The organism is Pseudomonas sp. PDM22, from assembly GCF_014851965.1.
Classification (GTDB): domain Bacteria; phylum Pseudomonadota; class Gammaproteobacteria; order Pseudomonadales; family Pseudomonadaceae; genus Pseudomonas.
This window is the reverse complement of sequence record NZ_JACVAR010000007.1, coordinates 169,213-223,385: the sequence shown is the minus strand read 5'-3', so window position 1 is coordinate 223,385 and position 54,173 is coordinate 169,213. Positions and strand designations below refer to the sequence as shown.

The following is a 54,173-nucleotide window of genomic DNA, read 5'->3' as shown; positions in this document are numbered from 1 at the left end:
CCAGCGCTTCGCCGACCGTGGCCGCGCCAGCGGCGCCAGCGACATCACCCTGGCCGCCATCGACCAGCAGATGACCCGCCTGTCGTACGTGCTGGGTGGCTGCGAGCGCATCCGCAACACGCCGATCCCCTACCCGTACATCCTGATGCTGCACCGCATCGTGCACGTCTATTGCTTCCTGCTCCCGTTCTGCCTGGTGGACAGCATCGGCTGGTTCACCCCGCTGGCGGTGTGCGTGCTGGCCTACACCTTCTTCGGGCTGGATGCACTGGGCGACCAGATCGCCGACCCTTTCGATACCCAACCCAACGACCTGCCGCTGGACGCCATGAGCCGCAACATGGAAATCGCCGTGCTGGAAATCCTCGGCGAGACCGACCTGCCCGAACCGCTGAAGCCGGTGGACGGCCTGCTGCTCTGATCCGGACTTGAGGACCCCTGAATGAACCACCTGAAAGACGTGCCGCTGAACAAGGCCTACCTGCTGCTCAACCACGGCCCGAGCACCATAGTCACCAGCGAGCACGAGGGTGTCGCCAACGTCATGGCCGCCGCCTGGGTCATGCCGCTGGACTTCGATCCGCCCAAGTTGATGCTGGTGCTCGACCGCAACACCTGGTCGCGCCATCTGGTGGAAGGCTCGGCCGTCTTCGTCATCCAGCTGCCGACGCGCCAGCAGGCTGAGCTGACCCTGGCGGTTGGCTCGAGCAACGGTGGCGAAGGCAACAAGTTCGAGCAGCTGGACATTCGCACTTCCCGTGCGAAGCAGGTCGAGGCGCCGATCGTCGATGGCTGCGTCGCCTACCTGGAGTGCAAGGTGATCAGCGAGCCACACAACCAGGAGAAGTACGACCTGTTCATCGCCGAAGTAGTCGCCGCCTATGCGGATGAGCGCGCCTTCTCCAATGGCCGCTGGCACTTCCCCAGCGACGAGCTGCGCACCATTCATTACCAGGCCGGCGGCGCCTTCTTCGCCACCGGCGAGGCGTTCCAGGTCAGTCGGGGCTGACCGGCTGCCAGGTTGCCGGCGCCGAGCCCAGCTCGGAGGCCGGCAGCTCCCAGTAGAGCGGCGAGCCCGCGACCTGCAGCGGCGGACGCAAGCGCCGCGCGTGCCCCCAGGGCGTTGTCTCGATGCCCGGTGCCAGATCGGCGGTTGTCTCCGCCGCCAGCTCCAGCGAACCCACCGACGAAACTCCCGCCTCCAGCAGGCATTGCGCCGTGCGCGCCAGGGACAGGCGCCAACGACTCCCGCGGCCGCTACGCCGGCGCTCGGCCAATCCACGCAAGGCCGCCGCAGCGATCAGGTAGCCGGTGGCATGATCGAGCGCCTGCACCGGCAAGGGGACGGGTTTGTCTTCGCCCCGCCAGACGCGCCCGGCCTCGGCGATGCCGCTGCTCATCTGCACCAGGCTGTCGAAACCGCGCCTGTCGCTCCAGGGGCCCGACCAGCCGTAGGCATTCAGGCTGACATCCACCAATCCCGGCGCAATGGTCCGCCGTACATCGGCGCCGAACCCCAGGCGGTCCAGGGCATCGGCCCTATAGCCGTGCACCAGCACATCGGCGCTGGCGAGCAGCGCCTGGAAGCGCTCGCGGCCCGCAGGCTGGCGCAGGTCCAGACGCGCGCAGTGCTTGCCCAGGGTGACTTCCGGCACCACGCCAGGCTCATCCCAATCCGGCGGATCGATGCGCAGGACCTCGGCGCCAAAGCCGGCAAGAAAGCGTGTGGCAATCGGCCCGGCCAGCACGCGCGTCAGGTCCAGCACGCGCAATCCGGCCAAGGGGCGCTCGCGGTCGATCTCGATATCCAGAGAAGGCGCGGACACCAGCTGGAGATCGCGCAATACCAGCGGCTCGCGGGCAACGGCGAGGCCTTGCGGGTGCTGTTTCCAGGCGTCCCAGGAGCGCATCTCGGCCGCACAGCCGCCTTCCTCCACGATCGCCAGTTCCAGTTCGCCCGCATCCCAATTCGCCACGGCGTCTGCGACCCGATCACGATCATTCTCGGTACCGAGCACCCGAAGGGCAGCGGCGCGGTGATGCGGGGCATTGGTGTGCAGGCGAACCCAACCGTCGCGGGTGCGGTAGTTGCCGGCGATGGCGTCCCACAGGTCGGGAGGCGTCCAACCCTGGGCGCGCAAGGAAGTGGAGAACCAGAAGGAAGCCAGCCGGCGGTCCACGACCAGGGACGTGGCGGCACCGGAGTCCGGCTCCAGCCACTCGCCCAGCGCGAGCCCCGCGCTGGCGATGCTGGCGGCGGCCAGTTCGGTGACGAAGAAAGCCGAAGGCAGGGAGCCTTCGCTGCGAAAGGCCAGGTGACTCAGGCGTTCGGCCTGGCCGCCCAGGGCAATCCAAAGTCGCTCCGCAAGAACACGCTGCATCTCTATCTCCGCCTTTTCCTTGGAATTTCACCTTAGCCGCGCAGCGTCAGACGGGCGAGCCGACCTTGGTCGACAGGCAATAAAAAGCCCGCAATCAAGCGGGCTTTTCGATGGGGAGCTAGTCCTTTAGCTGGTTTTCATCCTCTGCCCCCGAGTGTGAAAAAAACGTGAAGCGAGGGGCAGCCGAAACATTTTGTTGGAGATCCACTCTCTGGAGGCTAGCGCTCAGCTCGAATAGTCCAGCGCGGTCCAGACGCGGCTGAGCCCATCGCTGATCTGGCAGCTCGACAGGTCATCCGCTGCACCCCGCGAGGACAGACGCACGGTGGAGTCGCCCTCGCCTTCAGTCAGCCACTGCAGGCGGCCACAGTTGGGCGTGTCGATCACATAGCTGGCGGCGATGGCCGAGCGCTCCTTCGGCAGGCGGATGGCGTCGCGTACCGTGCCGCGCTCCTCGATGCGCTTGCCGTCGGCCACCAGCACGGCCCAGGCCTCCTTGCCCTCGATGATGAGGTAGGCGCCATTGGCGCGCGGGACGTCCGCCTGGGGCTGGGCACAACCCGCCAGCATCGCCACACCTGCGCAAAGCATCAGTTTCTGCAACATCGCCATCGCTCCTGTTCTTCGAAGAGTGCCCGCCAGGCCAGTGGCGACGGGCACTTCAGGGTTTCTGTCAGACCGCGAGAGGGATACTAGGAGAAAATACTGTTCATGCATACAGTATTTTGCGAAAATTTTTTAAACCTCGACGAAAGGCCACAGTCCATTGGCTACGTCGATCACCTCGGATCACAGGGCATGGGCCAGAATCCCATTGAGGAGCAAGCGATGGTGAGCATCCATCAGCTGAAATACACCGTGAACCACATGGCCATCGATGAAGTCAGCGAAGCCGTATCGGAACTGCTGCTGGAGGGATTGGTCACAGAGGGCAAGACGCCCTTCAGCCGCACCCACTTCAACGTCTGCTTCGCGGAAATCGAGGCCCTGATGCAGCGCGCCGGCTATCACCGGCCGCTGGATGTGGTGGGCTACCAGGGCCAGGCCTATGCCATGTTCGATCCCAGTCGCTGGGATGCCGTGGAAGTCCTGCGCTGGCTGAAGGAGTACGTCGAGGAATCGAAGGCGGTCAGCACCGCCTGAGCGCGCGGGCTTTTTCGCAGGTCGCGGTTGCGGGAGCAGCGACTTGCGAAGGCCCACCCGGCGCACTAATGTCCCATGCACTTTTCCCCGCTTGCCGAATCAAGGACGATTCCATGAGCGACCCTTCCTCCGACGACAGCTGGCTCTGGGCCTACCGCAAACTCCGTAGCTGGGATGTGGGCCGGGTCAGCTCCGCGTTCCTCGCCACACTCTTCCACTGGCGCGGCGATACCGGGCTGTTCTACAGCCACGGCGGCCTGCGCAAATCCCGCCTGACCCGCGACGACCTGATCGACTGATCCGACCTACTGCTGCTGGTAATAGCCATTACCGCGCGGATAGACCGCGCCGTTGGGGTATTCGATGCTCTGCCGGATGCCACCGCTGCCCTGGTCGATGATCACTGTGCCCGAGCGCGTCTCGCCGTAGCTGCGCGGCACCTGCACACCGCCATAACCGTCATTGCGCTGCCAACTGGAGGAACTCTCCACGCTGCCGCTCGCACCCGGGCTGATGTAGATGCGCTGGATCACTGGCGGCGACTGCTGCCAGTGCGGCTGGCCCTGATAGTTCTGCTGGGACTGTCTTTCCTGCGTGGAAAACTGCTGCGCGTAGACGGGTAGCGCCAGGGCACAACAGGCGATTGCCCCAAGGATCCTGAGACCGATCATGGCGAGCTCCCGACTGGTGGAAAGGCTCCAGCTTACCAAGCCTCGCCGCTCAGTACAGAGCAGTGCGAAAATTCAATATAAATACTTATATATCAGCATGTTACAATACAAACATCATGTCAACTATAGGAAAAAGTCTCCTCAGGGTACTGCTTGTCGCCATAGCCCCGTACGACTCCCTCATCCCTCGTTTAAACAACCGGATAGCGTCGATTCTTAAAGCTTTTTATATAATATTTTTCCCTTTAAAAACAATCAGATAAATAGATTTTCTAAACCTTTACAAGAGACATCAGGGGTCTGCTGCGAAGCGTTCCCAGCGGGCGCATACCGCGGCGGCCCAGCCCTCGCCTCCAGCCGGGAAATCCAGCCCTTGCCATTCCATTGCCACGATTGGCATTTCTTTCTCAATCAGTAAGATGCAGCGACTTTCGTAAGGAACGCCTCATGTTCGGACGCTGCCTGACCCTGCTGCTGATCCTCGCCATCCCCACCGTCGCCTCCGCCGCCGCCCCGCGCACTTTCGAGGAAGCCAAGAAGGTCGGGCGCAAGCTGTATGCCCGCCAGTCGGTGGAGTTCTATTGCGGCTGCCGCTACAACGGCACCAAGGTCGACCTGAAGAGCTGCGGCTATACCCCGCGCAAGAATGCCAACCGGGCTTCGCGCATCGAGTGGGAGCACATTGTCCCCGCGTGGGTGATCGGCCATCAGCGTCAGTGCTGGCAGAGCGGCGGGCGCAAGAACTGCTCGCGCAATGACCGGGTGTACCAGAAGGCCGAGGCCGACCTGCACAACCTCGTGCCGAGCATCGGCGAGGTGAACGGTGACCGTGCCAACTACAGCTTCGGCTGGCTGCAGCAGAAGCCCTCGCAGTACGGCGCCTGCCCGATGGTGGTGGACTTCAAGGCGCGCAAGGCCATGCCCCGCGCGCAGATTCGCGGCATGATCGCCCGCACCTACTTCTACATGAGCGACCGCTACGGCCTGAAGCTGTCCAACCAGGACCGCCAGCTGTTCACCGCCTGGAGCAAGCAGTACCCGGTGGAAGCCTGGGAGCGGCAGCGAAACCAGATGGTTGGCTGCGTGATGGGCTGGGGCAACCCTTATGTCGGCCCGATCGAAACCGACCGCTGCCCGACGCCGAAAGTGGCCAGGCGCTGAAGCCTGGCGACAGCCGCAGGCGCCAGCAGTAGACTCCGACAGCCGTCCCGCGTGACGAGCCCCACCTTTATCTGTCTGGAGTACGCAGCATGTCCCTCTCGATCTACCAGGCTTCCGTTCCCGTCTTCATCCGCATGCTCGGCAACCTCTCGGTGATCCTCACCAAGGCTGCCGAGCACGCCCAGGCCAAGTCCATCGACCCTTCCGTCCTGATCAACGCCCGCCTCGCCCCGGACATGTTCGCCCTGGCTCGCCAGGTGCAGATCGCCTCCGACTCCGCCAAGGGCGCCGGCGCGCGTCTGGCCGGCGTAGATGTGCCGAGCTACGCCGATGACGAAACCACCTTCGACCAACTGCAGACGCGCATCGCCAAGACCATCGAGTTCCTCAAGACCCTCAAGCCCGAGCAATTCGAAGGCGCCGAAGACCGCACCATCGAACTGAAGCTGCGCACCCGCGAAGTCAGCTTCAAGGGCTCGGACTTCCTGCTGGGCTTCGTCAACCCGAACTTCTATTTCCACATCACCACGGCCTACGACATCCTTCGCCACAACGGCGTGGAAGTCGGCAAGATGGATTACCTGGGCGGCGTCTGACCGCCCCGGGCGCTGGCCTCCCCGGCGCCCTTCAGCCGCGCGGCAGCGGCAACGTGGTGGTGGACTTGATCTCCGAGAGCGCCACGATGGAGTTGATCTCCTGGACCCCCGGCACCTGGGACAGCCGTTCGAAGAAGAAGCGCTCATACGCCTCCACATCTTCCGTGACGATGCGCAGCATGAAGTCCACGGCGCCCATCAGGACATGGCACTCCAGTACCTCGGGAAACGCTTCCATGGCCTGTGCGAAATCCGTCAGGTGATTGCGCCCGTGGGCGTTGAGCTTCACCTGGGCGAATATCTGGGTATTCAGGCCGATCTTCTTGCGATCCAGTAGGGTCACCTGCTTGCGGATCACCCCTTCCTCCTTCAACCGCTGAATCCGCCGCCAGCACGGTGACTGGGACAGGCCGATACGTTCGGCGATCTCCGCCGTGGAAAGAGTGGCCTCGTCCTGCAGCAAGGCGAGGATCTTGCGGTCATGGGCATCCAGCGAAACAGGCATAGATGATTCGTCCTTAGTAAATTCAGAGAATCATTAATGCACAAATTACCGCCACATGGCCAAAAACAGGCAAATAAATCCTCGGCACGGGCCGCAGAATATTCCTCACTCCCCCTGCATCGGCCAGCCGTCATGACACTCCCTGCTCTCCATCTCGTCGAGTTCCCCCTGGATCAACAGGACCGCCCGGCTCCCACCGAAGCGGCCGCCGACGCGCGCTACCTGATTCGCGCCGAGATCGACGCCGACATTCTCTGCCGCCTGTTGAACCAGTTCGCGCTTCAGGGCCACGTCCCGGCCGAAGTCGAGTCCTCGCGCCGGGAGGATTGGATGGACATTGCCCTGCGGGTGAACACCCTGCCGCGCTACCGTGCCGAGGTCATCGCACAGCGCATGCGCGGCATGGTCAGCGTGTGCTCCGTCGATCTGCACGTACAAGGTACGGAAACTGTCCTTTCAGCGACATAAGCTGGCTTTCTGGCGTTAGTCGGCACATCCTCCCGGGCTTAGAGTGCGAACCTGACCCTAGCGGTCTTTCACACACAACAACGATGAGAGATGTGCCCATGGCTCGCCCACGCCTGCTCCCCGACAACTTCACCCTGGCGCTGATCGCCACCGTGACCGTTGCCAGCCTGCTGCCCTGCGAAGGCACCGCCGCCGTGATCTTCGGCTGGATCACCAACCTGGGCATCGCGCTGCTGTTCTTCCTCCACGGTGCGAAGCTGTCGCGCCAGGCGATCATCGCCGGCGCCACCCACTGGCGCCTGCACCTGCTGGTGTTCGCCTGCACCTTCATTCTCTTCCCGATCCTCGGCATGGCGCTCAAGCCGGCGCTATCGCCGCTGGTAACCCCGGACCTGTACCTGGGCATGCTCTACCTCTGCGCCCTGCCGGCTACCGTGCAGTCGTCCATCGCCTTCACCTCGCTGGCGCGCGGCAACGTGCCTGCCGCGATCTGCAGCGCCTCGGCCTCCAGCCTGATGGGCGTGTTCCTCACCCCGCTGCTGGTGCAACTGCTGATCGGCGCCCACGGCGACACCGGCATATCGACCCTCGACGCCATTGGCAAGATCACCCTGCAACTGCTGGTGCCCTTCGTGGCAGGCCAACTGCTGCGCACCTGGATCGGCGCCTGGGTCGAGCGCAACAAGCCGGTGCTGAAGTACGTCGACCAGGGCTCGATCCTGCTGGTGGTCTACACCGCCTTCAGTGCCGCCGTGATCCAGGGCCTCTGGCACCAGATCCCGCTGCCCGCCCTGGCCGGCCTGGTCGTTGCCTGCTGCGTACTGCTGGCCCTGGCGCTGATCGCCACCAACCTGCTCGGCCGTTACCTGGGCTTTTCCCTGGAAGACCGCATCACCATCGTCTTCTGCGGTTCGAAGAAGAGCCTGGCCACCGGCGTGCCCATGGCCTCGGTGCTGTTCGCCAGCAGTACGGTCGGTGTGATCCTGCTGCCGCTGATGCTGTTCCACCAGATCCAGCTGATGGTCTGTGCCGTGCTCGCCCAGCGCTACGCGCAGCGCCAGGAAGACAGCCACGCCTCGCTGGAACGCAGTAACTGACGACGACCTGACGCCCACAAAAAAGCCGGTGCATCTGCACCGGCTTTTTTATTGCTGCCTCGCTGTCAGGCGCCGACTGGCGTGCGCATGGTGACGAATTCCTCGGCAGCCGTCGGGTGGATGCCGATGGTTTCATCGAACACCCGCTTGGTCGCCCCGGCCTTCAGCGCAATGGCGATACCCTGGAGCATCTCCCCGGCATCCGGGCCCACCATATGGCAGCCCAGCACCTTGTCGCTGTCGGCATCGACGATCAACTTCATCAGAGTCCGCTCCTGGCTTTCAGTGAGCGTCAGCTTCATCGGCCGGAAGCGGCTCTCGAAGACTTTCACCTTGTGCCCGTTGCTGCGCGCCTCGTCCTCGGTGAGGCCAACGGTGCCAATGTTCGGCAGGCTGAATACCGCGGTGGGGATCAGCTTGTAGTCGACCGGGCGGTACTCGTCCGGGCGGAACAGCTTGCGCGCCAGCGCCATGCCTTCAGCCAACGCCACGGGGGTCAGCTGCACGCGACCGATGACATCGCCGATGGCGTGGATCGACGGCTCGCTCGTGCCATAAGCCTCATCCACTTTCACGTAGCCGCGGTCGTCCAGCTCCACGGAGACGCTCTCCAGGCCCAGGTTGTCCAGCTGCGGCCGGCGGCCAGTGGCGTAGAACACGCAATCCGCCTCCAGCACGCGACCATCCTTGAGGGTGGCGGCCAGGGTGCCATCGGCCTGCTTGTCGATGCGCGCGATGTCGCTGTTGAATTGCAGGTCCAGCCCCTTCCTGGCCAACTCGTCACGCAGGTGCTCACGCACGCTGCGATCGAAACCACGCAGGAACAGATCCTTGCGGTACAGCAGCGAAGTCTGCGCACCCAGGCCATGGAAGATGCCAGCGAACTCGACCGCAATGTAACCACCGCCGACTACCAGCACCCGACGCGGCAGCGACTCGAGGAAGAAGGCTTCGTTGGAGGTGATCGCGTGTTCCTTGCCGGGAATGTCCGGCACCTGCGGCCAGCCACCGGTAGCGATGAGGATGTGCTTGGCGCTGAAGCGCTGCCCGTCGACTTCCACGGTGTGCGCATCCCGCAGCGTTGCATGGCCTTCCAGCAGGGAAACGCCGCTGTTCACCAGCAGGTTGCGGTAGATGCCATTGAGCCGGTGGATTTCGCGATTCTTGTTGGCGATCAGGGTCTTCCAGTCGAAGTTCGCTTCGCCCAGGGTCCAGCCAAATCCGGCGGCCTGCTCGAAGTCTTCATGGAAGTGCGCCCCGTACACCAGCAGCTTCTTCGGCACGCAACCGACATTGACGCAGGTACCGCCCAGGTAGCGGCTTTCCGCCACGGCCACCTTGGCGCCAAAGCCTGCGGCGAAGCGCGCGGCGCGCACACCACCGGAACCCGCACCGATGACGAACAGGTCAAAATCGAAAGACATCATGGTTCTCCGTTTGGATATGTCGGGCAGCATACCTCATGGCGCCTGACCTATCCTGCCAACTGCCGGCCCCGAAGGAGGTATTGCCATGCACCCGACCCTGACCCACCTGGCCCTGCACGTGCCCGACCTGGAAGCCTGCGTGGCGTTCTACGAGCAATTCTGCGGCATGCGTGTGATCCACGAGCGCGAAGGCAAGGGCTCGCGCATCGTCTGGATGGCGGAGCCGGGCAAGGAGCATCGCTTCATTTTCGTCATCATGCCCGGCGGCGAGGAACGCCACCTGGCAAGCGATGACTACAGTCACTTCGGCTTCGCCGTGGACACCCGCGCTGAGGTCGATCGCGTCGCCAGGGATGCCGAGGCTGCCGGCTGCCTGATCTGGGCGCCACGCGAAGAACCCTACCCCGTTGGTTATTACTGCGGCCTGCGCGACCCGGCCGGCAACTACGTCGAGTTCAGCTACGGCCAGCCGCTCGGGCCGGGCTCGGAGGCGATGCCGATTCCACGCTCGATGTAGGCCGGAAAAACGAAAAAGCCACCCGAAGGTGGCTTTCCCGAAGAGTGGAAAGGTCCGGACTTACCAGGCCTTGCCAGTCTTGTAGAGGTGTTCGTAGCAGAAGTTGGTCGCCTCGATATAACCCTCGGCGCTACCACAGTCGAAACGCTTGCCCTTGAACTTGTAGGCCAGCACGCAGCCGTCCTGGGCCTGCTTCATCAGGGCGTCAGTGATCTGGATTTCTCCACCCTTGCCCGGCTCGGTCTGCTCGATCAGGTCGAAGATATCCGGAGTCAGGATGTAGCGACCGATGATCGCCAGGTTCGACGGGGCGTCTTCGGGCTTCGGCTTCTCGACCATGGTGTTCACGCGGTAGATGTCGTCGCGGATCATCTCGCCGGCGATCACGCCGTACTTGTTGGTCTCTTCCGGCGGCACTTCCTGGATCGCCACGATGGAGCAGCGGAACTGGTTGTAAAGCTTGACCATCTGCTTGAGGACGCTGTCGCCTTCGAGGTTCAGGCACAGGTCGTCCGCCAGCACAACGGCGAAGGGTTCGTCACCGATCAGCGGGCGGCCGGTCAGGATAGCGTGACCCAGGCCTTTCATCTCGACCTGACGGGTGTAGGAGAAGGTGCATTCGTCGATCAGGCGACGAATACCGACCAGGTACTTTTCCTTGTCGGTATTGCGAATCTGGTGCTCCAGCTCGTAGCTGATGTCGAAGTGGTCTTCGAGAGAGCGCTTGCCGCGGCCAGTGACGATACCGATTTCACCGAGACCGGCTTCCAGTGCCTCTTCAACGGCGTACTGGATCAGCGGCTTGTTCACCACCGGCAGCATTTCCTTGGGCATGGCCTTGGTGGCCGGGAGGAAGCGGGTACCGTAGCCGGCGGCCGGGAACAGACATTTCTTGATCATGGGAGTCCTTCGAGAGGGACAGGGGTGCGAGTTGCGCGCAGTCTAATCAGGCTGCGCCCGCCTTACAATGCCCCGGATTGCAAGCTGCACGACTCTTGTGAGGACTTGCGAAACCGGTGGCACGCGCATCTGACCACCAAGGCCCCGATTTAGTTCTCGAAGTTGCTGGCAAATGGTCAGCATCCCGCTCCAACACGCCACAACGCTACGCCCCGGGGCCCTGCGCAACGTCGCTTCCGGAAAGCCGCTGACGCACCACTCCCCATATTGAGAGCTCATCGCCCTCCTCGACTTTCAGCGTCGGATATTCATCGCTCGCCGCCTGCAGCGCGAAGGAACCGTCGACAATGGCGAGGCGACGGATCAGTGCCTCGCCGTTGAGCGCCGCCACCACAATCTCACCAGGGGCCGCCAGCTCGGAGCGGTCGACCAGCAGCAGGTCGCAGTCGTGAATGCCCGCTTGCGTCATACCTTCGCCACATGCACGGACTATGTACGTATGAAAAGCCGCAACACCGGCCATTGCACCAGTCTGCACAACATCTCGGACTTCCAGAATGGTTTGCTGCATGACCTTTCTCCAGATACTGTATATACATACAGATAGCAGATACCTGTCAGCCCGACAAGCTATTGAATGGAACCTCCAGGAAGAAATGCCGCTCAACCGAAAGGACAGCGCACCGATGACGGTGGACTACCCTTAGGGAGGGGTGAGGATATCGATATGAATCCAGGCACGTTCGTCACGCTCATGATTTTCGGCTGGGTCCTGCTGGCAGTAGTTACGCTGTGGGCGATCCTTCGCGTACCGATGCGCCGGGCCCGCCTGCAGAGGCCCAGGCACAAAGCGAAAGCCGACTCCTCGCGACACCAGCCTATCCCTCACTGAAATCTCCAGTCGTGCAAAATGCCATGGCATTTTCGCCTTGCCATGCAGGGTGCATGACAAGCGAGGCGGACAGACATTGCAACTATCTGATTTTTAAGGATTTTCTATTTACGCCAGATTGGTATGCACCCTGCAATGAAAAGGGAAGAAACCACCCATTCATTGCCGAGGACGACACCATGCCTATCGACCGCCTGCCTGCCGCCCAATACCTCTGCCAGGCCTTCTCCGATTTCGACGTGAGCTTCACGGCTCGACCGGACGGCAATCTGATCATGACGCTGAGCAAGGATGCGGGCGAACACATCGCCTGTCGCGTGGTGCGCCAGGAAGAGCAACGCAACGAAGAGCTGCTGACCAGCCTGGTTGGCCGCATTCGTCGCGATCTGGCGACCGAGTACGGCCCGCTTCAGGAGCGCGATGCCGACCACTTCAAGGCAGAGGTTCCTCTGCAGAACTTCTACGAGTCTGCGGAGCCGCTGCGCCAGCGCCGCATCGTCAAGGCCGGCGCAAAGCTGCGCTCAATTGCCAATATCGGAGCCTGAATGGCGAGCATAAAAAACCCGGCCTTGGCCGGGTTTCTTTTTTGGAGCGCTCACCACGACTCGAACATGCAATCAGAAACGAATCGGGAAAGAGGAAGATGGTGCCCGGAGCCGGACTCGAACCGGCACGCCCAAAGGGCGAGAGATTTTAAGTCTCCTGCGTCTACCGATTTCGCCATCCGGGCGGCAGCGCATTGCAGTGTTTCCAGGTGCAAACCTGGAAAGGGCTGGACTATATACAGCCCCACTCCCGCTGCGCAAGTTGCTGAAACTCGCAATCCCTGCAGCGGGCCACTAAAGAAAAAGCCCTGTAAATCTTCGATTTACAGGGCTTTTCTATTGGAGGCTGAGGTCGGAATCGAACCGGCGTTCACGGATTTGCAATCCGGTGCATAACCACTCTGCTACTCAGCCATAACACGGATGACTCAAGGCGAATCATCAAAATCTGGAGCGGGAAACGAGACTCGAACTCGCGACCCCGACCTTGGCAAGGTCGTGCTCTACCAACTGAGCTATTCCCGCGTTGTCGTGTTGACGGGCGCCATTCTAACGATTTGGAAATGCCTGTCAACTCCTTGATTCAAAAATACTTATTTCTCTTTCGGGGTCGTGTTCAGGTGCGGCCAGGCCGCCACAAGATAGTGCAGCATCGACCACAGGGTGAGGATGGCCGCAACGATCAGCAGTGCATAGCCAACCAGAACCCAAAAGGTCATCAGCGGCGGATTGGCCAGGAGAATCACCAGCGCCAGCATCTGCGCCGCAGTCTTCCACTTGCCCAGACTGGAAACGGCGACATGCGCCCTCGCCCCTATCTCCGCCATCCATTCGCGCAGCGCCGAGACCACGATCTCGCGGCCGATGATGATTGCGGCCGGCAGCGTCAGCCACAGATTCGCGTGCTCCTCCACCAACAGCACCAGTGCAGTGGCAACCATCAGCTTGTCCGCTACCGGGTCAAGGAAGGCGCCAAAGGGAGTGCTCTGCCCCAGTCGACGCGCCAGGTAGCCATCCAGCCAGTCGGTGGCGGCGGCAAGTGCGAACACGGCGCTGGCAGCCAGGTGGCTGGCCGGGAACGGGAGATAGAACAGCAGGATGAAGATCGGAATGAGCAGAACGCGGAGCAATGTGAGCAGGTTCGGGATATTCATCGGGTCGGAAGGTCTGCGAGTTGAGCCGGCATTCTACTCGCTGTGCAGTGCAGCATAAATCTGCTCTGCCAGCTTTTTGCTGATACCGGGGGCTTTGGCAATTTCATCGATACTGGCTCTGCCCAGTTCCTGCAACCCGCCGAAATGCTTGAGCAGGTCGCGACGGCGCTTGGGCCCGACGCCAGCGACGTCTTCTAATGTCGAGGTGCGACGGGCCTTGCCGCGCCGAGCACGGTGGCCGGTGATGGCAAAGCGGTGTGCCTCATCGCGGATTTGCTGGATCAGGTGCAGCGCGGGCGAGTCGGCGGGCAAGGTGAATTCGTGTTCGGCGTCGTTGAGGTAAAGGGTTTCCAGACCAGGCTTGCGGGTGACGCCCTTGGCGACGCCAAGCAACGTCAAGCCTACCACCGCCAGCTCCTGGAGCACTTCCTGGGCCATTGCCAACTGCCCTTTGCCGCCATCCACCAGAAGAATGTCGGGCATCTTGCCCTCGCCTTCCTTCAAGCGGCTGAAGCGGCGGGTCAGCGCCTGGTGCATGGCGGCGTAATCGTCGCCGCCGGTAATGCCCTCGATATTGAACCGGCGATAATCCGACTTCAGCGCGCCTTCAGGCCCGAAGACCACGCAGGAAGCCACAGTCGCCTCACCGCTGGAGTGACTGATGTCGAAGCATTCGAGCCGCTGCGGCGGCTCGGGCAGATCCAGCGCCTCGCCAAGCGCATCGAAGCGCGCAGCCATGTGCTGGCGGTTCGCGAGGCGGGCGGCCAGCGCCTGTTCTGCGTTGGTCACGGCCAGCTGCTGCCAGCGCGCACGCGTGCCTCGAACTCGGGGCGAGATTTCCAGCAGGCGACCACGGGACTCTTCGATGGCCGAAGCGAGGATCGGGAAGTCCTCATGCACGGCGTTGACGATCAACTCGCTCGGCAGATCACGCTCGTGATGGCTGAGGTAGTACTGCCCGAGGAAGGCCAGCAGGACGTCACCCACCTCCTCCTCGATCGCCACCTGCGGGAAGAAGTTCTTGCTGCCCAGCACCCGCCCACCGCGCACGCTGATCAGGTGCACACAGGCTCCGCCCGGATTGACGATGGCCGCCACCACATCGACGTTGCCCGTACCGAACTCCATGCTCTGCTGGTCCTGCACGCGGCGCAGGATCTGCACCTGATCGCGCAATTCCGCCGCCTTCTCGAAATCCAACCGCATTGCCGCCTGCTCCATGCTGGTGGACAGCTCTTCGGCCAACACATTGCTGCGCCCGTCAAGGAACATGATCGAGTGGCGCACGTCTTCGGCGTACTCCTCCTCGCTCACCAGCCCGACACAGGGAGCCTTGCAGCGCTTGATCTGGTACTGCAGGCACGGACGCGTGCGGTTGCGGTAGTAGCTATCCTCGCACTGGCGCACGAAGAAAGCCTTCTGCAGCAGCGCGAGGCTTTCGCGAATGGCGCCAGCGCTCGGGTAAGGGCCGAAGTAGCGCCCTTTGGCCTTCTTCGCGCCACGATGGATGGTCAGGCGCGGGAACGCGTCCTCGCTCGACAGGAAGACGTAGGGATAGGACTTATCGTCGCGTAGCAGGATGTTATACGGCGGCCGCCATTCCTTGATCAGCGTCTGCTCGAGCAGCAGCGCCTCGGTCTCGTTGGCGGTGATGGTCGTCTCGACCTGAGCGATCTTCGCCACCAGGGCGGCCGTCTTCGGCGCCAGGCCGGACTTGCGGAAATAACTGGAGAGACGCTTCTTGAGGTCCTTCGCCTTGCCGACGTACAGCAGCTTGGCCTCGGCGTCGAACATGCGATAGACGCCCGGCCGCCCGCTGCAGGTGGCCAGGAAAGCCGCCGAATCGAACAGTTGCACCATGATCAGTTGCTGGCGTCGACCATGCCGTGCCGGACAGCCAGCAACGCCAACTCGACGTCACTGGTGATCGAGAGCTTCTCGAAAATGCGGTAGCGGTAGGTATTCACGGTCTTGGGCGAGAGGCACAGCTTGTCCGAGATGCTCTGTACCTTCTGGCAGTTGGCGATCATCAGTGCGATCTGGATCTCGCGCTCGGACAGGGTGTCGAACGGCGATGCATTTCTTTCCGGCTCAAAGGACTTCAGCGCCAGGTTCTGGGCGATCTGCGGGCTGATATAGCGCTGGCCGGCAAACACCTGGCGAATCGCCTGGACCATCTCATCCAGAGCCGCGCCCTTGGTAAGATAGCCAGCCGCGCCGGCTTGCATCAGGCGAGTCGGGAACGGGTCTTCCTCACACACTGTCACTACCACGACGCGCACGTCGGGCTGGCTACGCAGCAGTTTTCGGGTGGCTTCCAGGCCGCCGATGCCGGGCATCTTCACGTCCATCAGCACAACATCGGGCTTGAGCTCGCGAGCCAGTTGCAATCCACGCTCGCCGGAGTCGGCCTGCCCGACGACCTGCAGGCCGTCGATATCAGCCAGCATGCGGGTAATTCCGGTGCGCACCAGATCGTGATCATCGACCACCAGCACCTTAATCACGCAGCACCCCTTGCACAGAATGGAATGGTGAGCCCCGAAAAGGGACCTCGAACAATTGCCGAACCTTAACAGAAAGCGGCTCTACGACCTAGCTTGGAAGCGGTTCGCCAAAATGCAAGCGCCAGAGAAATGCAGCGCAGGCGGGATAAATGCTGACAGATGCCTGCCAGACCGTCTAGGACGGCCGTACCGGAAATTTCCCTGCCAGGAAGGATCGACTGCAATGCAGGTGGAACTCAGGCTTCGACGGCATCCAGCAGGGCCCACGGCTTGTAGCCTGCTGCGCGCGCTGCCTTTTCCGCTTCGAGGATCGCCTCGGTGCGACTCAGCGAGCGCGAACGATGCTCGAAGCGGAAGGCGGGCCCACTTTCTGCGCGCACGCTGAGAACAATCAGATAGCCCCGCATGGGGTTGCTGGCTTCGCGAGTGGTTTTCACTTTCTTCGGAGCAACGCCAAGCGCTTCGCGCATCTGCCGCTCGAGATCTTCGACTTGGTTCATTCAGGATTTTCCGGAAGGTGGTACTTGAAGTTTAACTGAGCGGATCAACGTCCTACAGAATCATCGATCGGGATGACTGCCTTTTCTGACGTTGTTCAACTTGTGCAATGCAATTGCCATGAGTACGACGTGAAATTGGAAGAAAATTCCACAAGCGGTGCTTGATCGCCAAAAACGCGAAAGCCCCGCATGGCGGGGCTTTCAACGTTGTAATAGTGGCGGAAGCGTAGAGATTCGAACTCTAGGACAGTTGCCCGTCGACGGTTTTCAAGACCGTTGCCTTAAACCACTCGGCCACGCTTCCACATGAGCGGGCGGCAATATTACCGGATCGCAACACACTGTCAAACTCTGATGATTCAGCGCGCTTTTCCCTCTGTTATGATGAGCACCACTACGGTCATGGATCCGTATCCCGCTTAACAGGAGTGTCTCGACATGCAAGAACGGCAATATCTCGACTCCACAGCCGTGGAGCAGAAAGAGGTCAGCGGCGTCCTGCGCAATACCTACGGCCTGCTGGCCCTGACTCTGGCCTTCAGCGGCCTGGTGGCCTTCGCCTCGCAGCAGATGCGTCTGCCCTACCCCAGCTTCTTCGTGGTGCTGCTGGGCTTCTATGGCCTGTTCTTCCTCACCGTGAAGCTGCGCAACAGCGCCTGGGGCCTGGTCAGCACCTTCGCGCTCACCGGCTTCATGGGCTACACCCTCGGCCCGATCCTGAACATGTACCTGGGCATGGCCAACGGCGCGAGTATCATCTCCTCGGCCTTCTTCATGACTGCCCTGGTGTTCTTCGGCCTTTCCGCCTACGTACTCACTACCCGCAAGGACATGAGCTTCCTGTCCGGCTTCATCACTGCGGGCTTCTTCGTGCTGCTGGGCGCCGTCCTGGTCTCGCTCTTCTTCCAGATCAGCGGCTTGCAACTGGCCATCAGCGCCGGCTTCGTGCTGTTCTCCTCGGCGATGATCCTGTTCCAGACCAGCGCGATCATCCACGGTGGCGAACGCAACTACATCATGGCCACCATCAGCCTGTACGTGTCGATCTACAACCTGTTCATCAGCCTGTTGCAGATCTTCGGCATCATGGGCAGCGACGACTGATCCTCGCGCCTCCCAGGAAAAAGCCCGTCTCGACGGGCTTTTTTCATTTTCGGCGCGGCAAACATCTGCATAGCGCCGTATCATCCAGCGAAAATTCGCCGATCAGGCCCGCTCCATGAAGTTCGTCATCGCCCTTTTCTCCCCGCCGCATTCGCCGGCAGCCCGCCGCGCCCTGCGCTTCGCCGAGGCTGCATTGGCCGGCGGCCATGAAATCACCCGGCTGTTCTTCTACCAGGACGGCGTGCACAGCGCCTCGGCAAACACCGTCACCAGCCAGGATGAACTGGACGTCGCCGCCGCCTGGTCGCGCTTCGTCGCCGATCACCAACTGGACGGAGTGGTCTGCATTGCCGCTGCGCTGCGTCGGGGCGTGCTCAATCCAGAGGAAGCCAACCGCTATTCCCGTCCCGCCGCGAACCTGCAGGCGCCCTGGGATCTTTCCGGCCTTGGCCAACTGCATGAGGCAGCGCAACTGGCGGACCGTCTGGTCTGCTTCGGAGGCAACTGATGGCCAAGTCCCTGCTGATCATCAGCCGTCAGGCGCCCTGGGCCGGCCCCGCCGCCCGCGAGGCGCTGGATATCGCCCTGGCTGGCGGCGCCTTCGATCTGCCGATCTCGATGCTCTTTCTCGATGACGGTGTGTTCCAGCTCGCTCCCGACCAGCGTCCCAGCACAGTTGAACAGAAGGACCTGCAGGCGAATCTGCAAGCCCTGCCGCTGTTCGGCGTGGAAGCGCTCTATACCAGCAGCCGCAGCCTTACCGAACGCGGATTGGACGGCGCGAGCCTGACCCTGCCCGTCCAGGCGCTGGACGATGCCGCCCTGCGCAGCCTGCTGCAAACCCATGACCAGGTGATCACGATCTGATGGCTACTCTCCACCTGCTCTCGCACTCTCCCTTCAATGACGGCCGGCTCGCCAGCTGCCTGCACCTGCTCGGCCCGGACGATGGCCTGCTGCTGACTGGCGAAGCCGTCTACTCCCTGCGCGAGGGCACCGCCCCTTGCCAGGCACTGGAGCTGATGCCCGCCGCCAATGTGCTCTTCGCCCTGCTGGAGGACCTGCAGGCCCGCGGCATGGATGATGTACCCGCCCGCGTCGTTGCCGTGGATTACCCCGGCTTCGTCGAGCTCTGCACCCGTTTCGACAAGGTGAACGCCTGGCTATGAGCACCCTACTGGTCAACGGCCACTCCCTGCCGCTGGACAAGGACGGCTACCTCGTCGACCTGAACGACTGGAGCGACGTCGCCGCCGAGGTCCTGGCACACAACGAGGGCATCCACCTGACTCCCGAGCACTGGGAAATCCTCCTGCTGCTGCGCGAGTTCTACGGCGAGTTCCAGCTCTCGCCGGCCAACCGTCCGCTGATCAAGTACGTCGCCCAGAAGCTGGGCGCGGAAAAGGGCAGCAGCCTGCACCTCAACCTCCTGTTCAAGGGCACACCGGCCAAGCTTGCCGCCAAGCTCGCCGGCCTGCCGAAGCCGACCAATTGCCTATGACCACCTCCCCGCTTGTCCTGCAGCCCCCCGCCGAACACCCCTTCGCCCAGTTCGTCCGCATCCTGGGCAAAGGCAAGCGCGGCGCGCGCGGCCTGACCCGCGAGGAAGCCCGCGAAGCCCTCGGCATGATCCTCGACGACAAGGTCGAGGAAGCGCAGCTGGGTGCCTTCCTGATGTTGCTGCGGCACAAGGAAGAAAGCGCCGAGGAACTCGCCGGCTTTACCGAGGCCGTACGCTCCCGCCTGCAGGCACCGAAGATCGCCGTGGACCTCGACTGGCCCAGCTACGCCGGCAAGAAGCGTCACCTGCCCTGGTACCTGCTGGCCGCCAAGTGCCTGGGTGGCAGCGGCACCCGTATCCTCTTGCATGGCGGCGGCGCGCATACGGCTGGCCGTGTCTACAGCGAACAGCTGCTCAAGCAGCTCGGTCTGCCACTGTGTCGCGACTGGAGCTCGGTCAGCCAGGCACTGGACGCCAAAGGTATCGCCTTCGCCCCGCTGGTCGATTGGATGCCGCGCCTGCAGCACATGATCGACCTGCGCAATACCCTGGGTCTGCGCTCCCCCATGCACTCGGCCGTGCGCCTGCTCAACCCGCTAAGCGCTACCTGCGTACTGCAGAGCATTTTCCACCCCGGCTACCAGGAGGTGCACCGCGAGGGCAGCCGCCTGCTCGGCGACTACGCCATCGTCATCAAAGGTGAAGGCGGCGAGATCGAGATGAACCCGGACGCCACCTCCCACCTCTATGGTTGCCGCGACGGCGAAGCCTGGGACGAAGAGTGGCCGGCGCTGTCGCCGCTGCGCCACGTCAAGCCAGAAACGCTGGACCCGGCACACCTGGCCGCCTTCTGGCGCGGCGAAGCCGAAGACGCCTACGGCGAACTGGCCGTCCGCGCGACCATGGCACTCGCCCTGCGCGCCATGGGAATGCAGCGCGACGAAGCCTTCGCGGAAGCTGGCAAGCGCTGGGCTGCGCGGGATAAATCGATTTAATCGATACTTGGAATCCTGTTTTTGCGCTAAACAATCGAGCCATAGCCGATAGACTGGTCCCATCTCCCCCGTGTTCTGGAGCAATGAGATGGGACAGTTGATTGATGGCCGCTGGCATGACCAGTGGTATGACACCAGCAAGGACGGCCGCTTCCAGCGCGAGAACGCGCAGCGCCGCAACTGGGTTACCGCCGACGGCCAACCCGGCCCCACCGGCGAAGGCGGCTTCCGCGCCGAAGCCGGCCGCTATCACCTCTATGTATCCCTGGCCTGCCCCTGGGCCCACCGCACGCTGATCTACCGCCAGCTCAAGGGCCTGGAATCGCTGATCGACGTCTCGGTGGTCAGCTGGCTGATGCTGGAAAACGGCTGGACCTTCGACAAAGCCCTCGGCTCCACGGGCGACAAGCTCGACGGCCTGACCTTCCTCCATCAGCGCTACACCAAGGACGACGCGAACTACACCGGCCGCGTGACCGTGCCGGTGCTGTGGGACAAACACGAGCAACGCATCGTCAGCAACGAATCGGCGGAGATCATCCGCATGTTCAACAGCGCCTTCGACGGCATCACCGGCAACCCGCTGGACCTCTACCCGGAGCCGCTGCGCGCGCAGATCGACGAACTGAATGAGCGCATCTACCCGGCAGTGAACAACGGCGTGTACCGCGCCGGTTTCGCGACGACGCAAGACGCCTACGAAGAGGCCTTCAAGACCCTGTTCAACGAACTGGATTGGCTGGAAGAGCGCCTGAGCAAGCAGCGCTACCTGGCCGGTGAATACCTGACCGAAGCCGACGTGCGGCTGTTCACCACACTGATCCGCTTCGACGCGGTCTACCACGGCCACTTCAAGTGCAACCTACGGCGCCTGGCGGACTACCCGAATCTGTCCGGCTGGCTGCGCGAGCTGTATCAACTGGAGGGCGTTGCCGGAACCGTGGATTTCCAGCACATCAAGAACCACTACTACGCCAGCCACCGCACCATCAACCCGACCGGCGTCGTGCCGCTCGGCCCCCTGCAGGACTTCACCGGACCGCACGGACGGGGCCACCTGCCGGGCAAAGGTATTGCGCACAAGGGCTGACGAGCAGCACTGCACCTGTAGGAGCGGGCCACACCGCGATTCACGGACAAGGTCCGCGCCTGCAGGAGTACCGAGTCAGATCGGTTTGTCGATACCGTCGTAGACCTTCTGCAGCGCGTCCAGGCGTTCCTGGTAGCGCTGCTTGAGGCAGGCCTTGTTGGCGCCGCAGGCGCGGCGCTGCTCCAGCCAGGCGAGCTGGGAGTCACCCAGGTTTCCGCGCATGCCCATGGCGAACAGGCCGCGCAGCAGGCGGTAGGTGGTCGCCACCTGCACATCCATCTCGGAAAGCTGGCGATCCGCGCAGATGGCCTTCTCGTCCGCCTGCTTGGCCTTCTTGCAGTCGAAGCTGGCCGCATGGGCTGGCAAGGCGATGCAACCCAGCGCACACGCAGCGCCCAGGATCGCAACGCGCGGGGATATCACTGCTGCCCCTCGAACCACGCCAGCTTCTCACGCAGCTGCACCACTTCCCCGACAATCACCAGAGTCGGTGCATGCACTTCATGCTCGGCCACCAGCTCCGGCAGGTTTGCCAGGGTGCCAGTGAACACGCGCTGGTGCACTGTGGTGCCCTGCTGGATGAGCGCCGCCGGCGTATCGGCGGAACGACCATGACGCACCAGTTGCTCGCAAATGACCGGCAAGCCAACCAGGCCCATGTAGAACACCAGGGTCTGCCCGGGGGCGACCAGATCGTTCCACGGCAGGTCGGTGCTGCCGTCTTTCAGGTGGCCCGTCACGAAGCGCACGGACTGCGCGTAGTCACGATGAGTCAGCGGAATACCGGCATAGGCCGCGCAACCGCTGGCCGCCGTAATGCCCGGCACAACCTGGAATGGGATGCCATTGGCTGCCAGTTCGTCGATTTCCTCGCCACCTCGTCCGAAGATGAACGGGTCGCCGCCCTTCAGGCGCAGCACGCGCTTGCCCTGCTGGGCCAGCTCGACCAGCTTGCGATTGATCTCGTCCTGCGGCACGGCGTGGTCCGCACGGCGCTTGCCGACGTAGAGTCGGTCCGCGTCACGGCGACACAACTCGAGGATGGCCGGCGCAACGAGGCGGTCGTAGAGCACCACGTCGGCCTGCTGCATCAGGCGCAGGGCGCGGAAGGTCAGCAGGTCGGGATCGCCCGGACCGGCGCCAACCAGATAGACCTCACCGCGAGACTCCGCCTGCGGCGATTCCAGCTTGTCCGCCAGCAGGCGCTCGGCTTCGCTTGGCTGGCCGGCGATCATGCGCTCGGCGACCGGGCCCTGGAACACCTCCTCCCAGAACTTGCGGCGCTGCTGCAGGTCCGGCAGGCGCTGCTTCACGCGCTCGCGGAAGCGGCTGGCAAGATCGGCCAGCTGGCCATAGGTCGCGGGAATCCAGGTTTCCAGCTTGGCGCGCAGCAGGCGCGCCAGCACCGGCGCGTCGCCGCCACTGGAAACCGCCACCACCAGTGGCGAGCGGTCGACAATGGCCGGGAAGATCACACTGCACAGGGCCGGCGCATCGACGACATTGACCGGAACGCCACGCTCGTTGGCGTCGCGGGAAACCTGGGCATTGAGCGGCTCATCGTCGGTGGCGGCGATGACCAGAACGCAATCCTGAAGATCACCCTGAGCGTAGGGGCGCAGGAGCAATTCGCCCGCGCCCTCTTCGATCAGCTCACGCAGCTCCGAATGCACTTCCGGAGCCACGACTCGCAGCACTGCGCCGGCGTCTCTCAGCAGGCGCGCCTTGCGCAGTGCGACATCACCGCCGCCGACCAGTAGCGCGCGACGTCCGCGCAGGATGTGGAACAGCGGCAGGAAGTCCATCTCAGCCGATGACCTCGATGCCCGCCATGTACGGCTTGAGCACTTCCGGTACACGGATCGAGCCGTCGGCCTGCTGGTAGTTCTCCAGCACGGCGACCAGGGTGCGGCCCACGGCCAGGCCCGAGCCGTTGAGGGTGTGCACCAGCTCCGGCTTGCCGGTCTCCGGGTTGCGGTAGCGCGCCTGCATGCGGCGGGCCTGGAAGTCGCCGCAGTTGGAGCAGGAGGAAATCTCGCGGTACTTGTCCTGGCTCGGCACCCATACTTCGAGGTCATAGGTCTTGGCCGCGCCGAAGCCCATGTCGCCAGTACACAGCGCCAGGGCGCGGTACGGCAGCTCCAGGGCCTGAAGGACCTTCTCGGCGTTGCCAACCAGGCTTTCCAGGGCCTCCCAGGACTTGGACGGCTCGACGATCTGCACCATCTCGACCTTGTCGAACTGGTGCTGGCGGATCATGCCGCGGGTATCGCGGCCCGACGCACCGGCTTCGCTGCGGAAGCAGGGCGTGTGAGCGACGAACTTCAGCGGCAGCTCCTTCGCATCGAGGATCTGGCCGGCAACGATGTTGGTCAGCGAGACTTCGGCGGTCGGGATCAGGTACAGGTCCGCTTCGTCTTCGCGCTGGATCTTGAACAGGTCTTCCTCGAACTTCGGCAGCTGGCCGGTGCCTTGCAGCGCCGGAGCCTGCACCAGGTACGGGGTGTAGGCCTCTTCGTAGCCGTGTTCGCGGGTGTGCAGGTCGATCATGAACTGCGCCAGGGCGCGGTGCAGGCGGGCGATCGGGCCGCGCATCAGCGCAAAGCGGGCACCGGACAGGCGGGCGGCGGTCTCGAAGTCCAGCCAGCCGTGCTGCTCACCGAGGGCGACGTGGTCCTTGATGTCGAAATCGAAGGTGCGCGGGGTTCCCCAACGACGGACTTCGACGTTCTCTTCCTCGTCAGCGCCCACCGGCACAGACTCGTGCGGCAGGTTGGGAATGTTCAGCAGCAGGCTGTCCAGCTCGGCCTGGATGGCGTCCAGCTCGCGCTTGCCGGATTCCAGCTCCTCGGCCATGCGGTTGACCTCGGCCTTCAGCGGCGCGACGTCTTCACCATTCTTCATGGCCTGGCCGATGGCCTTGGAGCGCGAGTTGCGCTCGGCCTGCAGCGTCTCGGTGCGGGTCTGCACGGATTTGCGCTGGCTCTCCAGCGCTTCGATGCGCGCCACGTCCAGGGTGAAGCCGCGAGTGGCCAGGCGTTCGGCCACTTCCTGCGGCTGGGTACGAACCAGTTTGGAATCGAGCATGGTGTCTTCTCGTGTCTAGTGTCAGGCGGCGCCCGCGGGCGCCACTTCAGGATTTTCTGCGACGGCGGGAACTGGCCTTGTCGAGGCTGGCCAGGTGGCGCAGCTTTTCGCCGATCTTCAGTTCGAGCCCGCGCGGCACGGGTTGGTAATACTGGCGCGGTTCCATGGACTCGGGGAAGTAGTCTTCTCCGGCCGCATAGGCATCCGGCTCATCATGGGCATAACGGTACTCGTCGCCATAGCCCAGGTTCTTCATCAGCTTGGTCGGTGCGTTGCGCAGATGCAGCGGCACTTCCAGCGAACCGCTCTCCGCCACGTCACGGCGCGCCGTGTTGTAGGCGTTGTAGACGGCATTGCTCTTCGGCGCGCAGGCCAGGTACACGATAGCCTGCGCAATCGCCAATTCACCTTCGGGGCTGCCGAGGCGCTCCTGCACATCCCAGGCGTGCAAGCACAGGGTCAGGGCGCGCGGATCGGCATTGCCGATATCCTCGCTGGCCATGCGCACTACGCGACGGGCGATGTACAGCGGATCGCAGCCGCCATCGAGCATGCGCGAATACCAGTACAGCGCGCCATCAGGGCTGGAGCCGCGCACCGACTTGTGCAGCGCGCTGATCTGGTCGTAGAAGGCCTCACCGCCCTTGTCGAAGCGCCGGCGCGAATCGCCCAGCAGGTTCTGCAGCAGCTCGGCACTGATCTCGCCGTTGTCCTCGGCGAGGTCGGAGGCGTTCTCCAGCAGGTTGAGCAGGCGCCGGCCATCGCCATCGGCGGCAGCCATGAGGATGGCGAAGCTGTCGTCAGGCAGGCTCAGGTTGCGCTTGCCCAGCCCCTTCTCCTCGGTCAGCGCGCGCTCGACCAGTCGGCGCAGGGCTGCTTCGTCCAGGCTTTTCAGCACATAGACGCGGGCGCGGGAGAGCAGCGCGTTATTCAGCTCGAAAGACGGGTTCTCGGTTGTCGCGCCAATGAAGATCAGCGTGCCGTCTTCAACATAGGGCAGGAAGGCATCCTGCTGGCTCTTGTTGAAGCGGTGCACTTCGTCGACGAAGAGGATGGTGCGGCGGCCGTACTGCGCGGCGTGCTGCTTGGCCACTTCCACCGACTGGCGGATTTCCTTCACGCCAGAGAGCACCGCCGAGATGGTCTCGAAGTGCGCGTCGGTGACCTGGGCCAGCAGCTTCGCCAGAGTCGTTTTGCCGACCCCAGGCGGGCCCCAGAAGATCATCGAGTGCAGCGCGCCCTGCTCCAGCGCCTCGCGCAGCGGCTTGCCGCGGGCGAGCAGGTGCTCCTGGCCGACGTACTCGTCCAGGCTGGTCGCGCGCAGGCGCGCGGCCAAGGGCTGGGAAACGGGGGCGGAGCGGAACAGATCCAAGGTCTTACCTATTTATCACTCAAAGCTGGGGACTTGACGCAGGCGCGCAGTACCGGTCACTCCTGGATGACGTCGACGCCCTTGGGCACCTCGAAGACGAATTGCTTGGCGTCCATCGCCTCGTTCATCTTCACGTCGAAGAACAGGATGTTGGTACGCTGGCCGACGCTGTCGATCAGCTGCATGTCGTTCACCACGCTACTGCGGAAGGAAATCCGCAGGCTGTCGAACAGGGTGTCCTTGGACTTCGGCTTGAGGGTGAAGTCGACCACGTTGCCGCCATCTTTGGCGGTGATGTCGAAGCTCTGGCCGATCTTCGACACATCACCGGAGAGCAGCAACGCCGGGGTCTGGGTCAGGCGCTGGTCGAGCTTCTGAATGGTCACCTGTTCCAGGTCCGGGTCGTACAGCCAGATTTTCTCGCCATTGGAGATCAACAGCTGCTCGTTCGGAGCATCGGTGTGCCAGCGGAACAGCCCCGGACGTTTCAGGCCCAGGGTGCCGGCGGTTTCCTGCAGGCGGGTGCCGCTGCCGTCCAGGGTCAACTGGGAAAAGCGCGCGGTCATTGTCTGTGCCTTGGTGAGCATCCCGCTCAGGCGCTGCGCAGCAGCCTCGTCGGCATGGGCCTGGACGCCGGCAACAGCCAGCGCAGCAACGAACAACAGGCGGATCAGACGCATCGAAATCCTCGAAGTCGAATCAATCACGGATCGGGGCCGGCGCCATTACTTCGCGCGAGCCATTGGTATTCATCGGAGTGACCACGCCAGCCATCTCCATTGCCTCGATCATCCGCGCGGCGCGGTTGTAGCCGATCTTCAGCTTGCGCTGCACGGCGGAGATCGAAGCCCGGCGGCTTTCGGTCACGAAGCGCACGGCCTCGTCGTAGAGCGGATCGTCCTCGCTGCCCTCGCCGCCTTCGCCGCCACCACCGCCCTCGAACGAACCGCCACCGCCCTCTTCGGCGCCAGCGAGGATGTCCTCGATGTAGTTCGGCGCGCCACGCAGCTTCCACGCCTCGACGACGCGGTGTACTTCGTCGTCGGAGACGAAAGCGCCATGGACGCGGATCGGCAGGCCGGTGCCCGGCGGCAGGTAGAGCATGTCACCGTGCCCCAGCAGTTGTTCGGCGCCGCCCTGGTCGAGGATGGTGCGCGAGTCGATCTTGCTGGAAACCTGGAAGGCGATACGGGTCGGAATGTTCGCCTTGATCAGGCCAGTGATCACGTCCACCGACGGACGCTGGGTCGCGAGGATCAGGTGGATGCCCGCCGCACGCGCCTTCTGGGCGATACGGGCGATCAGCTCTTCCACCTTCTTGCCGACGATCATCATCATGTCGGCGAATTCGTCGACCACCACCACGATGGTCGGCAGCGTCTGCAGCAGTGGCGCTTCGTCTTCCATGCTCTCGCGGCGGTACAGCGGGTCGGTCAGCGGGGTGCCGGCTTCCTCCGCGTCCTTCACCTTGCGGTTGAAGCCTGCGAGGTTCCGCACGCCCATGGCCGCCATCAGCTTGTAGCGGCGCTCCATCTCGGCGACGCTCCAGCGCAGCGCGTTGGCGGCCTCCTTCATGTCGGTGACCACCGGGCAGAGCAGGTGCGGAATGCCTTCGTAGATCGACAGTTCCAGCATCTTCGGGTCGATCATAATCAGCCGCGCCTCTTCGGGCGTGGACTTGAACAGGATCGACAACAGCATGGCATTCACGCCTACCGACTTACCGGAACCGGTAGTACCGGCCACCAACAAGTGCGGCATCTTCGCCAGGTCGGTGATGATCGGGTTGCCGCCGATGTCGTGACCCAGGGCCAGCGGCACGGTGGACTTGTGCTCGTCGTATTCCGGCGTCATCAGCACTTCGGAGAAGCGCACCATCTGCCGGTCTTCGTTGGGAATCTCGATGCCGACGGTGGTCTTGCCGGGGATGACTTCCACCACGCGCACGCTGATCACCGCCAGCGAGCGCGCCAGGTCCTTGGCCAGATTGGAGATGCGGCTGACCTTCACGCCGGCGGCTGGCTGGATTTCGAAACGGGTGATCACCGGGCCCGGATGCACGGACTCGACGATGACCTCGACACCGAACTCCTTGAGCTTGATCTCCAGCAGGCGCGACATGGCCTCCAGGGACTCGGGCGAGTAGCTCTGTTTCTTTTCCGACGCCGGGTCGAGGATCGACAGCGGCGGCAGCGTGCCTTCCACGGCGGTATCGACGAACAGCGGCGCCTGCTTCTCTTTCAGCACGCGCTTGCTCGGCTCGGCCGGCTTGGTGGGCGGCGGCGGGACGTCGATCTTCGGCGCCACGCGCTTTTCGCGCTCCTGCACGCTCTTGACCAGCGCTTCCTCGCGCTCGATCAGGCGTTCCTTGACCTTGGCCTGCTCGCGGCGATCGGCAACGATGGGCGCGGCGACTTCGGCCACACGTTCGTCGACTTCACGCAACTGGGCGACGAGCTGCTTGTGCTCGCTGCGGGCGCTCCACCAGCGGTTGGTGGCGTTATGGATGAGCTCGAACAGATCGAGGGTGATCTTGCCGGTGACGTCCATCACCTTGAACCAGGACAGGTCGGCGAACACCGTCATGCCGAACAGGAACAGCGCCAGGAACAGCAGCGTACTGCCCTGCACGTTCAGCGCATTGATGCCCAGTTGGCCCAGGCTCTCGCCCAGGGCCCCGCCAGCCGTGGCCGGCATGTGGGCACCGCTGGTGTGGAAATGGATGTAAGCCAGCGCGGAGCCGGACAGGACCAGGAACACCAGGCCGATCAGACGCCAGGAGAACAGCCAGCCGCTCCACTCCCAGGCCATGTGGCGCTTGCGGAAGACCTGGTAGGTCTTCACCGCCAGCAGCAGCGGAAACAGGTAGGCGAAATAGCCCAGCACCATGAACAGGATGTCAGCGCTCAGCGCGCCCAGGCGGCCGGCCGCGTTCTGCACCTGCTCGACGTGGCTGGAGTGGCTCCAGCCCGGATCGGAGGAATCGTAGGTGAGCAGTGCCATCCAGAGGTAAAGGCAGAGCGCGCCGAGCGCGATCAGGGCCCCTTCCTTCAGACGGTAATGCAGTTGCTGGCGCCAGGCGGCAGCATGGCTTGCTGTGGTGTCCTTCAAAACGCTTCTATTCCTGCGCTATACGCGCGTCCGAGAGTCGTTGGGCCGCGAAACGGGCCTATTGTACGGCTTTGGCCGGCCGATGCCAGCGAACCCGGGTGTGCCTGACTGCGCTTTTGCCGGCTTTCCGGGGTTCGGTGTAGCATAGCCCAACACCGCTTTTCGGCTGCTCAATTGGAGCATGCATTCTCTTACGTGACAAAGGCTTATGGAGTCTTTTTATGAGTGAAGTCAAGCATTCGCGCCTGATCATCCTGGGCTCCGGCCCCGCGGGCTACACCGCGGCCGTGTACGCCGCGCGCGCCAACCTCAAGCCTGTTGTCATCACCGGCATCCAGCCCGGCGGCCAGCTGACCACCACCACCGAGGTCGACAACTGGCCCGGCGACGTCGAGGGCCTGACCGGCCCGGCGCTGATGCAGCGCATGGAGCAGCACGCCAAGCGTTTCGATACCGAGATCGTCTACGACCACATCCACACCGCCGAGTTGCAGCAGAAGCCCTTCACCCTCAAGGGCGACAGCGGCACCTACACCTGCGACGCGCTGATCATCGCCACCGGCGCCTCCGCCCAGTACCTGGGCATGTCCTCGGAAGAGGCCTTCATGGGCAAGGGCGTTTCCGCCTGCGCGACCTGTGACGGCTTCTTCTACCGCAACCAGGTGGTCTGCGTGGTCGGCGGCGGCAATACCGCCGTGGAAGAGGCGCTGTACCTGTCCAACATCGCCAAGGAAGTCCACCTGATCCACCGCCGCGACAAGCTGCGCTCGGAGAAGATCCTGCAGGACAAGCTGTTCGAGAAGGCGAAGAACGGCAACGTGCGCCTGCACTGGAACACCACCCTGGACGAAGTCCTCGGCGACAACATGGGTGTGATCGGCGTCCGCCTGAAAGACGCTGAAAGCGGCGAAACCCGCCAACTGGACCTGTCCGGCGTGTTCATCGCCATCGGCCACAAGCCGAACACCGACCTATTCAAGGGCCAACTGGAGATGCACGACGGCTACCTGAAGATCAAGGGCGGTGCCGAAGGCAATGCAACCCTGACCAGCATCGACGGCGTATTCGCCGCCGGCGACGTGGCCGACCACGTCTACCGCCAGGCGATCACCTCTGCCGGCGCCGGCTGCATGGCCGCGCTGGACGCTGAAAAGTTCCTCGACGACAACTGATCGGCGCAAGGGGAGGCTCGCCCTCCCCTCCTCCCTATGCTCAAGTGGCTTTCCCGCAGCAATTTCGACTTCCCGCCCCTCGACAAGGCCCTGCATGAGCCCAACGGCCTGCTTGCGGCCGGCGGGGACCTCAACCCGCAGCGCCTGATCCAGGCCTACCGCCATGGCTGCTTCCCCTGGTACCAGGACGGCCAGCCGATCCTCTGGTGGTCACCGGACCCGCGCACCGTCCTGTTTCCCGAAGAACTGCACGTCTCCCGCAGCCTGGCCAAGTTCATTCGCCAGCAGCAGTATCAGGTCACCATCGACCAGGCCTTCGAGCAGGTCATCCACGGCTGCGCCGGCCCGCGCGATTATGCGGACGGCACCTGGATCACCACACCAATGCAGGACGCCTACTACCAGCTGCACCGCCTGGGTGTCGCCCACTCGGCAGAGGCCTGGCAAGACAATGAACTGGTCGGCGGGCTTTACGGACTGGCCATCGGCCGCCTGTTCTTCGGCGAATCCATGTTCAGCCGCGCCGACAATGCCTCCAAGGTCGCATTCGTCACTCTGGTACAGCGCCTGAAGGCCGCCGGCTTCGTGATGATCGACTGCCAGATGCCGACCCAGCACCTGCACAGTTTCGGCGCCCGCGCCATTTCCCGCCGTGAATTCGCCAGCTACCTGCGCCGTCATCTCGACGAAACACCATCGCAGGACTGGACTTCGCAGGCGGACCCGCTCAGCCTGTCTTAAACTTGCCTGAGGGACCTCGCAGGGGTTGAAGATGACCGAGCTCGCCCGCCTGAAGTTTTACGCCACGCAACCGCATCCATGCAGCTATCTGCCCGAGGAGCAGGCCACCACCCTGTTCCTCGACCCCAGCCAGCCCATGGACGCGCAGTTGTACGCCTCGCTGTCCGAGGTGGGTTTCCGGCGCAGCGGTGAGCATCTCTACCGGCCGCACTGCCAGCACTGCACCGCGTGCATCCCGGCGCGCATTCCGGCCGCCGGCTTCCAACCAAATCGCCAGCAGAAGCGCATCATCAAGCGCAACGCCGACCTGGAAGTTGTCCGCAAGCGTCCCGCCTTCACCGAGGAGTACTACGCCCTCTACATGCGCTACATCGAGCAGCGCCATGCAGACGGCGACATGTACCCACCCAGCCGCGACCAGTTCGCCACCTTCCTCGTGCGTGACCTGCCGTTCAGCTGCTTCTTCGAGTTCCGCCTCCAAGGCAGACTGCTTGCCGTCGCGGTGACTGACGTCCTGCCCAACGGACTCTCCGCGGTCTATACCTTCTACGATCCGGACGAGGAGCGCCGCAGTCTCGGCCGATTCGCCATCCTCTGGCAGGTCGCCGAGACCGAGCGCCTGAACCTGCACGCCGTCTACCTGGGCTACTGGATCAAGAATTGCCGGAAGATGAACTACAAGACCCAGTACCGCCCGATCGAGCTTTTCGTGAACCAGCGCTGGGTAGCGCTGAACTGAAGCGAAAACAGCCATTGGCGTTGTGGGGCGATTTCAGGCACAATGTGTGCCTTTTTTAATGCCCTGAAACTTCAGGCAACCATAGATACCGAGGGTTCTACTGCATGTCGAAAGAAGACAGCTTCGAAATGGAAGGCACTGTCGTCGACACCCTGCCCAACACCATGTTCCGCGTGGAGTTGGAGAACGGGCACGTCGTTACCGCGCACATCTCCGGGAAGATGCGCAAGAACTACATCCGCATCCTGACCGGCGACAAAGTTCGCGTTGAACTGACGCCCTACGACCTGTCCAAGGGTCGCATCACCTACCGCGCTCGCTGACAGACGGTAGGTGCCGGCAAAAGCCGGCACACAGAAAAACGCCCGGCATTGCCGGGCGTTTTCGTTTGGGCCTGATTAATACTCGTCAGGCCGGCTCTGCGGCGATCACTTCGAACTCGAAGGCCAGCTCGCCATCCTTCAGGTCCACATGAGCCACACCGCCGTGCTCGGCCAGCTCGCCGAACAGGATCTCCTCGGCCAGCGGCCGCTTGATCTTGTCCTGGATCAGCCGCGCCATTGGGCGAGCGCCCATCTGCGGATCGTAGCCCTTGTCGGCCAGCCAGCCGCGCGCCGAATCGCTGACCTCGATCTGCACGTGCTTGTCCTCCAGCTGCGCCTGCAGCTCGGTGAGGAACTTGTCGACGATGCTCTTGATGGTCTCGTGACTCAGACGGCCGAACTGGATGATGGTGTCCAGGCGGTTGCGGAACTCTGGCGTAAAGCTCTTCTTGATCACTTCCATCGCATCGGTGGAGTGGTCCTGCTGCGTGAAGCCGATGGAGGCCCGCGCCGCAGTTTCTGCACCAGCGTTGGTGGTCATGATCAGGATGACATTGCGGAAGTCCGCCTTGCGCCCGTTGTTGTCGGTCAGGGTGCCGTGGTCCATCACCTGCAGCAGCAGGTTGAAGACTTCCGGGTGCGCCTTCTCGATCTCATCCAGCAGCAGCACGCAGTGCGGCGTCTTGGTGATCGCTTCGGTAAGCAGGCCGCCCTGGTCGAAACCGACATAACCCGGAGGCGCGCCGATCAGACGGGACACGGTATGCCGCTCCATGTACTCGGACATGTCGAAGCGCACCAGCTCCACACCCAACGCCTTGGCCAGCTGACGAGCCACCTCGGTCTTGCCCACCCCGGTCGGACCGGAGAACAGGAAGGAGCCGACAGGCTTGTCAGGCGACTTGAGGCCGGCGCGTGACAGCTTGATGGCCGTGGAGAGCGACTCGATGGCCGCAGCCTGACCGAACACGGTCAGCTTCAGATCACGCTCAAGGTTGCGCAGCAGCTCTTTATCGGAGCTGGACACGTGCTTGGGCGGAATCCGCGCGATCTTCGCGACGATGTCCTCGACCTGCGGCACCTCGATGCGCTTCACGCGCTTCTCTTCCGGCTGCAGGCGCTGGTAGGCACCGGCCTCGTCGATCACATCGATGGCCTTGTCCGGCATGTGCCGGTCATTGATGTAGCGGGCGGCCAACTCGGCGGCGGCACGCAGCGCTTCATCGCTGTACTCGATGTGGTGGTGCTGCTCGAAGCGTGGCTTCAGGCCTTTCAGGATGCCGAAGGTGTCTTCGACGGACGGTTCGGTGACGTCGACCTTCTGGAAGCGACGAGCCAGCGCGCGATCCTTCTCGAAGATGCCGCGGAATTCCTGGAAGGTGGTCGAACCAATGCAGCGGATCTCACCGGACGACAGCAGCGGCTTCAGCAGGTTGGAAGCATCCATCACCCCGCCCGATGCCGCACCGGCACCGATGATGGTGTGGATTTCGTCGATGAACAGCACCGCATGCGGGCGCTTGCGCAGCTCGTTGAGCAGCGCCTTGAAGCGCTTCTCGAAGTCGCCGCGGTACTTGGTGCCCGCCAGCAGCGCACCCAGATCCAGGGAGTAGACGACACTGTCGGACAGCAGGTCCGGCACCTGGCCGTCGACGATGCGCTTGGCCAGGCCCTCGGCGATGGCGGTCTTGCCAACGCCAGCCTCACCCACCAGCAGCGGGTTGTTCTTGCGGCGACGAGCGAGGATCTGCGCGACGCGCTCGACTTCCGACTCACGACCGACCAGCGGGTCAATGCGACCCTGGCGCGCCAAATCGTTCAGGTTGCTGGCATAGGCATCCAGCGGATGGCTGGAAGTGGAAGACTCGCCGCCCTCCTCGTCCTGCATCTCCTGCTCGCTGTCCTGATGCTCGGCATGGCCCGGCACCTTGGAGATGCCATGGGCGATGTAGTTGACCACGTCGATCCGCGCGACGCTCTGCTGCTTGAGCAGGAACACCGCCTGGCTCTCCTGCTCGCTGAAGATGGCGACCAGTACGTTGGCGCCGGTGACTTCGCGCTTGCCGGAACTCTGCACGTGGAATACGGCACGCTGCAGGACGCGCTGGAAACCCAGGGTCGGCTGGGTTTCGCGATCCTCGTCGTGCTGGGGGATCAGCGGCGTGGTGGAATCGATGAACTCCTGCAGGTCTCGCCGCAGCTTGTCCAGATTCGCACCGCACGCCTTCAGAACCGTCGCGGCAGCCTCATTATCCAGAAGCGCCAACAGCAAGTGCTCAACGGTCATGAACTCATGCCGCTTCGCCCGCGCCTCCTTGAAGGCGAGATTGAGGGTGACTTCGAGCTCTCGATTCAACATGACTTCACCTCGCTCCCAAACATCCGCATCAACCTTCTATCTCAATTTCGCACAACAGTGGATGTTGGCTCTCCCTCGCATATTGATTGACCTGCATGGCTTTGGTTTCCGCGACATCGCGGGTAAAGGTCCCGCAGTGCGCCTTGCCCTGGGTATGCACAGTCAACATGACCTTGGTTGCCTGCTCGCGGTTCATGTTGAAGTACAGCTCGAGCACCTCAACCACGAAATCCATCGGGGTGTAATCATCGTTGAACATGATGACCCGATACATGGACGGCGCCTTCAGGGCAGGTTTGGCTTCTTCAACCGCCAGCCCCGTCCCGTCGTCTTCCATTGGATCCGGGCGGTCCTGATTGAATGTTAGTCGAATCTGGCTACTTGCATGCATGCTGGAATAAAAGCTTTGCGAGTGGGTGAATGAGTGGGCCGGCCGGAGTTTGAATCGCCTCTCAGGCCCAGACGACGCCGCCTTGACTAACGGCAAAAGGGTGTTACAACCAAAGGATACCCCCCGGAGGGTATCAGGAGTTCCGGACGCCAGTCTTCAGAAAAAGGCATAGCGGAATAGTAGTGGATGATACTCCAGCGATGGAGTCCTTTGCAGAGGGATATCAGCATGCTTAGCGGTAAGGTCAAGTGGTTCAACAACGCCAAGGGCTACGGTTTCATCCTGGCTGATGGCCGAGATGAGGACCTGTTTGCTCATTACTCGGCAATCCAGATGGATGGCTACAAGACTCTCAAGGCCGGCCAACCCGTCAGTTTCGAGATCCTGCAAGGTCCGAAGGGGTTGCACGCGGTGAACATCCAGCCCGTCAACGCCAATGCATCCACCCCGTCCGCGCAGACTGCCCCGAGCAGCGAGGTAGAGAACCTCACGGCGGAAGCCTGATTCGTCAAGGATCAGACGAAACGAAAAAGGCCGGCAGTAAGCCGGCCTTTTTCATGGGCGAAGAATCACCCGGTTACATCTTGGCGATGATCGCGTCGCCGAACTCGGAGCACGACAGCAGCTTGGCACCGTCCATCAGTCGCTCGAAGTCGTAGGTCACGGTCTTTGCGGCGATGGCGCCGTTCACACCGTCGATGATCAGGTCGGCCGCTTCCGGCCAGCCCATGTGGCGCAGCATCATCTCGGCGGAGAGGATCACCGAACCCGGATTGACCTTGTCCAGGCCGGCGTACTTGGGGGCAGTACCATGGGTTGCCTCGAACATGGCCACCGAGTCGGACAGGTTGGCACCCGGCGCAATGCCGATACCACCCACCTCCGCCGCCAGGGCGTCGGACAGGTAGTCGCCATTCAGGTTGAGGGTGGCGATCACGTCGTACTCGGCCGGACGCAGCAGGATCTGCTGCAGCATCGCGTCGGCGATCACGTCCTTCACCACGATATTCTTGCCGGTAGTCGGGTTCTTGAACTGCATCCACGGGCCGCCATCGAGCAGCTGCGCACCGAACTCGTCACGGGCAAGCTCATAGCCCCAGTCCTTGAACGCACCCTCGGTGAATTTCATGATGTTGCCTTTATGGACGATGGTGACCGAGCTGCGGTCATTGTCCACGGCGTACTGCAGGGCCTTGCGCACCAGGCGCTTGGTGCCCTCCCGGGAAACCGGCTTGATGCCGATGCCGCAATCGTCGGTGAAGCGGATCTTCTTGACGCCCATTTCCTCGGTGAGGAACTTGATGACCTTCTGGGCTTCGGGAGTACCGGCCTTCCACTCGACGCCGGCATAGATGTCTTCGGAGTTCTCGCGGAAGATCACCATATCCACGTCACCGGGCTTCTTCACCGGGCTCGGCACACCTTCGAACCAGCGCACCGGGCGCAGGCAGACATAAAGGTCGAGCTGCTGGCGCAGCGCCACGTTCAGCGAGCGAATGCCGCCGCCCACCGGAGTGGTCAGCGGGCCCTTGATCGATACGACGTAGTCGCGAACGGCATCCAGGGTTTCCTGGGGCAGCCAGGTATCCTGGTCGTAGACCTGAGTGGCTTTCTCGCCGGCATAGACTTCCATCCACGCGATCTTGCGGTCGCCTTTGTAGGCTTTCTCGACGGCAGCGTCGACGACCTTGATCATGACCGGGCTGATATCGACGCCAATGCCATCACCCTCGATAAAGGGGATGATCGGGTTCTTCGGTACATTCAAGGACATATCGGCGTTGACGGTGATTTTGTCACCGGCCGGCACCTGGATCTTTTGGTATCCCATGCTGAACTCCGCTTTTTGATTGAAACCCTCTTGCAGCCACTGAGGGTAGCTCACAAGTCGGTAATCGAACTACATCATTCCTTAGTCTAAAAAAGGGACACGCTTCACCCTGCCTTTAGGGTGGTATACTGGCCGGCATGACTTAATGGTCATCGAGGTCCGAGCAGTCTGGGACCAGACTCTCTCCTCGCAGCGGCGCACGTCCTCACCAGGATCCCGCCGTACAACGCTCTACTGGCGCCCCAATATCCCCGCGGCAAATCTCGAAGGTCGGTCAACCACTTCGCTGACCGCAAGCGTGTACCAACGCGATTCGAGACTCTGTGCGCGCCCAGCAAAGAAGAGAGTTAGAACGAGATGTCCATCCGCTCGAAGATCACCTACACCTTCACCGACGAAGCACCCGCCCTTGCCACCTATTCGCTTCTTCCTATCGTAAAAGCCTTTGCCGCCTCCGCCGGCATCGACGTCGAGACCCGCGACATCTCTCTTTCGGGCCGTATCCTGGCCTCCTTCGCTGACCAGCTCGGCGACAAGGCGATCGAAGACGATCTGGCCTACCTGGCCGTACTGGCCACCGACGCCAAAGCCAACATCATCAAGCTGCCGAACATCTCCGCTTCGGTACCGCAGCTCAAGGGCGCCATCGCCGAGCTGCAGAAGCTGGGCTACGCCGTTCCGGACTTCCCGGAAGATCCGCAGACCGACGCCGAGAAAGACACCCGCGCCCGCTACGCCAAGGTCCTGGGCAGCGCCGTGAACCCGGTCCTGCGTGAAGGCAACTCCGACCGCCGCGCCCCGGCTGCCGTGAAAGCCTACGCCCGCAAGCACCCGCACAGCATGGGCAAGTGGAGCATGGCTTCGCGCTCCCACGCCGACTACATGCGTGGCGGCGACTTCTTCTCCAGCGAGCAGTCGGTCACCATTCCGAAGGCCGGTGAAGTCCGCATCGAGTTCGTCGGCAAGGACGGCAAGGTCGAGACCAAGAAGACCCTGAAGATGCAGGACGGCGAAGTCCTCGACAGCATGTTCATGAGCTGCAGCAAACTGCGCGCCTTCTTCGAGAAGACCCTGCAGGACTGCAAGGAAACCGGCGTCATGTGGTCCCTGCACGTCAAGGCCACCATGATGAAGATCTCCCACCCGATCGTCTTCGGCCACGCCGTCACCGTCTACTACAAGGACGTGTTCGAGAAGTACGGCCAGCTGTTCGAAGAGCTGGGCGTGAACCCGAACAACGGCATCTCCAGCGTCTATGACAAGATCAAGTCGCTGCCGGCCTCGCAGCAGGAAGAAATCCTGCACGACATCCACGAGGTGTACAGCCACCGCCCGGAAATGGCGATGGTCGACTCGGTCAAGGGCATCACCAACCTGCACATCCCCAGCGACGTGATCGTCGACGCCTCCATGCCGGCCATGATCCGCAACTCGGGTCAGATGTGGGGCAAGGACGGCAAGCAGAAAGACACCAAAGCGGTAATGCCGGAAAGCACCTACGCCCGCATCTACCAGGAAATGATCAACTTCTGCAAAACCAACGGCGCGTTCGACCCGACCACCATGGGCAGCGTACCGAACGTCGGCCTGATGGCGCAGAAAGCCGAGGAATACGGCTCCCACGACAAGACCTTCGAACTGGAAGCTGACGGCGTGATGCGCGTTGTCGACGCCGACGGCAAGGTCCTGATGCAGCACGAAGTTCAAGCCGGTGACATCTGGCGCGCCTGCCAGACCAAGGACGCCCCGATCCGTGACTGGGTCAAGCTGGCCGTTACCCGCGCCCGCGCTTCCAACACCCCGGCCATCTTCTGGCTGGACCCGGAGCGCGCCCACGACAACGAGCTGCGCAAGAAGGTCGAGCTGTACCTGAAGGACCACGACCTGACCGGTCTGGACATCAGCGTCAAAGGCTACAACGAAGCCATCCGTACCAGCATGGAGCGTCAGCTGCGCGGCCTGGACACCATCTCGGTGACCGGCAACGTCCTGCGCGACTACCTGACCGACCTGTTCCCGATCATGGAACTGGGCACCTCGGCCAAGATGCTCTCCATCGTTCCGCTGATGGCGGGCGGCGGCATGTACGAAACCGGCGCCGGCGGCTCGGCTCCGAAACACGTACAGCAGCTGGTGGAAGAGAACTACCTGCGCTGGGATTCCCTGGGCGAGTTCCTGGCTCTGGCCGTCTCCTTCGAAGAAGAAGGCATCAAGACCGACAACGCCAAGGCCAAGGTACTGGGCAAGACCCTGGACATCGCCACCGGCAAGCTGCTCGACAACAACAAGTCGCCGTCGCGCAAGATCGGTGAGATCGACAACCGCGGCAGCCACTTCTACCTGGCCATGTACTGGGCCCAGGCCCTGGCCGAGCAGAACGACGACGCCGAGCTGAAGGCTCACTTCGCCGGCCTGGCCAAGACCCTGACCGAGAAGGAAGCGGCCATCGTCGCCGAACTCAACGGCGTACAGGGCAAGCCGGCGGAAATCGGTGGTTACTACCGTTCCGACGCGGAGCTGACCAGCAAGGTCATGCGCCCGAGCGCGACCTTCAACGCCGCGATCGACGCACTGGCGTAAGCCTTTTCGCGTGATACCAGAACCCCCGGGCCTTCCCGGGGGTTCTGCTTTCTGCACCCCGCCACGTTAAACTCGCGCCTTTTCGCCCCAACGAGATCGTTACCATGCGCTGGCTAGCACACGTCACCGTCGCCACCATCGTCGAAGACCAGGGCCGCTTCCTGCTCGTGGAGGAAATGTCCGCTGACAAAAAGCAGGTCTTCAATCAGCCCGCCGGCCACCTGGAAGCCAACGAGACCCTGCTCGAGGCCGCCGTGCGCGAAACCCTCGAGGAAACCGGCTGGGACGTGGAGCTGACCGCCGTCACCGGCATCTACCTGTACACCGCGCCGAGCAACGGCGTGACCTACCAGCGCGTCTGTTTCGCCGCGCGCCCCCAGCGCCATCATCCCGAGCGCGAGCTCGACGACGGCATCCTCGGCGCCCGCTGGATGACCCGCGAAGAGCTGGCCGCACAACCCGATCGCTGGCGCAGTCATCTGGTGCTGCGCTGCATCGACGATTACCTCGAAGGCGAGCGCTTCCCGCTGGCCCTGATCCGCGACTGAGCCAACCTCAAGCCGGCAGCCGAGCCTCTGGCGCTCGGCTCTGGTAGAATCGCCCTCTTTACCTGCGTTCGTGACCCGCTGCCATGTCTAGCTCACCCAAAGCCCCCCAGAACACCCGCGTCATCGTCGGCATGTCCGGCGGCGTGGATTCCTCCGTCTCCGCCCTCCTCCTCAAGGAGCAGGGTTATCAGGTGGAAGGACTGTTCATGAAGAACTGGGAAGAAGACGACGGCACCGAGTACTGCACCGCCATGACCGACCTCGCCGACGCCCAGGCCGTCTGCGACCGTATTGGCATCAAGCTGCACACCGCCAACTTTGCCGCAGAGTACTGGGACAACGTCTTCGAGCATTTCCTCGAGGAATACAAGGCCGGCCGCACGCCGAACCCGGACATCCTCTGCAACCGCGAAATCAAGTTCAAAGCCTTCCTCGACTACGCCGTCGCCCTGGGCGCCGACCTGATCGCCACCGGGCACTACGTGCGCCGCCGCGACATCGACGGCCGCAGCGAGCTGCTCAAGGGCCTGGACCCGAACAAGGACCAGAGCTACTTCCTGCACGCCGTGGGCGGCGAGCAGATCGGCAAGACCCTGTTCCCGGTCGGCGAACTGGAAAAGCCCGAGGTTCGTGCCATCGCCGAGAAATACGGCCTGGCCACCGCAAAGAAGAAGGACTCCACCGGCATCTGCTTCATCGGCGAACGTCGTTTCAGCGACTTCCTCAAGCAGTACCTGCCAGCCCAGCCGGGCAATATCGAGACCACCGACGGCACGGTCATCGGCAAGCACGTCGGCCTGATGTACCACACCATCGGCCAGCGCCAGGGTCTCGGCATCGGCGGCCTGAAGAATGCCGACGACAGCCCCTGGTACGTGCTGGAGAAGGACCTGGTGCGCAACGTCCTGGTCGTCGGCCAGGGCAACGACCATCCATGGCTGTTTTCCCGAGCCCTGCACGCCTCGCACATCTATTGGGTCAACCCCATCGACCTGGACCAGCCCAAGGCCCTGCGCGCCAAGGTGCGCTACCGCCAGGCCGACCAGGACTGCGTGCTGGAACGTAACGAGAACGGCTACCGCGCCGTCTTCGACGAGCCGCAGCGCGCCGTCACCCCAGGCCAATCCGTCGTCTTCTATGACGGCGAAGTCTGCCTCGGTGGCGGCGTCATCGAATCCGCTGAACCCGCGTTCGCTAAGGACAGTAAATGAGCGATCTGCACGACCAGATCATCGCCCTCTCCGGCGTCTTCGAAGCCGCCTCGCTGGTAGACCGCCTCGCCCGCACCGGGCAGATCCCCGAGGCGCCGCTGGGCTGCATGCTCGGCAGCCTGCTGGTGCGCGACCCGAAGACCACCCTCGACGTCTACGGCGGCGACACCGCCAACCTGCGCGAGGGCTTCCGCGCCCTGGTCAGCGCCCTCGAGCGCGACCCCAACAGCCTGCAGCGCGAGCCGCTGCGCTACGCCCTGTCGCTGATCGGCCTGGAACGCCAGCTCAACAAGCGTCCCGACATGCTCGACATCATGGGCACCCGCCTGGACCAGGTTCAGCAGCAGGTGCAGCACTTCGGCCTGGTCCACGAGAACGTCATCGCTTCCTGCGCCGGCCTCTACCAGGACACTCTGAGCACTTTCCGCCAGCGCATCCAGGTGCACGGTGACATGCGCCACCTGCAGATCAACGCCAACGCCGCGCGTATCCGCGCCCTGCTGCTGGCCGGCATCCGCTCCGCGCGCCTGTGGCGACAGCTCGGCGGCAACCGCTGGCAGATGCTCTTCAGCCGGAAGAAAATGCTGAACGAACTGCGCCCCCTGCTGCGCGGCTGAAACACGTCCTTCCGGTCGTCGCAAGGGCGACCGGTTCGCGCCATTCATGTATGATGTGCGCCCTTTTCGTTGACCGACAGCTACGAGAACGCCCCATGCAGCTTTCCTCCCTTACCGCGGTATCCCCCGTTGACGGCCGTTACGGCAGCAAGACCAGCGCCCTGCGTCCGATTTTCAGCGAATACGGCCTGATCCGTTTCCGCGTCCTGGTGGAGGTTCGCTGGCTCCAGCGTCTCGCCGCCCACGCCGGCGTCCCTGAAGTCGCGCCCTTCTCCGCCGAAGCCAACGCCCTGCTGAACCAGCTGGCCGACGACTTCCAGCTGGAGCACGCGCAGCGCATCAAGGACATCGAGCGCACCACCAACCACGACGTCAAGGCCGTGGAGTACCTGCTCAAGGAACAAGCCGCCAAGCTGCCGGAACTGGCCAAGGTCAGCGAGTTCATCCACTTCGCCTGCACCTCCGAGGACATCAACAACCTGTCCCACGCCCTGATGCTGCGCGAAGGCCGTGACACCGTACTGCTGCCGCTGATGCGCCAGATCGCCGACTCCATCCGCGAGCTCGCGGTGAAGTTCGCCGACGTGCCGATGCTCTCGCGCACCCACGGCCAGCCGGCCTCCCCGACCACCCTGGGCAAAGAACTGGCCAACGTCGTCTACCGCCTGGAGCGCCAGATCAAGCAGGTCGCTTCGGTCGAGCTGCTGGGCAAGATCAACGGCGCGGTGGGCAACTACAACGCCCACCTGTCGGCCTACCCGCAGGTTGACTGGGAAGCCAACGCCCGCGAATTCATCGAAGGCGACCTCGGCCTGAACTGGAACCCCTACACCACCCAGATCGAGCCGCACGACTACATCGCCGAGCTGTTCGACGCCGTAGCGCGCTTCAACACCATCCTCATCGACTTCGACCGCGACATCTGGGGCTACATCTCCCTGGGCTACTTCAAGCAGAAGACCGTCGCCGGGGAAATCGGCTCCTCGACCATGCCGCACAAGGTCAACCCGATCGACTTCGAGAACTCCGAAGGCAACCTGGGTATCGCCAACGCCCTGCTCCAGCACCTGGCCAGCAAACTGCCGATCTCCCGCTGGCAGCGCGACCTGACCGACTCCACCGTGCTGCGCAACCTGGGCGTCGGTTTTGCCCACAGCGTCATCGCCTACGAAGCCAGCCTGAAAGGCATCGGCAAGCTGGAGCTGAACGCCGCACGCATCGCCGATGACCTGGACGCCTGCTGGGAAGTCCTGGCCGAGCCGGTACAGACCGTCATGCGCCGCTACGGCATCGAGAACCCCTACGAGAAGCTCAAGGAGCTGACCCGCGGCAAAGGCATCAGCGCCGAAGCCCTGCAGGTGTTCATCGAAGGCCTCGACATGCCGACAGAAGCCAAGGCCGAGCTGAAGAAACTGACCCCCGCGAACTACATCGGTAACGCTGTCGCCCAGGCCAAGCGCATCTGAGATTCGCCCTGACTTTGCACGCCCGGCTGTGCCGGGCGTTTTTGTTTCAAGGACTTAACCATGAATCCTGCTATTCCTCTTCAGCTTTTGGGCGGCATCAGCGCCGAAGAATTCCTCCGCGACTACTGGCAGAAAAAGCCCCTGCTGGTGCGCCAGGCCATCCCCGATTTCAAGAGCCCGCTGGACCCTGATGAACTGGCCGGCCTCGCCCTGGAAGAGATGATCGAATCGCGCATCGTCCTCGAACACGGCGACAGCCCGTGGGAGCTGCGCCGCGGCCCGTTCCAGGAAGACACCTTCAGCCAGATGCCCGAGCGCGACTGGACCCTGCTGGTGCAGGCCGTCGACCAGTTCATCCCGGAAGTCGCCGAGCTGCTGGAACACTTCAAGTTCCTGCCCAGCTGGCGCATCGATGACGTGATGATCAGCTACGCCGCACCGGGCGGCGGCGTTGGCCCGCACTTCGACAACTACGACGTATTCCTGCTGCAGGGCCACGGTCGCCGTCGCTGGAAAGTCGGCCAGACCTGCGACGCCAGCAGCCCGATGCTGCCCCACGCCGACCTGCGCATCCTCGCCGAATTCGAAGAAAGCGCCGACTGGGTGCTGGAACCCGGCGACATGCTCTACCTGCCGCCGCGCGTGGCTCACTACGGCATCGCCGAAGACGACTGCATGACCTACTCGGTCGGTTTCCGCGCACCCAGCGCCGCCGAAGTACTGACCCACTTCACTGACTTCCTCGCCCAGTTCCTCTCCGACGAGGAGCGCTACAGCGACGCCGGCATGGCGGCGATGAAAGGCGACTTCGACCAGCACCAGATCCAGCGCGACGCCCTCGATCGCCTGAAGAACCTGCTGCAGGAGCACATGAGCGACGAACGCCTGTTGCTCACCTGGTTCGGCCAGTTCATGACCGAGCCGCGCTACCCGGAACTGGTGGCCGGCGAGGAGATCGAGGAAGACGACCTGACCGCCGCCATCGAAGACGGCGAAGTGCTGATCCGCAACCCCAGCGCCCGCATGGCCTGGAGCGAAGTGGACGTCGGCCTGCTGCTGTTCGCCAGCGGCCAGACCGTGGTCCTGCCGGAAAAACTGCGCGACCTGCTCAAGCTGGTGTGCTCGGCCCAGTCGCTGCACGAAGGGAATCTCGGCCAATGGCTGGCCGACGACGATGGGCGTAAGCTCATCGGAGAACTGATCAAACAGGGCAGTCTGGAGTTTGCCGATGAGTAGCAAGATCAGGGTTCGCGTCGCGGACTGGCAGAAGGATAATGCCGATCTGCGGCGCATTCGCGAGGCGGTGTTCATCGCCGAGCAATCGGTCCCGCCGGAACTCGAATGGGACGCCGAGGATGTCGAAGCCGTGCACTTCCTGGCCTTCGAAGGCGACTACGCCATCGGCACCGCCCGCCTCCTGCCGGACGGGCACATCGGCCGGGTGTCGGTCCTCAAGGACTGGCGCGGCCTGAAGGTCGGCGACCTGCTGATGCGCGCCGCCATCGAGCAGGCGGAAAGCCAGGGCCTGCAGCGCCAGCTGCTGACGGCGCAGGTCTACGCCATTCCCTTCTACGAACGGCTAGGCTTCCAGGTGGCCAGCGGCGAATTCCTCGACGCCGGCCTCCCCCACGTGGACATGGTGCGCGAGAGCGCCTGAGCAACGAATCAAAGGAGCGACATGGAAAACGCCCCGGACCAAGACGACCTCCCGGTAGAACTGCCGGACATCGAGTTTCAGTCACCGGGGCGTTTTGCCGTCCACAACCCGCCCAGCGAAGCGCTGACGCCCGAAGCCCTTGAGCCGGCGCCTTTTCGCCTCGGCGAGGGCGACCAGCTGCACCGCTTCAGCAAGCCGGATGACGCCCGCGCCCATGCGCTGGCGCTGATCCAGCAGGCGCGCCGCACCCTCTACCTCTACACCCCAGACCTGGAGCCCTGGCTGTACCACCACAGCAGCATCCAGGAAGCCTGCACACAGTTGCTGCTGCGCAATCCGCGCAATCGCCTGATGATCCTGGTGCGCGACAGCACCCGGGCCGTGAAGGAAGGCCATCGCCTGCTCAATCTCAGCCGGCGGCTGTCGAGCTACTGCCAGATCCGCCGGATCAATCCCGACTACCCGAGCGAAGAGCATGCCTTTCTCCTCGCCGACGATTGCGGCCTGCTGCTGCGCCCGGAGCCGGGCGAGTACGCCGGTTACGCGCACTACAACAACGCTGGCCGCGTCCGCCAACTGATCGCGCAATTCGAACAGACCTGGAACACCAGCGTTCTCGACCCGAACCTGCGGAGTTTCCTGATTTGAGCCGACACCCTCTCGCCCTGATGCTCGCCTGCGCGATCAGCCTCACCGCTACCGCAGCGCCGCGTACCGAGATCATCCCGCTCAACTATCGCACCGCCGAAGACGTGCTGCCGGTGGCGCAGCAGGTGCTGGGCAACGAAGGCCGGGTCACCGCCTACGGCAACCAGTTGGTAGTCAACGCCGAACTGGCGAAGATCCGCGAACTACAGCAGGTGCTCGAACAACTGGATACGCGCCCACATCAGCTACTGATCAGCATCGATACACTCGATGGCAGCCAGGGCAGCCAGAGCGGCTACTCGGTGAATGGCTCGGTGAGCGCCGGCAATGTGGAAATCCAGGCGGGTCGCGGCGAAGTCAACGGCCGCGACCAGGTGCGCATCATCAATCGATCCACCAACAGTCGCGGAGGCGGCACCCAGCAGGTGCGCACCACCGAGGGCTCGCCCGCTTTCATCCAGGTGGGCCAGAGCCAGCCGGTGACCAACGCCGGCATCGGCCCCTACGGCCAGGTCTACAGCCAGACCGAATACCGCGACGCCAACCAGGGCATGTACGTGACCGCCAGCCTCACCGGCAACCTGGTGCACATCACCCTGAGTACCCGCAACGACCGCTTCAACGGCAATTACCAGGGTTCGATGAACACCAGTTCGGCCGATACCAGCGTCAGCGGCCCCATCGGCCAGTGGATCGAGGTCGGCGGCGTCAGCCAGACCAACCAGAGCACGCAGAGCGGCTACACCCGCCAATACAGCACCCAGGGGCGCAGCGACAGCAGCCTGCGGGTGAAGGTCGAAGTGCTCGACTAATCCTTCCGTAGGTGACCTGGCAGTCCTCGTTAGACCTTCGTGTAGTAGCCCAAAAAAAACACTACAAAACGTTTGACGAACGCTCGTTTGAAAGTGCATGATGGCTTCGCTCCCGCTAACCAGAGGGTCTCAAAGCCCTCCGGACCGAGCCTGTGGCCCACCCGCCGCGCTGGTCCGTGTTGTTAAGCCCACAAGGCGGATCGACGAGGTTGCGACTGGCAAGAGGTTGTCCTGAGGGACGGGGAAGCAAGCCTTAGCAACAGTACGAAGTGACGGATTCAGCCGTCCACCATCGCCCAACGGCTGCCACGAGCCGGCAAGCGATTCTGGATGTCACCGCTGCAGTCACCCGTCTGTACGCCGCTCTACCCCACTCCTCCAGCGTCATTCCTTCTTTCGGTCGCACCTTCGCCATCCCGCGGCGAGCAACCCGCAGTCAATTCCGTGTAGATACGGGTTTGAGTGGGTAAGTCGGTGCTCAACCACACACATACTTTGAAGGATTGACCATGTCCGCTTATCAAAACGACATCAAGGCCGTTGCCGCTCTGAAAGAGAAAACCGGTAATAGCTGGAGCGCTATCAACCCCGAGTCGGTTGCCCGCATGCGCGCTCAGAACCGCTTCAAGACTGGTCTGGACATCGCCAAGTACACTGCGGCCATCATGCGCAAGGACATGGCCGAGTATGACGCCGACACCTCCGTCTACACCCAGTCCCTGGGCTGCTGGCATGGCTTCATCGGTCAGCAGAAGCTGATCTCGATCAAGAAGCACCTGAAGACCACCAACAAGCGCTACCTCTACCTGTCCGGCTGGATGGTTGCCGCGCTGCGTTCCGACTTCGGCCCGCTGCCCGACCAGTCCATGCACGAGAAAACCGCCGTTTCCGGCCTGATCGAAGAGCTGTACACCTTCCTGCGCCAGGCTGACGCCCGCGAACTGGACCTGCTCTTCACCGCTCTGGACAGCGCTCGCGCTGCCGGCGACAAGGTCAAGCAGGACGAAATCCAGGCTCAGATCGACGGCTACGAAACCCACGTAGTACCGATCATCGCCGACATCGACGCCGGCTTCGGTAACCCGGAAGCGACCTACCTGCTGGCCAAGAAAATGATCGAAGCCGGTGCCTGCTGCATCCAGATCGAGAACCAGGTTTCCGACGAGAAGCAGTGCGGCCACCAGGACGGCAAAGTGACCGTTCCGCACGAAGACTTCCTCGCCAAGATCAATGCCGTTCGCTACGCGTTCCTCGAACTGGGTGTTGACGACGGCGTGATCGTTGCCCGTACCGACTCCCTGGGCGCCGGCCTGACCAAGCAGATCGCCGTGACCAAAGAGCCGGGCGACCTGGGCGACCAGTACAACTCCTTCCTGGACTGCGAAGAAGTTTCCGCTGCCGAGCTGCAGAACGGCGACGTGGTGATCAACCGCGGCGGCAAGCTGCTGCGCCCCAAGCGCCTGGCTTCCAACCTGTTCCAGTTCCGCAAGGGCACCGGCGAAGACCGCTGCGTCCTGGACTGCATCACCTCGCTGCAGAACGGCGCCGACCTGCTGTGGATCGAAACCGAGAAGCCGCACGTTGGCCAGATCAAGGGCATGGTTGACCGCATTCGTCAGGTCATCCCGAACGCCAAGCTGGTTTACAACAACAGCCCGTCGTTCAACTGGACTCTGAACTTCCGCCAGCAGGTGTTCGATGCGTTCGTCGCCGAAGGCAAGGACGTTTCCGCCTACGACCGCGCCAAGCTGATGAGCGTCGAGTACGACGAGACCGAACTTGCCCAGGTTGCTGACGAGAAGATCCGCACCTTCCAGCGTGACGGTTCCGCCCACGCCGGCATCTTCCACCACCTGATCACCCTGCCGACCTACCACACCGCCGCGCTGTCCACCGACAACCTGGCCAAGGGCTACTTCGCCGACCAGGGCATGCTGGCCTACGTGAAGGGTGTTCAGCGTCAGGAACTGCGTCAGGGCATCGCCTGCGTCAAGCACCAGAACATGGCCGGCTCGGACATCGGCGACAACCACAAAGAGTACTTCGCTGGCGAAGCCGCTCTGAAAGCCTCGGGCAAAGACAACACCATGAACCAGTTCCACTAAGAACTGGCTCAACCAGCCCCTCGGGGCTGGGAGGCTCCGCAAGACCCCGGCCCCGGCCGGGGTCTTGCTTTTTGTGCCTGGCCGAATTGCGCTTGGCCGAACCGCCAGCAACCCCTTCCCCGCCCGCCAAGGGCAGAACCGCTTCGACGTGCCAGCCTCGGGCTTCCTTTATATGAACGGAACGCCCCATGAGCAATAAACCCAAGCGCAACCGCCTCGCCCTCGCCGCCCACCTCATCCAGCGCCTGCCCAGCCGCCTCCACGAGCCACTGCTGAGTCGCCTGTTCTGCTCCCAGGTGCGCTTTGCCGGAACCGCCGGCGTACGCATCCAGAGGCTCTCCAATGATGAAGTGAGAATGAGCCTGGCCAACCATCGCCGCGCCCGCAATCACATCGGCGGCTTACATGCCGCAGCCATGGCGCTGCTGGCCGAGTCCGCCAGTGGCTGCATGGTCGGCATGAATCTGCCCGATCACAAGCTGCCGCTGATCAAGACCCTCAAGGTCGACTACCTGCGCCGGGCCAGCGGCAGCCTGCGCGCCATCGCCACACTGACGCCGGAACAGCGCCGCGCAATGCGGGACGAAGATCGCGGCGAGGCGCTGGTGCAGGTGACCCTTCTGGACGATTCGGGGGCCGAACCGGTGCGCTGCGAGATGCGCTGGGCGTGGATTCGGAAGGGAAATTGAACCACCCGGATGCGGGGGCGACCAACGAGTTCACAGAGGGATAATTCGAAGTCACATACCAGGCGAAATAAAAGCCGCGCCGCTTATATGTAGTAAAGTTACGGATATACGACACTGCAAATGATAATATTTATCATTTATAGGCTGCCGATTTATTGCGGTCAAATACCTCGAAAGTACTATTCGACCAAAGCCGAAGTGCCGTCACACTAGGCATCCAGAGCCGCGCAAACAGGGCGCTACGGGAAATGCAAAAGCCTTTTGCCCGAAATAGAAGCATCTGTTTGTGTTGGAAAAATTTACTTGCTGAAGGCTTTGGGCATAAAATTGGAAAGATGACCTGAACCCTTAGCTCACTATCCTTGAGTTGTCGGGTTCGCAGTAGTCGGGCGTTGCGCCCGGAACCCAAGACAATCGTTATTTGTAGGAAGGAGTATCGGCATGCCCAATCCAGCTGAACTTGCAGCTCAACACTGGGGACTCGCCGCCTTCCTTTTAGGAGTGCTGGGCCTGCTCGCCTTCATGCTAGGGGTTTCCAGCCTTCTTGGCAGTAAGGCATTTGGTCGCAGCAAGAACGAACCGTTCGAATCGGGGATCGTTCCTACCGGCAGCGCCCGCCTGCGTCTGTCGGCAAAATTCTATCTGGTCGCGATGCTCTTCGTGATCTTCGACGTCGAAGCCCTCTTCCTCTTCGCCTGGTCCGTGTCCGTCCGTGAAAGCGGTTGGGCAGGTCTGATCGAGGCAACCATTTTCATAGCAATTCTGTTGGCAGGTCTTGTCTACCTGTGGCGTATCGGCGCGCTCGATTGGGCGCCGGCGGCACGTCGCGCACGGCAGGCGAAGCTAAAACAATGAGGCTTTGGCGATGCAATACAAACTTACCCGGATCGATCCGGATGCGCCCAATGATCAATACCCGATCGGCGAACGCGAAACGGTAGAAGACCCGCTCATCGAAGGGCAGGTCCACAAGAACATCTTCATGGGCAAGCTCGAGGATGTTCTCAACGGTGCAGTCAACTGGGGTCGCAAGAACTCCCTGTGGCCGTACAACTTCGGGCTGTCCTGCTGCTACGTGGAGATGACCACGGCGTTCACCGCGCCGCACGACATCGCCCGTTTCGGCGCCGAAGTGATCCGTGCATCGCCGCGCCAGGCTGACTTCATGGTCATCGCCGGCACCTGCTTCATCAAGATGGCTCCGGTCATCCAGCGCCTGTACGAGCAGATGCTGGAACCCAAGTGGGTGATCTCGATGGGGTCGTGCGCCAACTCCGGCGGCATGTACGACATCTACTCGGTCGTTCAGGGGGTCGACAAGTTCCTCCCCGTGGACGTGTACATCCCCGGCTGCCCGCCCCGTCCGGAGGCATTCCTGCAAGGCCTGATGCTGCTGCAGGAATCCATCGGCCAGGAGCGTCGTCCGTTGTCCTGGGTTGTAGGCGATCAAGGCGTCTATCGCGCCGACATGCCTGCCCAGAAGGATCTCAAGCGCGAACAGCGCATTGCGGTCACCAACCTGCGCAGCCCCGACGAAGTGTGATCCGGCCCTCCACGAGAGGCCCGTTTTCACTCCACCGTTGACCGAGTGACTTAAAGACTATGAATGCAGACTCCGCTCTGTACATCCCGCCTTACAAGGCAGACGACCAAGATATCGTCGTCGAACTGAATTCCCGCTTTGGCGCCGAGACCTTCACCGTCCAGGCCACCCGCACCGGCATGCCGGTGCTCTGGGTTGCCCGTGAGCGCCTGATCGACGTCCTTACCTTCCTGCGCAATGTGCCCAAGCCGTACGTCATGCTCTATGACCTGCACGGTGTCGACGAGCGCCTGCGCACTCATCGTCGCGGCCTGCCGGGCGCCGACTTCAGCGTGTTCTACCACCTGATGTCGCTCGAGCGTAATAGTGACGTGATGATCAAGGTGGCCTTGTCCGAAGGCGACCTCAACGTACCCACCGCCACCCGTATCTGGCCGAACGCCAACTGGTACGAGCGTGAGGTCTGGGACATGTACGGGATCACCTTCAACGGTCACCCGCACCTGACCCGCATGCTGATGCCGCCCACCTGGGAAGGTCACCCGCTGCGCAAGGACTACCCGGCGCGCGCCACCGAGTTCGACCCCTACGCGCTGTCCGCCGCCAAGCAGGACCTCGAGCAGGAAGCCCTGCGCTTCAAGCCCGAAGACTGGGGCATGAAGCGCCACGGCGAGAACGAGGACTTCATGTTCCTCAACCTCGGCCCTAACCACCCGTCCGCGCACGGTGCGTTCCGCATCATCCTGCAACTGGACGGTGAAGAGATCCTCGACTGCGTTCCGGAGATCGGCTACCACCACCGTGGCGCCGAGAAGATGGCCGAGCGTCAGTCCTGGCACAGCTTCATTCCGTACACCGACCGTATCGACTACCTCGGCGGCGTGATGAACAACCTGCCGTACGTGCTCTCGGTCGAGAAGCTCGCCGGCATCAAGGTGCCGCAGCGCGTCGACGTCATCCGCATCATGATGTCGGAGTTCTTCCGCATCCTGAACCACCTCCTCTACCTGGGTACCTACATCCAGGACGTGGGCGCGATGACCCCGGTGTTCTTCACCTTCACCGACCGCCAGCGTGCCTACAAGGTCGTCGAAGCCATCACTGGCTTCCGCCTGCACCCGGCCTGGTACCGCATCGGCGGCGTCGCCCACGACCTGCCGCGCGGCTGGGACAAGCTGGTCCGCGAGTTCCTCGACTGGATGCCCAAGCGCCTGGACGAGTACGAAACCGCTGCCCTGAAGAACAGCATCCTGCGTGGCCGTACCATCGGCGTTGCCGCGTACAACACCAAGGAAGCGCTGGAATGGGGCACCACCGGCGCCGGCCTGCGCGCCACCGGCTGTGATTTCGACCTGCGTAAAGCCCGCCCCTACTCCGGCTACGAGAACTTCGAGTTCGAAGTACCGCTGGCGGCCAACGGCGACGCCTACGACCGCTGCATGGTCAAGATGGGTGAGATGCGCCAGAGCCTGCGCATCATCGAGCAGTGCCTGAAGAACATGCCCGAAGGCCCGTACAAGGCCGACCACCCGCTGACCACGCCGCCGCCCAAAGAGCGCACGCTGCAGCACATCGAAACCCTGATCACCCACTTCCTGCAGGTTTCCTGGGGCCCGGTCATGCCGGCCAACGAAGCCTTCCAGATGGTGGAAGCGACCAAGGGCATCAACAGCTACTACCTGACGAGCGATGGCAGCACCATGAGCTACCGGACCCGTATCCGGACGCCCAGCTTCCCGCACCTGCAGCAGATTCCGTCGGTGATCAACGGCAGCATGATCGCTGACCTGATCGCCTATCTGGGCAGTATCGACTTCGTTATGGCCGACGTGGACCGCTGATCATGAGTACCCTTATCCAGACTGATCGTTTCGAACTCAGCGAAACCGAGCGCTCGGCCATCGAGCACGAAATGCATCACTACGAGGACTCCCGCGCGGCGTCCATCGAAGCCCTGAAGATCGTCCAGAAGCAGCGCGGCTGGGTGCCGGACGGCGCCATCCCGGCCATCGCCGACATCCTCGGCATTCCCGACAGCGACGTCGAAGGCGTGGCTACCTTCTATAGCCAGATCTTCCGCCAGCCGGTCGGCCGCCACATCATCCGCGTCTGCGACAGCATGGTCTGCTACATCGGCGGCCACGAGTCCGTGGTTGGCGAGATTCAGAAGCAGCTGGGCATCGGCCTCGGCCAGACCACCGCCGACGGCCGCTTCACCCTGCTGCCGGTGTGCTGCCTGGGCAACTGCGACAAGGCCCCGGCGATGATGATCGACGACGACACCTTCGGCGACCTGCGTCCCGACGGCGTCGCCAAACTGCTGGAGGCCTACGTATGAGTCGCCTCACCTCCTACGGCACGCCCAACCGCACTGCGCGCGCGGCCGAAACCCACCCGCTGACCTGGCGCCTGCGTGACGACGGCGCCCCGGTCTGGCTGGAGGAGTACCAGTCGAAGAACGGCTACGCTGCCGCGCGCAAGGCGCTGGCGCAGATGGCCACCGACGACATCGTCCAGACCGTCAAGGACTCCGGCCTCAAGGGCCGCGGCGGTGCGGGCTTCCCCACCGGCGTGAAGTGGGGCCTGATGCCCAAGGACGAATCCCTCAACATCCGCTACCTGCTGTGCAACGCGGACGAGATGGAGCCCAACACCTGGAAGGACCGCATGCTCATGGAGCAGCTGCCGCACCTGCTGGTGGAAGGCATGCTGATCTCCGCGCGCGCCCTCAAGGCCTACCGCGGCTACATCTTCCTGCGCGGCGAGTACGTCGACGCCGCCCGCAACCTGAATCGCGCCATCGATGAAGCCAAGGCCGCCGGCCTGCTGGGCAAGAACATCCTCGGCAGTGGATTCGATTTCGAGCTGTTCGTGCACACCGGCGCCGGCCGCTACATCTGTGGCGAAGAGACCGCGCTGATCAACTCGCTGGAAGGCCGCCGCGCCAACCCGCGCTCCAAGCCGCCCTTCCCCGCCGCCGTTGGCGTCTGGGGCAAGCCGACCTGCGTGAACAACGTCGAGACCCTGTGCAATGTGCCGGCGATCGTCGAGCACGGCGTCGACTGGTACAAGGGCCTTGCCCGTCCGGGCAGCGAAGACATGGGCACCAAGCTCATGGGCTTCTCCGGCAAGGTGAAGAACCCCGGCATCTGGGAACTGCCCTTCGGCCTTCCGGCCCGCGAGCTGTTCGAGGACTACGCCGGCGGCATGCGCGACGGCTACAAGCTCAAGGCCTGGCAGCCGGGCGGCGCCGGTACCGGCTTCCTCCTGCCGGAACACCTGGACGCCCTGTTCTACGCCGGCGGCGTCGCCAAGGTCGGCACCCGTATGGGTACCGGTCTGGCCATGGCGGTGGACGACAGCGTCAACATGGTTTCCCTGTTGCGCAACATGGAAGAGTTCTTCGCCCGCGAATCCTGCGGCTGGTGCACTCCGTGCCGCGACGGCCTGCCGTGGAGCGTGAAGGTCCTGCGCGCGCTGGAGAAAGGCGAAGGCGCCCAGGGCGACCTGGAGACCCTCGAGCAGCTCGTCAACTTCCTCGGCCCAGGCAAGACTTTCTGTGCCCACGCACCGGGTGCCGTCGAGCCGCTGGGCAGCGCACTGAAGTATTTCCGTCCCGAGTTCGAAGCGGGCATCTCCCGCCAGGCTCAGGCCGTACAAGCACCGCAGACCGTCGGCGCTTGATGCTTTGATCGCCGGGCGCTGCGCCCGGCGTTGTTTCGTTGTAGTGCCGCGGCGTGCCGCCGGCCCGATGAAACCGTGATTTCTATTAGCCACGCCCGCTGACAACGGGCCAACGAAGACTTAGACCCATGGCCACGATCCACGTAGACGGCAAGACGTTAGAAGTCGACGGAGCGGACAACCTGTTGCAGGCCTGCCTCTCCCTCGGTCTCGACATCCCCTACTTCTGCTGGCACCCGGCGCTCGGTAGCGTCGGCGCCTGCCGCCAGTGTGCGGTCAAGCAGTACACCGACGAGAACGACACCCGCGGTCGCATCGTCATGTCCTGCATGA

General features: G+C 63.0%; 59 protein-coding genes and 4 tRNA genes (2 of these 63 only partly in view). 39 read left to right on the top strand and 24 right to left on the bottom strand.

Annotated features, from left to right (window positions below; translation table 11 throughout):
• Together IB255_RS24435 and IB255_RS24430 are read left to right on the top strand one after the other, a co-directional pair.
• On the top strand, window positions 1-421 hold the 3' end of the coding sequence (locus IB255_RS24435) for a bestrophin family protein (protein WP_081520444.1). 497 nt of this gene lie to the left of the window's left edge; 421 of the gene's 918 nt are visible here — the last part of the coding sequence; its start codon lies beyond the left edge, outside the window; it ends in the stop codon at window positions 419-421.
• 21 nt (window positions 422-442) lie between these two features.
• A complete protein-coding gene (locus tag IB255_RS24430; protein ID WP_081520445.1) occupies window positions 443-1,009 on the top strand; it encodes a flavin reductase family protein in 567 nt (188 codons plus the stop codon).
• On the opposite strand, the gene IB255_RS24425 is transcribed toward IB255_RS24430, so the two are convergent.
• On the bottom strand, window positions 996-2,381 hold the full coding sequence (locus tag IB255_RS24425) for a CoA transferase (RefSeq protein WP_192210960.1): 1,386 nt from the start codon (window positions 2,379-2,381) through the stop codon (window positions 996-998). The two genes, IB255_RS24430 and IB255_RS24425, sit on opposite strands and share 14 nt — an antisense overlap.
• A gap of 225 nt (window positions 2,382-2,606) precedes the next feature.
• Window positions 2,607-2,987, bottom strand: coding sequence for a hypothetical protein (locus IB255_RS24420; protein WP_081520447.1), 381 nt, complete (start codon window positions 2,985-2,987; stop codon window positions 2,607-2,609).
• A 222-nt stretch (window positions 2,988-3,209) separates the two neighbouring features.
• Here IB255_RS24420 and IB255_RS24415 point away from each other — a divergent pair, with 222 nt between their 5' ends.
• The gene (locus IB255_RS24415) at window positions 3,210-3,524 is read left to right on the top strand and encodes a transcriptional regulator (RefSeq protein ID WP_081520448.1); all 315 of its coding nucleotides are present in this window, start codon (window positions 3,210-3,212) and stop codon (window positions 3,522-3,524) included.
• Between the two features lie 113 nt (window positions 3,525-3,637).
• Complete coding sequence (locus tag IB255_RS24410) at window positions 3,638-3,823, top strand: hypothetical protein (RefSeq protein ID WP_081520449.1); 186 nt, start codon at window positions 3,638-3,640, stop codon at window positions 3,821-3,823.
• Window positions 3,824-3,829: 6 nt separating this feature from the next.
• On the opposite strand, the gene IB255_RS24405 is transcribed toward IB255_RS24410, so the two are convergent.
• Complete coding sequence (locus IB255_RS24405; protein WP_081520450.1) at window positions 3,830-4,195, bottom strand: hypothetical protein; 366 nt, start codon at window positions 4,193-4,195, stop codon at window positions 3,830-3,832.
• Window positions 4,196-4,642: 447 nt separating this feature from the next.
• Between IB255_RS24405 and IB255_RS24400 the strand changes: the two genes are divergently transcribed.
• Together IB255_RS24400 and IB255_RS24395 are read left to right on the top strand one after the other, a co-directional pair.
• Complete coding sequence (locus IB255_RS24400; protein WP_081520451.1) at window positions 4,643-5,356, top strand: endonuclease; 714 nt, start codon at window positions 4,643-4,645, stop codon at window positions 5,354-5,356.
• Window positions 5,357-5,445: 89 nt separating this feature from the next.
• Window positions 5,446-5,952, top strand: a complete 507-nt coding sequence (locus IB255_RS24395; protein WP_081520452.1) for a DUF1993 family protein — start codon at window positions 5,446-5,448, stop codon at window positions 5,950-5,952.
• Between the two features lie 31 nt (window positions 5,953-5,983).
• Here IB255_RS24395 and IB255_RS24390 read toward each other — a convergent pair whose 3' ends face one another.
• A complete protein-coding gene (locus IB255_RS24390) occupies window positions 5,984-6,457 on the bottom strand; it encodes an Lrp/AsnC family transcriptional regulator (RefSeq protein WP_081520453.1) in 474 nt (157 codons plus the stop codon).
• 132 nt (window positions 6,458-6,589) lie between these two features.
• Between IB255_RS24390 and IB255_RS24385 the strand changes: the two genes are divergently transcribed.
• Window positions 6,590-6,925: a hypothetical protein gene (locus tag IB255_RS24385; RefSeq protein ID WP_081520454.1), complete on the top strand. Its 336-nt coding sequence runs from the start codon at window positions 6,590-6,592 to the stop codon at window positions 6,923-6,925.
• A gap of 98 nt (window positions 6,926-7,023) precedes the next feature.
• A complete protein-coding gene (locus IB255_RS24380) occupies window positions 7,024-8,022 on the top strand; it encodes a bile acid:sodium symporter family protein (protein WP_081520455.1) in 999 nt (332 codons plus the stop codon).
• A gap of 65 nt (window positions 8,023-8,087) precedes the next feature.
• Here the strand turns inward: IB255_RS24380 and gorA are convergent, their stop codons facing one another.
• Window positions 8,088-9,446, bottom strand: coding sequence for a glutathione-disulfide reductase (gorA, locus tag IB255_RS24375; protein WP_081520456.1), 1,359 nt, complete (start codon window positions 9,444-9,446; stop codon window positions 8,088-8,090).
• 88 nt (window positions 9,447-9,534) lie between these two features.
• On the opposite strand from gorA, the gene IB255_RS24370 reads away from it, so the two are divergent.
• Window positions 9,535-9,966, top strand: a complete 432-nt coding sequence (locus tag IB255_RS24370; protein ID WP_081520457.1) for a VOC family protein — start codon at window positions 9,535-9,537, stop codon at window positions 9,964-9,966.
• 60 nt (window positions 9,967-10,026) lie between these two features.
• On the opposite strand, the gene galU is transcribed toward IB255_RS24370, so the two are convergent.
• Window positions 10,027-10,866: a UTP--glucose-1-phosphate uridylyltransferase GalU gene (gene galU, locus IB255_RS24365; RefSeq protein ID WP_024767166.1), complete on the bottom strand. Its 840-nt coding sequence runs from the start codon at window positions 10,864-10,866 to the stop codon at window positions 10,027-10,029.
• Window positions 10,867-11,071: 205 nt separating this feature from the next.
• Window positions 11,072-11,437 carry a LexA family protein gene (locus IB255_RS24360; protein ID WP_081520458.1) on the bottom strand — a complete coding sequence of 122 codons (366 nt, stop codon included), beginning with the start codon at window positions 11,435-11,437 and terminating at the stop codon, window positions 11,072-11,074.
• Between the two features lie 500 nt (window positions 11,438-11,937).
• Between IB255_RS24360 and IB255_RS24355 the strand changes: the two genes are divergently transcribed.
• Complete coding sequence (locus IB255_RS24355) at window positions 11,938-12,303, top strand: DUF3509 domain-containing protein (RefSeq protein ID WP_168190547.1); 366 nt, start codon at window positions 11,938-11,940, stop codon at window positions 12,301-12,303.
• Between the two features lie 99 nt (window positions 12,304-12,402).
• Here the strand turns inward: IB255_RS24355 and IB255_RS24350 are convergent.
• From IB255_RS24350 to IB255_RS24315, 8 genes are all read right to left on the bottom strand, one after another.
• Window positions 12,403-12,488 (bottom strand) — tRNA-Leu (locus tag IB255_RS24350).
• A gap of 155 nt (window positions 12,489-12,643) precedes the next feature.
• Window positions 12,644-12,717: transfer RNA gene (locus IB255_RS24345), tRNA-Cys, on the bottom strand.
• A gap of 35 nt (window positions 12,718-12,752) precedes the next feature.
• Window positions 12,753-12,828 (bottom strand) — tRNA-Gly (locus IB255_RS24340).
• 68 nt (window positions 12,829-12,896) lie between these two features.
• The gene (gene pgsA / locus IB255_RS24335) at window positions 12,897-13,457 is read right to left on the bottom strand and encodes a CDP-diacylglycerol--glycerol-3-phosphate 3-phosphatidyltransferase (RefSeq protein ID WP_081520460.1); all 561 of its coding nucleotides are present in this window, start codon (window positions 13,455-13,457) and stop codon (window positions 12,897-12,899) included.
• Between the two features lie 33 nt (window positions 13,458-13,490).
• Entirely contained in the window at window positions 13,491-15,317 is a 1,827-nt protein-coding gene (gene uvrC / locus IB255_RS24330) for an excinuclease ABC subunit UvrC (RefSeq protein ID WP_081520461.1), read from the bottom strand.
• A gap of 2 nt (window positions 15,318-15,319) precedes the next feature.
• Entirely contained in the window at window positions 15,320-15,964 is a 645-nt protein-coding gene (uvrY, locus tag IB255_RS24325; protein WP_192210959.1) for a UvrY/SirA/GacA family response regulator transcription factor, read from the bottom strand.
• Window positions 15,965-16,200: 236 nt separating this feature from the next.
• Complete coding sequence (locus tag IB255_RS24320; RefSeq protein WP_225594994.1) at window positions 16,201-16,464, bottom strand: hypothetical protein; 264 nt, start codon at window positions 16,462-16,464, stop codon at window positions 16,201-16,203.
• 216 nt (window positions 16,465-16,680) lie between these two features.
• Window positions 16,681-16,768: transfer RNA gene (locus IB255_RS24315), tRNA-Ser, on the bottom strand.
• A gap of 134 nt (window positions 16,769-16,902) precedes the next feature.
• Between IB255_RS24315 and IB255_RS24310 the strand changes: the two genes are divergently transcribed.
• The 7 genes from IB255_RS24310 (at window position 16,903) to IB255_RS24280 (ending at window position 21,154) form a co-directional block, all read left to right on the top strand.
• Window positions 16,903-17,568 carry a Bax inhibitor-1/YccA family protein gene (locus tag IB255_RS24310; RefSeq protein WP_024765156.1) on the top strand — a complete coding sequence of 222 codons (666 nt, stop codon included), beginning with the start codon at window positions 16,903-16,905 and terminating at the stop codon, window positions 17,566-17,568.
• A 115-nt stretch (window positions 17,569-17,683) separates the two neighbouring features.
• Window positions 17,684-18,076, top strand: a complete 393-nt coding sequence (gene tusD, locus IB255_RS24305) for a sulfurtransferase complex subunit TusD (RefSeq protein ID WP_081520462.1) — start codon at window positions 17,684-17,686, stop codon at window positions 18,074-18,076.
• Window positions 18,076-18,435 (top strand): sulfurtransferase complex subunit TusC, encoded by a 360-nt coding sequence (gene tusC, locus IB255_RS24300; RefSeq protein WP_081520463.1) that lies wholly within the window; start codon window positions 18,076-18,078, stop codon window positions 18,433-18,435. Before tusD ends, tusC begins: the two co-directional genes overlap by 1 nt.
• Complete coding sequence (tusB, locus tag IB255_RS24295) at window positions 18,432-18,737, top strand: sulfurtransferase complex subunit TusB (RefSeq protein ID WP_139791686.1); 306 nt, start codon at window positions 18,432-18,434, stop codon at window positions 18,735-18,737. The genes tusC and tusB overlap by 4 nt, the downstream gene beginning before the upstream one ends.
• Window positions 18,734-19,069 carry a TusE/DsrC/DsvC family sulfur relay protein gene (locus tag IB255_RS24290; protein ID WP_081520465.1) on the top strand — a complete coding sequence of 112 codons (336 nt, stop codon included), beginning with the start codon at window positions 18,734-18,736 and terminating at the stop codon, window positions 19,067-19,069. Before tusB ends, IB255_RS24290 begins: the two co-directional genes overlap by 4 nt.
• Window positions 19,066-20,064 (top strand): glycosyl transferase family protein, encoded by a 999-nt coding sequence (locus tag IB255_RS24285; RefSeq protein ID WP_081520466.1) that lies wholly within the window; start codon window positions 19,066-19,068, stop codon window positions 20,062-20,064. The genes IB255_RS24290 and IB255_RS24285 overlap by 4 nt, the downstream gene beginning before the upstream one ends.
• A gap of 88 nt (window positions 20,065-20,152) precedes the next feature.
• A complete protein-coding gene (locus tag IB255_RS24280; RefSeq protein WP_081520467.1) occupies window positions 20,153-21,154 on the top strand; it encodes a glutathione S-transferase family protein in 1,002 nt (333 codons plus the stop codon).
• A gap of 75 nt (window positions 21,155-21,229) precedes the next feature.
• On the opposite strand, the gene IB255_RS24275 is transcribed toward IB255_RS24280, so the two are convergent.
• Genes IB255_RS24275 through ftsK form a run of 6 tightly spaced genes read right to left on the bottom strand, consistent with a single transcriptional unit; the run spans window position 21,230 to window position 28,724 of the window.
• The gene (locus IB255_RS24275; protein ID WP_225594993.1) at window positions 21,230-21,520 is read right to left on the bottom strand and encodes a lysozyme inhibitor LprI family protein; all 291 of its coding nucleotides are present in this window, start codon (window positions 21,518-21,520) and stop codon (window positions 21,230-21,232) included.
• 53 nt (window positions 21,521-21,573) lie between these two features.
• On the bottom strand, window positions 21,574-22,959 hold the full coding sequence (cysG, locus tag IB255_RS24270) for a siroheme synthase CysG (protein WP_081520468.1): 1,386 nt from the start codon (window positions 22,957-22,959) through the stop codon (window positions 21,574-21,576).
• A 1-nt stretch (window position 22,960) separates the two neighbouring features.
• Entirely contained in the window at window positions 22,961-24,241 is a 1,281-nt protein-coding gene (serS, locus tag IB255_RS24265; RefSeq protein WP_081520469.1) for a serine--tRNA ligase, read from the bottom strand.
• Between the two features lie 46 nt (window positions 24,242-24,287).
• Entirely contained in the window at window positions 24,288-25,613 is a 1,326-nt protein-coding gene (locus IB255_RS24260) for a replication-associated recombination protein A (protein ID WP_081520470.1), read from the bottom strand.
• 56 nt (window positions 25,614-25,669) lie between these two features.
• The gene (gene lolA / locus IB255_RS24255; RefSeq protein ID WP_081520471.1) at window positions 25,670-26,293 is read right to left on the bottom strand and encodes an outer membrane lipoprotein chaperone LolA; all 624 of its coding nucleotides are present in this window, start codon (window positions 26,291-26,293) and stop codon (window positions 25,670-25,672) included.
• A 19-nt stretch (window positions 26,294-26,312) separates the two neighbouring features.
• Window positions 26,313-28,724: a DNA translocase FtsK gene (ftsK, locus tag IB255_RS24250; protein WP_081520472.1), complete on the bottom strand. Its 2,412-nt coding sequence runs from the start codon at window positions 28,722-28,724 to the stop codon at window positions 26,313-26,315.
• A 221-nt stretch (window positions 28,725-28,945) separates the two neighbouring features.
• Between ftsK and trxB the strand changes: the two genes are divergently transcribed.
• The 4 genes from trxB (at window position 28,946) to infA (ending at window position 31,699) form a co-directional block, all read left to right on the top strand.
• Window positions 28,946-29,896 carry a thioredoxin-disulfide reductase gene (gene trxB / locus IB255_RS24245; protein WP_081520473.1) on the top strand — a complete coding sequence of 317 codons (951 nt, stop codon included), beginning with the start codon at window positions 28,946-28,948 and terminating at the stop codon, window positions 29,894-29,896.
• Between the two features lie 36 nt (window positions 29,897-29,932).
• Window positions 29,933-30,637 (top strand): leucyl/phenylalanyl-tRNA--protein transferase, encoded by a 705-nt coding sequence (gene aat, locus IB255_RS24240; protein ID WP_081520474.1) that lies wholly within the window; start codon window positions 29,933-29,935, stop codon window positions 30,635-30,637.
• Window positions 30,638-30,668: 31 nt separating this feature from the next.
• Window positions 30,669-31,376, top strand: a complete 708-nt coding sequence (locus tag IB255_RS24235; protein WP_081520475.1) for an arginyltransferase — start codon at window positions 30,669-30,671, stop codon at window positions 31,374-31,376.
• A 104-nt stretch (window positions 31,377-31,480) separates the two neighbouring features.
• On the top strand, window positions 31,481-31,699 hold the full coding sequence (infA, locus tag IB255_RS24230) for a translation initiation factor IF-1 (protein WP_002553999.1): 219 nt from the start codon (window positions 31,481-31,483) through the stop codon (window positions 31,697-31,699).
• Between the two features lie 85 nt (window positions 31,700-31,784).
• Here infA and clpA read toward each other — a convergent pair whose 3' ends face one another.
• Complete coding sequence (gene clpA / locus IB255_RS24225) at window positions 31,785-34,058, bottom strand: ATP-dependent Clp protease ATP-binding subunit ClpA (RefSeq protein ID WP_081520476.1); 2,274 nt, start codon at window positions 34,056-34,058, stop codon at window positions 31,785-31,787.
• Between the two features lie 28 nt (window positions 34,059-34,086).
• On the bottom strand, window positions 34,087-34,449 hold the full coding sequence (gene clpS / locus IB255_RS24220) for an ATP-dependent Clp protease adapter ClpS (protein WP_081520477.1): 363 nt from the start codon (window positions 34,447-34,449) through the stop codon (window positions 34,087-34,089).
• Window positions 34,450-34,677: 228 nt separating this feature from the next.
• Here clpS and cspD point away from each other — a divergent pair, with 228 nt between their 5' ends.
• Window positions 34,678-34,953: a cold shock domain-containing protein CspD gene (gene cspD, locus IB255_RS24215; RefSeq protein WP_045214920.1), complete on the top strand. Its 276-nt coding sequence runs from the start codon at window positions 34,678-34,680 to the stop codon at window positions 34,951-34,953.
• Window positions 34,954-35,026: 73 nt separating this feature from the next.
• On the opposite strand, the gene icd is transcribed toward cspD, so the two are convergent.
• Window positions 35,027-36,280 carry an NADP-dependent isocitrate dehydrogenase gene (gene icd, locus IB255_RS24210; protein ID WP_081520478.1) on the bottom strand — a complete coding sequence of 418 codons (1,254 nt, stop codon included), beginning with the start codon at window positions 36,278-36,280 and terminating at the stop codon, window positions 35,027-35,029.
• Window positions 36,281-36,637: 357 nt separating this feature from the next.
• On the opposite strand from icd, the gene IB255_RS24205 reads away from it, so the two are divergent.
• From IB255_RS24205 to nuoG, 17 genes are all read left to right on the top strand, one after another.
• Window positions 36,638-38,860: an NADP-dependent isocitrate dehydrogenase gene (locus IB255_RS24205; protein ID WP_081520479.1), complete on the top strand. Its 2,223-nt coding sequence runs from the start codon at window positions 36,638-36,640 to the stop codon at window positions 38,858-38,860.
• Between the two features lie 104 nt (window positions 38,861-38,964).
• Window positions 38,965-39,408 carry an NUDIX hydrolase gene (locus IB255_RS24200; RefSeq protein WP_081520480.1) on the top strand — a complete coding sequence of 148 codons (444 nt, stop codon included), beginning with the start codon at window positions 38,965-38,967 and terminating at the stop codon, window positions 39,406-39,408.
• An 83-nt stretch (window positions 39,409-39,491) separates the two neighbouring features.
• Window positions 39,492-40,619, top strand: a complete 1,128-nt coding sequence (gene mnmA / locus IB255_RS24195; protein ID WP_081520481.1) for a tRNA 2-thiouridine(34) synthase MnmA — start codon at window positions 39,492-39,494, stop codon at window positions 40,617-40,619.
• The gene (gene hflD, locus IB255_RS24190; protein WP_081520482.1) at window positions 40,616-41,236 is read left to right on the top strand and encodes a high frequency lysogenization protein HflD; all 621 of its coding nucleotides are present in this window, start codon (window positions 40,616-40,618) and stop codon (window positions 41,234-41,236) included. The genes mnmA and hflD overlap by 4 nt, the downstream gene beginning before the upstream one ends.
• Window positions 41,237-41,331: 95 nt before the next feature.
• Window positions 41,332-42,702 (top strand): adenylosuccinate lyase, encoded by a 1,371-nt coding sequence (gene purB, locus IB255_RS24185; protein WP_081520483.1) that lies wholly within the window; start codon window positions 41,332-41,334, stop codon window positions 42,700-42,702.
• A gap of 60 nt (window positions 42,703-42,762) precedes the next feature.
• Window positions 42,763-43,938 carry a cupin domain-containing protein gene (locus tag IB255_RS24180; protein ID WP_081520484.1) on the top strand — a complete coding sequence of 392 codons (1,176 nt, stop codon included), beginning with the start codon at window positions 42,763-42,765 and terminating at the stop codon, window positions 43,936-43,938.
• Window positions 43,931-44,359: a GNAT family N-acetyltransferase gene (locus IB255_RS24175; RefSeq protein WP_017517103.1), complete on the top strand. Its 429-nt coding sequence runs from the start codon at window positions 43,931-43,933 to the stop codon at window positions 44,357-44,359. Before IB255_RS24180 ends, IB255_RS24175 begins: the two co-directional genes overlap by 8 nt.
• A gap of 21 nt (window positions 44,360-44,380) precedes the next feature.
• A complete protein-coding gene (locus IB255_RS24170) occupies window positions 44,381-45,007 on the top strand; it encodes a histone acetyltransferase HPA2 (RefSeq protein ID WP_192210958.1) in 627 nt (208 codons plus the stop codon).
• A gap of 20 nt (window positions 45,008-45,027) precedes the next feature.
• Window positions 45,028-45,819 (top strand): secretin N-terminal domain-containing protein, encoded by a 792-nt coding sequence (locus tag IB255_RS24165; RefSeq protein ID WP_081520486.1) that lies wholly within the window; start codon window positions 45,028-45,030, stop codon window positions 45,817-45,819.
• 509 nt (window positions 45,820-46,328) lie between these two features.
• Window positions 46,329-47,924 (top strand): isocitrate lyase, encoded by a 1,596-nt coding sequence (locus IB255_RS24160; RefSeq protein WP_045214761.1) that lies wholly within the window; start codon window positions 46,329-46,331, stop codon window positions 47,922-47,924.
• Window positions 47,925-48,112: 188 nt separating this feature from the next.
• Window positions 48,113-48,613 carry a DUF4442 domain-containing protein gene (locus IB255_RS24155; RefSeq protein ID WP_192210957.1) on the top strand — a complete coding sequence of 167 codons (501 nt, stop codon included), beginning with the start codon at window positions 48,113-48,115 and terminating at the stop codon, window positions 48,611-48,613.
• A 441-nt stretch (window positions 48,614-49,054) separates the two neighbouring features.
• Window positions 49,055-49,468: an NADH-quinone oxidoreductase subunit A gene (locus IB255_RS24150; protein WP_017517108.1), complete on the top strand. Its 414-nt coding sequence runs from the start codon at window positions 49,055-49,057 to the stop codon at window positions 49,466-49,468.
• A 10-nt stretch (window positions 49,469-49,478) separates the two neighbouring features.
• Complete coding sequence (locus tag IB255_RS24145) at window positions 49,479-50,156, top strand: NuoB/complex I 20 kDa subunit family protein (RefSeq protein ID WP_045214755.1); 678 nt, start codon at window positions 49,479-49,481, stop codon at window positions 50,154-50,156.
• Window positions 50,157-50,215: 59 nt separating this feature from the next.
• Complete coding sequence (gene nuoC / locus IB255_RS24140) at window positions 50,216-51,997, top strand: NADH-quinone oxidoreductase subunit C/D (protein ID WP_081520488.1); 1,782 nt, start codon at window positions 50,216-50,218, stop codon at window positions 51,995-51,997.
• Window positions 51,994-52,494 (top strand): NADH-quinone oxidoreductase subunit NuoE, encoded by a 501-nt coding sequence (nuoE, locus tag IB255_RS24135; protein WP_177429504.1) that lies wholly within the window; start codon window positions 51,994-51,996, stop codon window positions 52,492-52,494. The genes nuoC and nuoE overlap by 4 nt, the downstream gene beginning before the upstream one ends.
• Window positions 52,491-53,840, top strand: a complete 1,350-nt coding sequence (gene nuoF / locus IB255_RS24130) for an NADH-quinone oxidoreductase subunit NuoF (RefSeq protein ID WP_081520490.1) — start codon at window positions 52,491-52,493, stop codon at window positions 53,838-53,840. The genes nuoE and nuoF overlap by 4 nt, the downstream gene beginning before the upstream one ends.
• Window positions 53,841-53,968: 128 nt before the next feature.
• On the top strand, window positions 53,969-54,173 hold the 5' end (the start) of the coding sequence (gene nuoG, locus IB255_RS24125) for an NADH-quinone oxidoreductase subunit NuoG (protein ID WP_192210956.1). It continues 2,510 nt past the right edge of the window; the window shows 205 of its 2,715 coding nt (coding positions 1-205); it begins with the start codon at window positions 53,969-53,971; its stop codon lies beyond the right edge, outside the window.

What these genes read in the sequence shown, in the direction of transcription:
- IB255_RS24430 (WP_081520445.1), top strand. Translation starts at nt 443, where the DNA reads ATGAACCACCTGAAAGACGTGCCGCTGAACAAGGCCTACCTGCTGCTC.
- lolA (WP_081520471.1), bottom strand. Translation starts at nt 26,293, where the DNA reads ATGCGTCTGATCCGCCTGTTGTTCGTTGCTGCGCTGGCTGTTGCCGGC.
- IB255_RS24390 (WP_081520453.1), bottom strand. Translation starts at nt 6,457, where the DNA reads ATGCCTGTTTCGCTGGATGCCCATGACCGCAAGATCCTCGCCTTGCTG.
- IB255_RS24150 (WP_017517108.1), top strand. Translation starts at nt 49,055, where the DNA reads ATGCCCAATCCAGCTGAACTTGCAGCTCAACACTGGGGACTCGCCGCC.
- IB255_RS24145 (WP_045214755.1), top strand. Translation starts at nt 49,479, where the DNA reads ATGCAATACAAACTTACCCGGATCGATCCGGATGCGCCCAATGATCAA.
- IB255_RS24310 (WP_024765156.1), top strand. Translation starts at nt 16,903, where the DNA reads ATGCAAGAACGGCAATATCTCGACTCCACAGCCGTGGAGCAGAAAGAG.
- IB255_RS24395 (WP_081520452.1), top strand. Translation starts at nt 5,446, where the DNA reads ATGTCCCTCTCGATCTACCAGGCTTCCGTTCCCGTCTTCATCCGCATG.
- cysG (WP_081520468.1), bottom strand. Translation starts at nt 22,959, where the DNA reads ATGGACTTCCTGCCGCTGTTCCACATCCTGCGCGGACGTCGCGCGCTA.
- cspD (WP_045214920.1), top strand. Translation starts at nt 34,678, where the DNA reads ATGCTTAGCGGTAAGGTCAAGTGGTTCAACAACGCCAAGGGCTACGGT.
- IB255_RS24420 (WP_081520447.1), bottom strand. Translation starts at nt 2,987, where the DNA reads ATGTTGCAGAAACTGATGCTTTGCGCAGGTGTGGCGATGCTGGCGGGT.
- galU (WP_024767166.1), bottom strand. Translation starts at nt 10,866, where the DNA reads ATGATCAAGAAATGTCTGTTCCCGGCCGCCGGCTACGGTACCCGCTTC.
- nuoC (WP_081520488.1), top strand. Translation starts at nt 50,216, where the DNA reads ATGAATGCAGACTCCGCTCTGTACATCCCGCCTTACAAGGCAGACGAC.
- infA (WP_002553999.1), top strand. Translation starts at nt 31,481, where the DNA reads ATGTCGAAAGAAGACAGCTTCGAAATGGAAGGCACTGTCGTCGACACC.
- trxB (WP_081520473.1), top strand. Translation starts at nt 28,946, where the DNA reads ATGAGTGAAGTCAAGCATTCGCGCCTGATCATCCTGGGCTCCGGCCCC.
- uvrC (WP_081520461.1), bottom strand. Translation starts at nt 15,317, where the DNA reads ATGGTGCAACTGTTCGATTCGGCGGCTTTCCTGGCCACCTGCAGCGGG.
- IB255_RS24205 (WP_081520479.1), top strand. Translation starts at nt 36,638, where the DNA reads ATGTCCATCCGCTCGAAGATCACCTACACCTTCACCGACGAAGCACCC.
- IB255_RS24165 (WP_081520486.1), top strand. Translation starts at nt 45,028, where the DNA reads ATGCTCGCCTGCGCGATCAGCCTCACCGCTACCGCAGCGCCGCGTACC.
- nuoF (WP_081520490.1), top strand. Translation starts at nt 52,491, where the DNA reads ATGAGTCGCCTCACCTCCTACGGCACGCCCAACCGCACTGCGCGCGCG.
- IB255_RS24170 (WP_192210958.1), top strand. Translation starts at nt 44,381, where the DNA reads ATGGAAAACGCCCCGGACCAAGACGACCTCCCGGTAGAACTGCCGGAC.
- serS (WP_081520469.1), bottom strand. Translation starts at nt 24,241, where the DNA reads ATGCTCGATTCCAAACTGGTTCGTACCCAGCCGCAGGAAGTGGCCGAA.
- clpS (WP_081520477.1), bottom strand. Translation starts at nt 34,449, where the DNA reads ATGCATGCAAGTAGCCAGATTCGACTAACATTCAATCAGGACCGCCCG.
- IB255_RS24175 (WP_017517103.1), top strand. Translation starts at nt 43,931, where the DNA reads ATGAGTAGCAAGATCAGGGTTCGCGTCGCGGACTGGCAGAAGGATAAT.
- IB255_RS24400 (WP_081520451.1), top strand. Translation starts at nt 4,643, where the DNA reads ATGTTCGGACGCTGCCTGACCCTGCTGCTGATCCTCGCCATCCCCACC.
- IB255_RS24385 (WP_081520454.1), top strand. Translation starts at nt 6,590, where the DNA reads ATGACACTCCCTGCTCTCCATCTCGTCGAGTTCCCCCTGGATCAACAG.
- IB255_RS24415 (WP_081520448.1), top strand. Translation starts at nt 3,210, where the DNA reads ATGGTGAGCATCCATCAGCTGAAATACACCGTGAACCACATGGCCATC.
- IB255_RS24320 (WP_225594994.1), bottom strand. Translation starts at nt 16,464, where the DNA reads ATGAACCAAGTCGAAGATCTCGAGCGGCAGATGCGCGAAGCGCTTGGC.
- IB255_RS24200 (WP_081520480.1), top strand. Translation starts at nt 38,965, where the DNA reads ATGCGCTGGCTAGCACACGTCACCGTCGCCACCATCGTCGAAGACCAG.
- tusC (WP_081520463.1), top strand. Translation starts at nt 18,076, where the DNA reads ATGGCCAAGTCCCTGCTGATCATCAGCCGTCAGGCGCCCTGGGCCGGC.
- tusD (WP_081520462.1), top strand. Translation starts at nt 17,684, where the DNA reads ATGAAGTTCGTCATCGCCCTTTTCTCCCCGCCGCATTCGCCGGCAGCC.
- pgsA (WP_081520460.1), bottom strand. Translation starts at nt 13,457, where the DNA reads ATGAATATCCCGAACCTGCTCACATTGCTCCGCGTTCTGCTCATTCCG.
- hflD (WP_081520482.1), top strand. Translation starts at nt 40,616, where the DNA reads ATGAGCGATCTGCACGACCAGATCATCGCCCTCTCCGGCGTCTTCGAA.
- IB255_RS24280 (WP_081520467.1), top strand. Translation starts at nt 20,153, where the DNA reads ATGGGACAGTTGATTGATGGCCGCTGGCATGACCAGTGGTATGACACC.
- IB255_RS24425 (WP_192210960.1), bottom strand. Translation starts at nt 2,381, where the DNA reads ATGCAGCGTGTTCTTGCGGAGCGACTTTGGATTGCCCTGGGCGGCCAG.
- gorA (WP_081520456.1), bottom strand. Translation starts at nt 9,446, where the DNA reads ATGTCTTTCGATTTTGACCTGTTCGTCATCGGTGCGGGTTCCGGTGGT.
- IB255_RS24180 (WP_081520484.1), top strand. Translation starts at nt 42,763, where the DNA reads ATGAATCCTGCTATTCCTCTTCAGCTTTTGGGCGGCATCAGCGCCGAA.
- mnmA (WP_081520481.1), top strand. Translation starts at nt 39,492, where the DNA reads ATGTCTAGCTCACCCAAAGCCCCCCAGAACACCCGCGTCATCGTCGGC.
- IB255_RS24370 (WP_081520457.1), top strand. Translation starts at nt 9,535, where the DNA reads ATGCACCCGACCCTGACCCACCTGGCCCTGCACGTGCCCGACCTGGAA.
- IB255_RS24355 (WP_168190547.1), top strand. Translation starts at nt 11,938, where the DNA reads ATGCCTATCGACCGCCTGCCTGCCGCCCAATACCTCTGCCAGGCCTTC.
- IB255_RS24160 (WP_045214761.1), top strand. Translation starts at nt 46,329, where the DNA reads ATGTCCGCTTATCAAAACGACATCAAGGCCGTTGCCGCTCTGAAAGAG.
- icd (WP_081520478.1), bottom strand. Translation starts at nt 36,280, where the DNA reads ATGGGATACCAAAAGATCCAGGTGCCGGCCGGTGACAAAATCACCGTC.
- IB255_RS24285 (WP_081520466.1), top strand. Translation starts at nt 19,066, where the DNA reads ATGACCACCTCCCCGCTTGTCCTGCAGCCCCCCGCCGAACACCCCTTC.
- clpA (WP_081520476.1), bottom strand. Translation starts at nt 34,058, where the DNA reads ATGTTGAATCGAGAGCTCGAAGTCACCCTCAATCTCGCCTTCAAGGAG.
- purB (WP_081520483.1), top strand. Translation starts at nt 41,332, where the DNA reads ATGCAGCTTTCCTCCCTTACCGCGGTATCCCCCGTTGACGGCCGTTAC.
- IB255_RS24155 (WP_192210957.1), top strand. Translation starts at nt 48,113, where the DNA reads ATGAGCAATAAACCCAAGCGCAACCGCCTCGCCCTCGCCGCCCACCTC.
- IB255_RS24380 (WP_081520455.1), top strand. Translation starts at nt 7,024, where the DNA reads ATGGCTCGCCCACGCCTGCTCCCCGACAACTTCACCCTGGCGCTGATC.
- aat (WP_081520474.1), top strand. Translation starts at nt 29,933, where the DNA reads ATGCTCAAGTGGCTTTCCCGCAGCAATTTCGACTTCCCGCCCCTCGAC.
- IB255_RS24405 (WP_081520450.1), bottom strand. Translation starts at nt 4,195, where the DNA reads ATGATCGGTCTCAGGATCCTTGGGGCAATCGCCTGTTGTGCCCTGGCG.
- IB255_RS24235 (WP_081520475.1), top strand. Translation starts at nt 30,669, where the DNA reads ATGACCGAGCTCGCCCGCCTGAAGTTTTACGCCACGCAACCGCATCCA.
- IB255_RS24410 (WP_081520449.1), top strand. Translation starts at nt 3,638, where the DNA reads ATGAGCGACCCTTCCTCCGACGACAGCTGGCTCTGGGCCTACCGCAAA.
- IB255_RS24360 (WP_081520458.1), bottom strand. Translation starts at nt 11,437, where the DNA reads ATGCAGCAAACCATTCTGGAAGTCCGAGATGTTGTGCAGACTGGTGCA.
- IB255_RS24290 (WP_081520465.1), top strand. Translation starts at nt 18,734, where the DNA reads ATGAGCACCCTACTGGTCAACGGCCACTCCCTGCCGCTGGACAAGGAC.